Consider the following 55,461-nt stretch of genomic DNA (forward strand, 5'->3'; position numbering starts at 1 on the left):
TTCTGATATTGTTGGATGCCATATGAGTGAAGGCGGTCACAGCGGTCGCTGATGGACCGATGCAGCCGGATTAGTTGATCGAAGTAGTCGTGGCGCTGCTCGAATTCTCACTACTACTCGAATTGCCGCTCGCGCCGTAGTTGACTTGGTGGTCGGGTTTGGGGAGTTTGCTGCGCTGTTCCTTGCGACGGTTCGGCGGGAGTTTGAAGTAGTCGTTCGCCTCGACGAACTGTTTTTGGCCGTACTCGGTGAGTAGCATGTTGATGAACGCGGCTTCCTTTTTCGAGGTCCCCCTCCAGGTATAGCAGTGCAAGTCCCGCGAGAGCGGGTAGTCTTTCGCGCCGAGATTCTTCCCGAGCTTATAGGTCGTCCCGTCGAGTTCGAGTGCGACCGCGGGGACTTGACCGCCGACGAACGCGAGCGCCATGTAGGCGATGGCGTTGTCGCTCTGTTGGACGGTCGTCCTGACCTGTTGGTTCTGGCCGATGCGCGAATCGCATTTGATGGGGGCGTTGGGACTGCCGAAGAGGTTCGCGCGGAAGGCCGTGTCCGTCCCGGAGCCTTCGGCCCGACAGATGGCCTGTATCTCCTTGCTCGGGCCGGAGTAGCCATCGACGTTCGACCAGTTGGTGATCTCGCCTTTGTAGATGGCTTTGAGCTGTTCGCCGGTGAGTTTTGTCACGCCGGCGTCGTAGATTTCTTGGCTGACGACGACTGGTTGACCATCGACGCCGACGACGTGGTCGGTGAAATTCTGGTAGCTCTGCCGTTCGGGGAGTTCGTCCTGGACGGGCGCGCTCGAATTACCGATGTCCACTTGTCCGTTCATCAACTTCTCGATGCCGGTGCCCGAGTGGCTGAGGCCGACGTTGACCGAAAACGGCGGCTGGCTCCCGCCGCTGGCTTCGAAGCCGTAGATGCCGGCGAAGAAGTCCGCCATCCGTTTGTCGGTCTGAAAACCGTACTGGCTCGGTCCCCAGTACTCTTTGTCGTCAGCCGGCGGGTTCGAATTCCAGACCGACGCGCCGTTGCTCGTGATCGGATAGACTGTCGAGGAGCCGTCGGCGGTCAGTGGCCCGCTGGCTGCCTGCTGGGCACCGCCGCTGGTGTTGCTGTTCCCACTGCTCCCACTGGCGGCGCTTCCGTCCCCGGAGCTATTGTTACCGCCGCTCCCTCTGGTTCCTCCTAAGCATCCGGCAACCCCGATTGTCGTACTGGCACCGACTCCCATCAGGACACGGCGTCGTGTCGTTTTGCACGTCATCACCAGAGTCATTCGCCACTGGCTATATAGTCGCTGCTAGTTTCAATATATTTCGAGCAGTATACGTCTTTTTGCTATATAGGCCTCCAGTGGCTCGGTAGCGAGGCGGGCGTGCGGATCGACACGGGAAGGTGCCGTGTCGGGATTGATACGGATCCGGGTGGGTGTGAGCCGTCTTCGCCGTCGGTGGTTGCTTTCTGTCGCGCTCAATCGAGAGCAATCGTATCTGGTTCGTCGTCCGCCCCCTCAGACCCGATAGCGGACGTCAGCGAACCGCGTTCGCGGCCTCGTCCATGATTTCGATGGCGTCTTTGAGTTCTTCGATACCCGTCGCGTAGGAGATGCGGGCGTAACCCTCGCCGCCATCGCCGAAGGCACCGCCGGGAACGACGACCACGCCGCGGTCGAGACATTCGTCGACCCAGCCCTCGGGAACGTCGGGCATCGCGTAGAAGGCTCCCTCGGGCGTGGGCGTATCGAGACCGGCATCGGCGAGACCGTCGAGGAGAACGTCACGGCGCTGCTCGAAGGCGTCGACCATCTCCCACACTGAGTCCTGCGGACCGGAGAGCGCGGCTGCGGCGGCGTACTGGGCGGGCGCGCTCGCACAGGCCTGGACGTACTGGTGAATACGGAGCATACGGTCGATGCGGCGCTCGCTGGCCGCGACCCAGCCGAGTCGCCAGCCGGTCATCGAGTAGGCCTTCGAACAGGCGTTGACCACGATGACGTTGTCCGAGTCGGCGAACTTCATGGGCGAGTGGTGCTCGCCGTCGAAGACGATATGCTCGTAGACTTCATCCGAGATGCAGAGCACGTCGTGCTCGTCGGCGATGCGGGCGAACTCGCGCATGTCCTCTTCGCTCTGGACCGCGCCCGTCGGATTTGCGGGGCTGTTGACGACGAACGCCGCGGTGTCGTCGGTGATGGCGGCTTCGACCGTTTCCGGGTCCATCGTGAAATCCTCGCGGAGTGCGACTGGGTTCGGGACGCCGCCGGCGAGATGGGTCAACGCGGCATAGGAGACGAACCCGGGGTCAGGAATGACCACCTCCTCACCGGTACTCACGTGAGCCTCGATGACGAGGTGGAGCGCCTCGCTGCCGCCAGCGGTGGCGATGACTTCGTCCGGGCCGATGTCGAGGTCGTTGTCCCGGTCGTGTTTGTCGCTGATTGCCGCGCGGAGGTCAGGGATGCCGGCGTTCGAGGTGTAGCCGTCGGCCGCGCCGCTCTCGATGGCGTCGACGGCGGCCTCGCGGGCGTGTTCGGGCGTCGGGAAGTCGGGCTGGCCGAGGCCAAGGTTGATGGCGTCCCCGTCGGCCGCCTCGAACACCTCGCGGATGCCGCTGATGGCGACCGATTCGACCCGGTCCGAGAAGTCGGTCATACCTCTACCCGTGACCGGAGATGCGATAACTGTTCATGTTTCGCTACGACTCGACCTCGTCGCGCAGCGTGTCGACGTGCGATTCGAGCGTCGCCAGCGCCGCATCGGGGTCGGTGTAGCCGTTATCGTAGTCCTCGAAGACCGCATCCGCGCGGTCCAGAAACGTCTCGACGGCGGTGTCGGTGTCTGCCATGTCGATACCAGCGCTCGCCGACGGTTATACTCGGTGGCTCGCCGTGCGCCTGCCGGCCCCGCGACTGCGGTGTGATTGCGTTCCTGACGTCTCGGCGAGCGAGCCGAGGCCCCGTCGAAAAAGTGGGGCGAAAAGGCTTAGTTCTCGCCCGCAAACTATGTCCGATAGTTCATGAAGGTAGCAATGCGAACCACCGACTTCCTCGACCGGGCGGTCGACCTCTATTCGGACGTCACCGGGGTCATCGCCCACGACGGCACCGAATACACCTACGGCGAGTTCGCGGAGCGAGTGAATCAGGTCTCGCATGCCCTCCGCGGGATGGGCATCGAACAGGGCGACCGGGTGGCACTGCTCTCGCCGAACACCCACTACTTCCTCGAAACGCTGTACGGGGTGAACCAGATCGGGGCCGTCTTCGTCCCGATGAACTACCTGCTGGTGCCCGACGACTTCGAGTACATTTTGAACGACTGCGAAGCCGACGTGGTCATCGCCGATTACGACTACGCCGAGAACGTCGAGGCGGTGCGCGATTCGGTGCCGGCCGGCTCCTTCGTCGGCTACGAGGCCGACGCTATCGACGGCGAGTGGGAAGACTACGAGGAGTGGCTCGCGGCCCAACCGACCGACTGGCCCGACCGGCCCGAGATTGCGGAGGACGACGACGCCTCCATCAACTACACCTCGGGGACGACCGGCGACCCGAAGGGCGTCGTCCGCACCCACAGAACCGAACACTGGCACGCGCTCGTGTTGAACCACCACAAGGAGATTCGCGACGACGACACTTACCTCTGGACGCTGCCGATGTTCCACTGCAACGGCTGGGGCCACACCTACGCCATCACCGGGACGGGCGCGACCCACGTCTGCCAGCGCACGTTCGACGCCGAGGGGACGTTCCGTCGTGTTCGCGCACACGACGTCTCCTACATGTGTGGCGCGCCCACGGTGTTGAACCGCCTCATCGCCCACTACGACGAGAACCCCGACGTGGTGACGACCGGCGAGCGCGACGTTCGCATCGCCACCGCCGGCAGCGCACCCGCGACCGCCACCCTGTCGAGCATCGAGGACGACATCGGCTGGCGGGTCATCCATCTGTATGGACTGACCGAGACCGCACCGCTCATCACCTCCTCGAACTCGCCACGCCGGTTGGCCGAGCGCGGGCGCGACCTCAAGGTCAAACAGGGCAGCGAAACCCTCGCCACCGACGTCCGGGTCGTCGACGATGACGGCGACGACGTGCCCCGAGACGGCGAGACGCTCGGCGAAATCGTCGTCAAGGGCAATCAGGTGATGGATAGGTATCTGAACAAGCCCGACATCACCGAGGAGGCGTTCAACGCCAAGCTGCCGGGCTATTTCCACACCGAGGACCTCGCCACGATGGACGAGGACGGGATGGTGGCGATTCAAGATAGGGAAAAGGACATCATCATCTCCGGCGGCGAGAACGTCTCGTCCATCGCCGTCGAGGACACCCTCTACGACCATCCCGACATCGCCAAGGCGGCCGTGATTCCGACGCCGAGCGACGAATGGGGCGAGGCGGTGACGGCGTTGGTCGTCCAGAAGCCGGACGCGGAGCTGACGAGCGAGGAGGTCAGGGAGTTCGCCGGCGAGCATCTCGCACGATACAAGGTCCCGAAAACGGTCGAGTTCGTCGACGACCTGCCCGAGACGGCGACCGGCAAGGTTCAAAAATACGAACTCCGCGAGGAGTACTGGGAGGACGAGGAGCGCCTCGTCGGACAGGGCTGAGTCGACGACCGCGTGTTCGCTCACACCAGCGACGTGAGAATCCGCGATTCGGCCTTTCTGAGGTGTTCGTCGACCGTACTCGGCGCACAGCCGAGGTCGTCGGCGATGTCCTCGTGGGTCGCCCGCCGCGGGATGTCGTAGTAGCCGTCTTCAACAGCGGTCTCGAACACTTCGAGCTGGCGGTCGGTCAACAACGAGAGCACGTTTCTATCGTCCGGCGAATACTCGCCCACCTGCTCGACGGAGATGTGTGTCTCCTCGGGCAGCTCTTCGAGGGCCTGCTGGAGCATCTCGTGGGTGCCGACGACGGTGATGCGCAGTCCACCCTCGACGAACGGAAGCGGCGGGACGATCATTAGAGCGTACTTCTGGGCGACGGCCATCAGTCGGCCGGCGGGCTGGCCCGGGTCGACGTGGACGTAGAAGTGAAACGTCTCGCCCTCGACGGCGACCGGCGAACACGAGAGCAGTTTCGAGTGACCGTCGAGGCGCGCTCCGAGTTGCTCCGGGTCGCCACGGAGCCGGTAGAGCATTACGCCCGTACCGTTGGCGAGCGCGTTGACGTGGACGAGTGCCTCGCGCGTGACGTCGGGCGTCTCCAAGATGACCTTGTCGACGGGGTGAATCGCCCCGTCGTCGGGTTTGATGGTGAATTCGAAGTACCTCATTGCGCTCGCCCCATCATCACGGTTACTGATACCGGGTCGGCCGATAGCCTTTTCGGATGGCACAGGTTCGTCGGCTCCCGGGCCCTCACGCCAGCCACTCGTCGGGTTTGGTGTCGTAATCGACGTCCGTCGCGGCGATGTCCTCGACCTCGCTCCACGGGAGGTCCTCGACGGAGAAGTCCTCGCCGTCGTAGCGGACGAGTTTGCCGCGCTCGTCGGGGTCGGGTTCGCGCTCGCGGCGCTTTGCGACTTCGAGGTCGTGGTCGTCGAGTTCCTTGACGATGGTCTTCAAGTTCACCGGTCGTCCCCAGAGGTCGAAGACTCGTTCGAGGGTCTGTCGTGCCTGCTCGACGTCGAGCATCACGCCGTTGTAATGGTGGCCCAACAGCAGTTCGTTGCGGTTTTCGTAGTTGCCGTCGTGGACGGTAATCGTGGGTTTGCCGAAGTTCGTGAACTGCAAGAGTAGTTTCTTCTTCACGTCTTCGTAGTCCGTCGAGGTCGCCCGGTAGTCACCGGTGGCTTGGGTGTACTCGTAGGTGAAGTAGTCGTTGTCGTCGACGAACTCCTGTGTCAGGAACTCGTCGAGAAAGGTCACGTCGTTGTGACTCTCCCGAATCTCGAAGAGGCGATTCCAGCCCGCCGCGTACTCGACATCGGCGAGCGCCTCTTCGACGGTTCCATACTCCGAGTCGTCGAAGAGATACCGGGAGATGCGTTCGAGTTCCTCGCGGCTCGTCCGGTGGAGGAACCCCCGATTCTGCGGTTTGGCCAGCGAGTAGTGGCGTTCGGCCATTCCCTCGTACGTCAACAGTTTCCACGGGTAGCGCTCAACGTCGACCTCGCCCGCTTTCGCCGCCGCGAGCGCCTCGCCGTCGATTCGTGGGTCGTCGGCGTCGAGCGCCGCGAGGCGCTCGCCCGAAACCGTATCGACCATCGAATCGGGTTCGAGAACCGCCTGAACCCGCTCGAAGTCCACCACGTCGTGGAAGTTGCGCCACGTGACGCCCTCGACGCGGAGGAGTCGTTCACAGACCTCGCGGCGATTGACCGAGTTCTCGATGTACTCCCAGAGTTCCTTGCCGAGCTTGTAGGGGTTGAGTCCCGGGGAGGCGAGCACGCGGGCCTGATGGTCGGCGTAGCTCAGGAACTCATCGGTTCCGGCGAAGGTCTCCTCGCCCATCATCATCGACTCCCAGTAGGCCGCCCAGCCCTCGTTCATCACCTTCGTCATGCGCTGGGCGGCGAAGTAGTAGGCCTCCCGCCGGAGGAGTTCGAGAACCGTTCGCTGCCATTCTTCCATCTCGACGGCCTTGCCCGACTCCTCGTCGTAGGCCATCCCGTGACGGAAGAAGAAGGCGAGCAGGTCCGGCTCAGGCTCGTCGGGTATCATCTCCGAGTCCTCCTCGTCGCGCTGGGCTTCGAGCCAGTCGTCGTCGAAGACCTCGCTCACGACGTCCGCCCCGAGGTCGAGGTCGTCGAGCCGGTCGGCGATGTCGTCGAGTTCGCGCTCCTCGCTTTCGTTGGCGCTCGCGCTCGTGAAGGTCCGGTGGCGGTCGATGTTCGTTTCGAGACACTGGATGGTGTCTATCCAGCGCTCGACGGCCTCGCGGTCGATGTCCGGGTCGCGCATGAATTCGTCGATGGCGTCGGCGTGCCGAGCGAGCATCGCCGCCGCGTTTGGCGTCCCCTCTCCCGAGAACAGCCCGAACCACTGGTTGTGTGCGAAGAAATCGGCGTGGGCCTCGACGTGGGTGATGACGGCCTTCTGGTCGGCCAGCGAGTTCGACTCCTGGAGGAAGGCGTGGGCGGGGTCGTCGTTGTTGACGATTTCGAAGGCCTTCCCGCCCAGAAATTGGTTCTGTTTCTGCTGGCGGTCGTATTTCATCCCCCAGCGCCAGTGTGGATAGCGGGTTTGAAACCCGTCGTAGGCGATGAGTTCGTTCATCTCGTCGTAGTCCACTATCCAGTAGTTCACCCGGTAGGGGTCGAGTCCGAGCTTTCGGGCGAGGTTTGCGGCTTCCCGGACTGGCTCTTCGAGGCTTTCGGCCACTCGCTGGGCGCTGATGCGGTCATTCATTGTCGTCCTCGGTGTTCAGGATGGTTTCGATGGCTCCCACGACGTCACCCGGCCCGTTGACGTACGCGACGGCGACGTTGTCGGTTTCGTGGAAGTGGCGCTCGACCTCCTCGGCGTGGGTCGCGTTGATGGCGTTGCCCGAGGGCTGGGTCTCGACGTAGGCGTGGAGATTCGCGGGGATTCCATCCATCAGCGGAATCACCCGCTCTTCGGTGTCGTTCGAGGAGTTCTCTGAGTCGCCCGCGGCGAACACATATCTGTTCCAGTCGCTCCACGGGTACGCCTCGTCGAGAACCGCCGCCGCGAGTTCGTACGCGCTCGATATTTTTGTTCCACCACCGGAGCGAATGCCGAAGAACTCCTCGCGCTCGACTTCCCACGCCTCGGCGTCGTGGGCGATGTAGACGAACTCCGCGTGGTCGTATTTCCCTGTGAGATACCAATCCAGCGGCGTAAAGGTGCGCTCGACGAGTTCGCGTTTCTGTTCGCGCATCGACCCCGAGACGTCCCGGATGTTGACCACGACGACGTTCTTCTCGTGTTCCTCGATGATTTCGGGGTAGCGATAGCGCTCGTCCTCGCGGCGGAAGGGCACGTGGTCGATACCCTCCGTGCGGATGCGGGCGGCGGTATCGGTCTCTTCGACGTTCTTTTCCATCGCCTCGATGGACGGCCAGCGCGTGCGCTCCTCGCGGGTGAGTTTCGCGTACTCGTCGTCGAGCCACGCCCGCGAGACGGACAGGTGCTTGCCGCGCGCCCACTCGAAGACGCTCTCGGGACCCATGCCATCGACCCTGAGCGCCTCGCGGACGTACTCGCGGTCGAAGTCCATCGCCAGCTTCCGCTTCAGTCCCTGCTTGAACATCCGCTCGAAATCGAGCGTGCTATTTGGACCCGTCCGGCTGACGTCGGTGTAATCGCCCTCGGTCTCCTCGATTACCTGTTTCCCTTTGGGTTCGAGGTCGAGTCCGAGGCGTTCGTCGAGTTCTTGGGCGAACTCCTCGGGGTCCATCTCGTAGTATTCGTGCTCACCGCCCTCCTCGCCGGCCTCGCCATCCTCGTCGCCCGGCTGTGGTTCTCCAACTGGTTGGCCCGGCTGTGGCGTGTCGCCGTCGCCCTGTCCGACGCCGCCTTGGTCACGCTTGTCGTACTCGAAGCCCGGTAGGTCGATGATTTTGATGGGAACGCGAACCGAATCCGGCCCGCTGCCGCCGAGGTCCCCGTACTGAATGAACTCCGCGAGGTCTTCGCGGCGCTCCTCGCCGACTTCGCGGTAGCGTTCGAGGTCCTCCCTCAGTCCCATCGGTAGCTCACCTGCCCCATGACGTGCCGGCTGGTCAACTCGGCGCTCGCCTCGCTGTAGTCGAACAGCTCGACCATCTTTGCGATGGTTTGTGCCTTGAGCCGCGCCGTTTCGGTTCCGCTGGGCGGGTCCTCCCACTGGCGCGGGTCGAAGTCCTCGTAGGCCCGCCGGACGTCCTCCCAGTCGTGGCTTCCCAACACCGTGTCGATGACGGGGATTTCGGTCAGCGCGACGTCGCTCGCGCGGAACTCCTCGTCGCGGCTGTGCCACGCATGTCTGTTCAGCGCAGTGATGATCTTCTCCGTGCGGAACTGTTTGACCGCCGGCGAGGGCCGATTGCCGTCGTAGCTCTCGGGACCGAACCGCCCCAAGTGTTCGGTCTCGAAGACCTTCATCACGAGCGGGTCCGGCTCCTCGCGCTCGCCGCGGTCGTTCTCGACTTTTTCATCCGTTGCCCACGCATAGACGTGCTTGACGTACTCGGCGACGGTTGCCTCGTCGACGCGCTTGTCGTGCAGCAGCGCTTCGAGGACGTCCTCGCGCTGGCGCTCGAACAGCTGGTTTTTCACCTGCACGACGCGGCTCTCGAACTCGCCGCGCTCGCCCGTCGAGAACACCGGTGCCTCGGCCAGTCCGGCCGCCATCGCGTCCAGCACGTCCTGTGGCATGATGACGTCCTCCACCGGTAAATCGGGATGATGGCGCTCGCGCTCTGCGTACAGCAGGTCCGCGATCACGTCACGAGTATAGGTGACGGGAATGCCGCTCTCGCCGTCGGCGTTGTCGTCGTCGAAGTCGTACGCCTCGCGCTCGGTGCGCTCGTCACCGTGCTGAAGGTAGCCTTGGTCGAACAGCAACGCCTTGTCCACGAGGTCCATCCCTGTCGGGAGGTCCGTGTCGTCGAGCCGCGTGACGACGCTGTAGAGCGCGGCCGCCCCGACCGCATGCGGGGCGAGTTCGACCTCGGTGACGTCGCCGCCAGTGCCCACCGCTACCGCGACCGGTTCGGCGATCTGCTCTTCGAGTGCCTCGTAGCTCTCGGCGCGCCAGATTTCGGTCTCGTTAGTGAGCTCGCGCCGAATCAACTCGGCTTCGAGCGAGACGTTCGTGAGATACTCGAACTCCCGCCTGTCGAGGCGGCGCTTGAGCGCCTTCAACGGGTCGTCGGCGTTGCGCTCGGCGTGCTGGTTCAACTGCGCCTCCAGATCGGGATTCGAGATGATGACCATCTGCGTATCGACGTCCATCCCGATGCCCTTGTCGAGTTTTACCGACCCCTCGTCGGGCACGTTCAAGAGCTTCCGGAGGAGGTCGGCGTGCTGGGCGGCGTCCTCGACAATCGTGAGGAGTCCGTTGCCCTGCGAGAGCACGCCGTCGTAACTGAACGCCTGTGGGTTCTTTCGCCCCCGCGAATCGAGTTCGCGCACCATCCCCGCCATCCACGAGCCGACGAGGCGCTCTTTGGGCGAGCCGTCGTCTTCGGAATGCAACACGCCGATGCCCTGCCCGACGTCGACGACGTAGTTCTTCACCCGGAGATGTCGCCTGTCCGTGACTGCCGAAAACAGGTCCCGAACCCCCTCCCGGCGGTAGCGCTCTTCGAGGTAGTCGTAGGCCTCCCGACAGAAGGGGTCGAGGCGACCCTCCACGGCAATCGGGATGTGGTCGTCAGAGCGCTCGTTGAGCGCCGCAAGGACGTCCGCACGCACCTCCGGCGGGAAGACGGTCAGCGGATGCGATTGGACGGGGCTTTGATACCAGTCGTCCTCGTCGTCGCGGTACTCGCCGCCGTAGGTCAGTCCGGGGGCTTCGCCGATGCCGGCGACGTTCCACTCCACCGTATAGCGCCGGCCCGCGTCGGTCTTCGAGAACTCCCGCAGGCCGTTGATGAGACAGCGCTTGAGTTCGGATTTCCCCGTCGCGGTGGGACCGGCAAGCCAAATGATTTTCTCGTCCTTGCCCCGCTTTGCGGCAATCGAGCGCAAGTCATCCACGAACGCGTTCAGGATTTCGGTATTGCCCAAGATGGCGTGCTCGCCCTCGTTGTGCGGGTCGTCGAAGAAGCGATAGCGCTCGGTCTCCTCGCCCTCCTCGATGACGGTTCTGGTTCCCGCGGCCTCGATGGCGGCGACGAGATACTTCGCGGCGTGGGCGGCGATCCGAGGCTGCGATAGCGCCGTATCCACGTATTCGGCGAGGCTCATCGGCTCCTCGTAGGTCGCTTCGAGCGCGCGGTCGGCTGCGGTGACGTACTCCTCGCCCGTGCTGTCGCTCATTCTTCTAGCTCTTCCTTTGCGACTTCAGCGCCGGCGAATTCGAGCACCTCCTTGGCTCCACCACGGGAGTAGCCCTGCTCACGGAGGGCGTCGATCCACGCGCTGCGCTCCTCGTCGTCCATCTCCCCCGACGAAACGAGCGCCGAGAAGTTGATGTTGTGTTTCTTGTCCTCCCAGAGCTTGCGCTCCAAGGCCCGCCGCAGGCGGTCGTTGTCCTGCGGGTCGAACGCCTCACCCTCGCGCGCGCGGCGCGACACCCAGTTCGACACTTCCTGACGGAAGTCGTCCTTCCTGTCCTCGGGCACGTCGAGCTTCTCCTCGACCGAACGGAGGAACGTCTCGTCGGGACCCTGCTCGCGCCCGGTGAGTTCGTCCTCGACGGTGTCGTCGTCGATGTAGGCCATCACGTGGTCCATGTACTTCTCGCCTTGGCGCTGGATTTCGTCCAAGTCGTAGGCCAGTGCGTGCCGGACGTCCTCGATGGCACGCTCGCGGTACTCCTCGCGGACGAGTTCGAGATACCGGTAGTAGGTGTCGAAGACCTCGGCGGCAATCGAGCCGTGATTTTCGAGGTTCCCCTCCAAGTGGTTGAACGTCGTCAGCGCCGAGAGGAAGCCCCGCTCTCTGTGCATCGAGTCCATGATGGCCTCCGAAATCTCGTCGCCGATGAACCGTGGACTCACCCCTTCCATTCCCTCGCCGATTTCGGCCGTTTCAGTGGCCTCCTCGCGCAACTTCTTCACGTCGACGTCCTCGGTCTCGTCGATTTCGCCGTTGTATGCTTTCGCCTTCTGGAGTAAGTCCACGGTCCCCGAATCGGGTTCCTCGATGCGTGTGAGCACGCCGAAGAGACCGGCCATCTCCAAAGTATGCGGCTCGACGTGGATGTCGGGCACGTCGGCGTTTGCGAGCATCTTCCGGTAGATGTTCGCCTCCTCGTCGTACTGGAGAACGTAGGGAAAGTCGATCCGCTTGGTCCTATCGTTGAACGCCTCCATCTTCTCGTCGCCCTTCTTCTCCTTGTACTCGGGCATGTTCGTCCGCCCGACGATGACTTGGTCGATGTCCATCCGGGGGTTGCTCTTCGGCTTGATGGTCATCTCCTGGGTCGCGTGCAGGAAGTCATAGAGAAATTCCCGCTGGAGTTTCAGCAACTCCTCGCCGGAGAAGATTCCTCGGTTCGCGTTACAGAACGCCCCCGAATAATCGAATGCGCGGGGGTCGCTCTCGCCATACACCGCAATCTTCGAGTAATTGACGTCACCGGTGAGTTCGGTCTCGTCCTGATTTTTCTTGTCCTTCGGCTCGAAGGTCTCGATGGCTTGGCGCTTGTTCTCGTCGGCGGTCAGGCGAACCACCTCGACGTGGTTTTCGAGCACCTGCTGGAGGTCGTCGTCGTAGTACCCCAATAGGGAATCCATGTAGAACTCGCTTGCGGGATCGGGCGATTGCTCGTTCTGGATGGTGTAGGGCGCATCGAGGCGCTCGTTCAGCTCTTCGAGAACCCGTTTGCGCTGGTCGAGCGGCAGCAGGACGAGCGGGTCCTGATTCATCGGGCTGCGCACCACGTCGTCGGCCGGGTCCTGGTCGGCGATCACGTCGCCGAGATTCGTCCAGCGGAAGGTGTACATCCGCCCGTCCTCGCGCATCGTATAGTCCTCGAAGTATTTCCGCACCTGCCGGTCGAAATCCGACTTCCCGGAGCCGACCGGTCCGAGGAGGAGCTTGATGCGTCGTTCGGGACCCAGCCCGCGCGCGCCGGACTTGGCCTTGTTGACGAACTCGTGGATGGCCGCGTGTATCTCCCGACCGTAGAAGGTGTTCTCGCCATCGTCGAGCGGGTCCTCGGAGGCGAGGTGGTACTCGACGACGCCGGTCTCCTCGTCGTACTCAGAGCCATAGAAGTCGAACATGTCCGCGACGCGCTGGTGGGCGTTGCGGGCAATCGCTGGCTCCTCGCGGAGTTCGTCCAGATACCACTGGAACGTGCGGGCCGTGCGGAGGTCGGTCGGGATCGATGCACGGTACTCCTCGCTGAGCGCTTCGAGCGTGTTGGTGTCGCCTGACATTGTTGTATCTCTCTCACGGGACCCCGCTGTCGCGCCGGTCGGGGTCGTCGTGGGTGGTCATCCGTTTCGGTCGCGGGCGGCGGTCGATATCGGCGGGCCGTACTGGAGAGCACGTCGTGGCGGCGTCCCGTGGTAGCACAACCCACCAATACTAGTAGGAGGAAGTGGATTGATACCTATAACTGTTGTCCCTACTTCGACCAAACTCCCCGTTCACCGTCTCGCCTGACCGCCGAGGACTTGAGCGCTCACCACCGATAGCGCCCATGAGCGAGTTCGATGCACTCCCGGATTCGTGGACCGTCTGGACGGAGAGCGCCGATCAGTGCGTGCTCGTCTATCGTCCCGACGTCTTCGACAGCCACGCGTTTCCCGCGCCCTGCCTGCCGACCATCTATCTGACCCACGGCCGGCGCTCGCGCCGCCCCGGCAGCGAACTCGACCCCGACCCGACTGACCCGTGGTTCGTCACGCTGTTTCTGGAACCCGAGGTGAGTCGCGACGCCGAGCGCTTCGACTCGCGGGCGGCGGCCGTCGCCGGTGCCATCACGCTCGCCGAGCGTTTCGCCGACGGCGAGGTCGATTATCGGGACCGCTATCAGGTGCCCCGGGAGGAGTATTTCACAAAGCTTGACGAACTCACCGGACGCGGGTAGTTCTCCCAAAACGAAGCAGTTCTCAGTTCGTTCCAGAAGCTGCGTCGGAACAAATACATATCATGAGAGGTATAAGGTACTGGCGGAAAGTAGAACTGCGAATGGCTGAATTCACACTTGCTCCGGAAATCGATGTCCGATTTCGCGATTTCGATGTAATGGGACAGGTGCATAATACGCTCGTGTTCATTTTCGCCGAGGAAGCGCGGACCCGGTACTACCAAGAGGTGCTCGATGTTTCTCTGGAGGAGACGAATAGCGCAATCGTCCACCAACAGGCAGACTACGTGAAACCGATTACGAAAGTGGAAACGGTGGTTGTTCCGTATCGAATCACTCACATCGGAAAGTCAAGCATCACTTCTGAGTTCGAAGTTCGTGCGAACAACGAAGTCGTCGCCAATGGTGAGACCGTTCATGTTCTCATCGGTCAGGACGAACGACCTGCCGAAATCCCTACCGGGTGGAAAGAGACCATCCGAACGTTCGAAGCCGCAGAAGTGACTAGCGGCTAGCGAAACCCTTCCGCTACATCAGGGGTGAGTGCTCTTTCGTGGAGCTTCCTTTCCACTGTATCCAGCAATACGGCGATGAATCGACCCCAAGCAGTCAACGGAAGCGACGCAGGCGAGAATTCACGAATGTCTTTGCCAATTCCGATAGCCCGACAGCCACCGAGACGTGGTTCTTATTCGCGTTCGCGGCGTGCCTTCGGTATGTCACAGGTCACACTTATCGGCACGCGTCTCGCCGAGGTCGGCACCGAATTCACCTACGAGGGCGAGGCCAGCGCCTGTGAAGGCTGTCCGTACCGCGAGCAGTGTCTCAACCTCTCGGAAGGAACGAAATACCGCGTCACGAGCGTCCGCGAGAACACCCAGACCCTCGAATGTGGCGTCCACGACACCGGCGTCCGCGCCGTCGAGGTCGAACCCGCGCCCGTGATGGCGAACGTCTCGCCGAAAAGCGCCTACGCGGGCAGCAAGGCGAGTCTCGAAGGCCCGTGTCCTCATACGGGCTGTCCGAGCCACGAATACTGCGAGCCGGCCGGCGCTGAGTTCGACACCGAGTACCGGATTCGGGAAGTCATCGGCGACCCACCACACGACTACTGCCATCTCGACCGCGAACTGTCACTCGTCGAGTTCGTACCGTCCGAGGGAGATTAGCCGGGGTATTCCGAGCGGTCGCGGTCGTCGCCGGCGGTCGTGCCACCGAGGCGTCCGGCGAGTTCCGCACTGTAACCGAACTCGTTTTCGTAGCCATACGGCGACATCAGCACGGGATAGAACGGCTCGTCGGCGACGAGTGCCTCGCCGTCGACGGTCGCGTAGGTCTCGCCGGCGGCGACGCGCTCGAAGTTCGTCGCCGGCACGTCGTAGGCTTCTGCTGTGCCCTTCGGGATGAGATGAGTCAGGCGATACAGCGGCACGCCCTCGCTGTGTGGCTCGCCGGTCGGGAGCGCGCCGAGCGCGCCGAGGAACTCCCCGGCGATGGTCGTCGCGTTCTCGATGGCTTCTTCCGAACCCTGATAGCCACACTCGACCTCGATGACGGGCGCGTGTTCGATGAGTCGTCCCTCGGTGAACGCGCTCGCGTCGACGGCCGCATCGAGGGTGAGGTACGGACAGACCGAGCGTGCGAGCGTCAGCGTCTCCTCGGCGAGCACGGCGAAGGTGCCCGTATACGATTGGGTCGAGTGCATCGAGAGGGTCGTACAGCCACGGAGTTCGGCCAGCAGTTCGGCGGCGAGGCGCTCCTCGTGGGCGTCGCCGTCGGGGTCTCCTGGAAACACCCGGTTGAGGTCGGCGTCGACGTAGCGAGTGTTCCGGGAGAGCGCCTTCTCGTTGGCGACGATACATTTCACAGGTCTGTCGACCGCCGGTTCCCGCTCGACGAGCCGTTCGACCGCATGCACGCCACACGGTTCGTCGCCATGAATGCCACCGACGACGGCGATTTCCGGCTCGCCGTCGCCCAACTGCTCGATTCGCATCTACCCGTCCTACCCACCCCGTCTTTTTGAGTGCCGCGATACGCCGACAGTGGCTATTCGAGCGCCGCGGCGTACGCGAAATCGACCTGGCGTGCTTCCGGGGACTCGCCGTCGAGGCGTATCGTCCAGCCCTCTAGCACGCTCGGCTCGTCCAGCGCGTTCGTCAGCACGGTGCGAACGTCGAGCAAGTCCACCCCGTAGAAATCGTTCGGCACGCCGGCGAGGTACTCAAGCGCCGTCCCGAACAACGAGCGCATGCCCGCATCGTTGCCGGACTGCATCCGGCCGCCGGAGGCGCTTCGCGCCTCGCTGTCCCCGAAATCGAAGTGTTTGTGCGCGCCGGCGGCGACCTGTACCATCCCGTGGAGGAATCTCGATTCCGTCGTGGCCCGGCCGTAATTATACCACTCGTCCTCGAAACAGTCGTGTGAGTCGTGATATTCGCCCGCATTGTAGAGGCGCACGCCGTGGTCGACCGCACGACGGAGGGTGGCGTGCTCCCACTGGCCGCTCGCGGGCCCCTCGGCCCGCTCGCCATTGGCGGCGGTCGCCGCCCCGTCGCTGCGCCAGCCCGTCGGATTCCCGCGCGGCGCTGCCACCGAGGGGTCACGGGTGTGCTCGTCCATATCTACCCTCCCGTGAGCACACGCCTAACGCTTGCGCCGCCGTCCGCAACGCTTTAACGCCAGCCACGTCCAAGAACGACCGCGTGCGAGGGTAGCCAAGTCTGGAAACGGCGGCGGATTCAAGCTCCGCTCCTGTAGAGGTCCACGGGTTCAAATCCTGTCCCTCGCACTGCGTGCCGGTGGCACGCGCACGCCACCCGGCATGAAAGTGCGGGCAAGATGGAGCGTCTTGCCCTCGCAAATCATCATCTGTAATCGACCCGACAGCGACGCGGACAACCGGAACCGTCAAACGGCGGGCGTGTACCCTCCCGAACATGGCTTCGATAGCGGACCGAATCGACCCCGTCCGGGCGTGGCTCGCGGCGGCCGTCGCGGGTACCATCGCCATCGCCGCCGGGGCGCTTGCCTTCCCGCGGGCGGTCTACACCGGCTTCATCTGGCAGTATTTCTGGGGACCGATAGACGCCGACGCCCACAACGCCGTCTGTGCGGTCCGGGCCGACGGCGTCGTTCGGCGCTTCGCCGAGGCCGATACCTGCCGTGCAGCCGCTGCGCAGGGATTGACGGTTGCCGAGCCGGGCTACACGCTCGTCTCCGAGGCCGGTTACGCCGTCGTCCTGCTGTTCATGCTCGCCGGCGTCCTCTTGCTGGTGCGCCGGCTCGGTATCGGAACGGATAGAAAAATCTTCTTCGCGCTGATTCCGTTCACCCTCTTCGGCGGCGCACTTCGAGTGGTCGAGGACGCCAACGATGCCGTGCCCGCCGACGCGACCGCCGCCATCTCCTACCCCGCCAACGCGCTCATCATCAGCCCCATCATCTATCTGACCGTGTTCGTCGTCACGCTCGCGGCCATCCTGCTCAGTCTGTGGCTCGCCCGCCGCAACGCCGTTTCCGAGTTCGAGCCAGCGCTCGCCGGCATGGGTACGCTCGCACTCGTCGTGACGCTCGCCTACCTCGCCTTCCTCTCCGTTTCGACCGAGTTCGTCGCCTTCTATCCGCAGATGCTCGTCCTCACGCTCGGCATCGCCTCGGCGCTCGCCGTCGGTATCTACTCCGCCATCGACCGGCTCGCGCCAGCCCTCCACGCCGGCACGGGCCTCATCGGACTGGCGATTCTCTGGGCACAGGCCATCGACGGCGTGGCGAACGTGCTGGCTTCGGACTGGGCGCGAGCCATCGGGCTTCCCTTCCAGTACAGCGCGAAACATCCCATCAACGCCATCATCGTCGGCTTCACCGAACTCGTCTTTCCGGCCTCGGTCATCGACGTCATCGGCGACTCGTGGCCGTTCCTGCTCGTGAAACTCGCTCTTGCAGTTGGCGTCATCTGGCTGTTCGACGAGCAGATATTCGAGGAGAGTCCCCGCTACTCCTACCTGCTGATGCTCGCGGTCCTCGTCGTCGGACTCGGTCCGGGAACCCGGGACATGCTCCGGGCGACGTTCGGCATCTAGAAGCCACCTTTTTACTGCGGGGGAGTCGCCTGCGGCGACCCCCGCTTGCAAAAATCTGGACCAAAAACTCCCGCTCGCAAACCGCGCGAGCGGTGTTCTTGTGAACGACCGCAGGGAGTGAGCGCGGACGCTTCGCCAGCACAGCACCGCAACCATCGCACCCACACAGCACCGCCGAAGCCCTCACTCGCTCACTCCGTTCGCTCGTTCGCCCTTCATCCACCAGGAGAGCAAGCTCTCCCGAGCCTGCGGTCGCTCCGCGACCGCAGACGCCAAGGACCGCCACCGCACCGCAACCACAGGATAGCTCAGGGATAGGGATGAAACGCGCGGTCGAGCCGCGGCTCGAAGCCGAGCGCGTCCGGGACCTCGTGTGCGCGCTCGCCGAAGTACGCCTCGTCGGTGAAAAGCGGCTGTGCGCCGGGCACGAGCACGCGGACGGCCTCGAAGCCGAGCGATTCCACGTCTCTCGGCGTGAGTCGTGCGCCGTAGGCATCGAGTCCTGCCCCCTCCACGCACTCGACCAGTGCATCGAGCGCGTCCTCGCCCGTCGGAACCGTCTCCGGACCGACGCTGCCGGCTGGCACGCGGCTCTCGACGGCGAAAAACTCGGCCGCCGCGCCGGGTGATTCGGCGTAGCGGCCAATGGCTCCCTCGGCCTCGGCGGCTCCGTCGGGACCCATCGCGCGCAGCTCCATCCAGCTCTGGAGTGCCTCGGCGAGCGCCGACCGTGCGGCCTCGTGAGGGTCGAAACCCGCCGCCGACCCGACCGCAAACCGCGGCCACGCCTCGCGCTCGACGGCAACCGCCACCACCGGAACGTCGACATCCTGTGTTATCAGGACGGGCGTCACGGTCAACCCCTCCGACTGCGCGCGCCGGACGAGCGCAGCGAACCCCTCGTCGTCGACGGCCAGCCCGAGCGGCTCGAACGTCGAATACCACGAGAGCATCGCCGCATCGCGCTCGATGACCTCAATGAGTCCCGACAGGAGCGCCTCGATGCCCGAGTTCCCCAGTCCCAATCCCGTGGTTATCGACGGGCCGTGGCGATGTTCCGGCGGCGGAAACTGGACGAACTCCGCCGGCAGCCGGACCGACTCGCCGGTCGCAAGGTTTTCGCCACCGACCCACGGAATCGACACCTCGGCATCGACCTCCACAGCCGCAGGCAACACGAACGACGCCGGCGAAACCGCTCCGTCGAGGGCGGCCGGCGTGCCGCGCTCGAACGCCGCGGCGTGATAGACGCCGGCGCTGTAGCGTTCGAGCGCCTCGCCGAGGGCCTTCATGAACGCCCGGTTCCAGTCGGCGGCGACGCCGGCGGCCTCGCTCGCCGCGCTCGCGTCGCTGAAGCCCGCCGTCTCGCCCACTCGTGCGAGGTAGTACGGTGCGGGAAAGGAGGCGATTTCGCCGACCTCACGGACGATACCGACGCGCTCGTCGAGGGTGATTTCGGCACGCCCGAGCGCGTCGTCGAGGTCGCGTTCGTCGTGTTCGCGCCGCAGTCGCCGGTCTCGCTCGCCATCGCAGTCGCAGTTCGGCACCGCCAGGAGCCGACGCTCGGTGTGTGGCAGCTCGATGACACCACCCATCACGGCGGATTGCTCGCCCGCAACCAGCCGGCTGGCCTCGTAGCCCGCACGCGCGCCAGCAAGCCGGGCAGTCGCTGGGTCGGTGCTCGGCTCGGCTTCGTTCGCACCGTCGGCGTTCGCCGCGACGCGTGCACACAGACAGTCGTAGCAGGCCGTCTCGGGACCGAAGCCGGTGATGGCTGCCTCACAGACCCCGTGGCCGCCGATACCGCCGTGTTCGACCGCGAGCCACGGCGTCGCACTCTCGCGGGCGAGCGTGTTCACGCGCTCGAACACGTCCGCGCCCGCCGTCTCGATGACGACTGCGAGGTCCGTCTCGGGGATGGCAGCTGCGTCGATTCGCTGCGTTTCGTCCTCGTCGAGCGCCGCGCGCACACCTTCGACGGCCGGCCCGGAGCCGACGATACCGACGTTCATGCCCGAGCCACGCACTCGGGGAAAAAAGTCCCGGTGGTTGCGGTGGCCGTCGTGCTGGGCTGGCGTACCGATACTGTATTGGCGGTGGGACCGGGAGGAGCGGACATGGAGTACGAACACGTCCGCGAGAGCGATCCCGAAATCGCCGACGCACTCGCCGGCGAGGTCGAGCGCCAGCGCGAGACGCTGTCGATGATCGCGAGCGAAAACCACGTCAGCGAGGCGGTGATGGAGGCCCAAAGCAGCGCGCTCACCAACAAGTACGCCGAGGGCTATCCCGGCTCGCGCTACTATGGGGGCTGTGAGTACGCCGACGAGGTCGAACAGCTCGCCATCGACCGCGCCGAAGAGCTGTGGGGGGCCGAGTACGTCAACGTCCAGCCCCACAGCGGCTCGCAGGCGAACATGGCCGTCTACCTCGCCGCCTTGGAACCGGGCGACAAGATCCTCTCGCTCGACCTCTCGCACGGTGGCCACCTCTCGCACGGCCACCCGATGAACTTCGCCGGCAAGGTCTACGACGTCGAACACTACGAGGTCGACCCAGAGACCGGACGGTTCGACTTCGAGGCCATCGAGGCACAGGCCCGCGAGTTCGAACCCGACATGCTCGTCTCCGGCTTTTCGGCCTACCCACGAGAGGTCGACTGGGAGCGCTTTCAGGCGGTCGCCGACGCCGCCGATGCCTACCACCTCGCGGACATCGCCCACATCACCGGACTCGTGGCCGCCGGCGTCCATCCCTCTCCGGTGGGTACTGTCGATTTCGTCACCGGGAGCACGCACAAGACCATCCGGTCGGGCCGTGGCGGCATCGTCATGGCCCGCGAGGAGTACGGCGACGACATCGACTCGGCCATCATCCCCGGGATGCAGGGCGGGCCGCTGATGCACAACATCGCGGGCAAGGCCGTCGGCTTCGGCGAGGCGCTCGAACCTGCGTTCGACGACTATGCCGAACAGGTCGTCGAGAACGCCGCAGCGCTCGGTGACCGCATGCAAGAACACGGTCTCTCGCTCGTCTCGGGTGGCACCGACACCCATCTCGTGCTCTGTGACCTGCGCGACTCCCATCCCGATACGACTGGGAAGGAAGTCGAGGAAGCTCTCGAAAAGACCGGTATCGTCCTGAACGCGAATACCGTGCCCGGCGAGACTCGCAGCCCGTTCGTCGCCAGCGGGATTCGGGCCGGGACGCCCGCACTCACCACTCGCGGGTTCGACGCCGAGGCCTGTCGGGAGGTCGCCGACTGTATCGCGCGCGTCGTGGACGCCCCCGACGACGAGGGCGTCCGCGAGGAGGTGTCGGCCGACGTGGACGCGCTCACCGACAGACATCCGCTGTACTGACGCCGTGTTCGCCCTCTACTGCCGCGGTGTGAGCACCGTCGCGTCTCCGACCGAAGCGAGGAGTGGCTGAGATGTACGTCGTCATCGTCGGCGCGGGCGACATCGGCACGCCGCTCATCGAAATCGCCACCGCCGGCGGCAACGAGGTGGTCGTCATCGAACGCGACGGGGCGCGCGCGGAGGCGGCCACCGAGTACGACTGTCTCGTGCTCAACGACGACGCCACGGTCAAGAACACCCTCGAAGACGCCGGAGCCGACCGCGCGGACGCGCTCATCTCGACGACCGACCGCGACGCCACCAACATCATGGTCTGCCTGCTCGCTCAGGAACTCGACGTTCCCGATGTCGTCTCGGTCGTCCACGACCCCGAACACCGGAACGTCTTCCGGCAGATCGGCGTCAACGGGATGGAGAATCCACAGCGACTCATCGCCGAGCACCTCTACCGAGCCGTCAAGCGCCCTTCCGTCGTCGATTTCATGCGCATCGGCGAACAAGCGGAGGTCTTCGAAGTCACCGTCGGCGAGCAATCGCCCATCGCCGGACGGACGCTCTCGTCGGCGAACGAACAGGGGCTGTTGCCGGACGAGACGCTCATCGTCGCCATCGAGCGTGAGAACGAAGCGCCGCTCACCCCCCGCGGCGACACGCACATCGAGGTCGGCGACCTCCTCGTGGTGTACTCCGCCGAAGGGGCAACGCCCGACGTGACCGACGCGTTCGGCCACCCAGAAGACCATAGCGGCGTCTTCAGGCGGAGGCACGAGCGGCGCTAGATGCGCCGTGGCCCCACCGTCGCCGGCGTTCCTGCGGACCTCGCGACCATCGCCCGCGACATCGGCTCGCTGCTCGTGATGGAGTCGGCGCTCATGGGCGGCTCCGCACTGGTCGGTCTCGCCCTTTCGGAATACGGTGTCGCGTTCGCGTTCTTTCTCGCCGCCGTCCTCACCCTCGCCGTGGGGGCGACCGCCAGACGCGTCTTCACCGACGCGCCCGCCCCACTGATGAAACACGGGATGGTCATCGCCGCCGGCGGCTGGCTGCTCACGGCGCTGTTCGGCGCACTCCCCTTCTTCCTCTCGGCACACCTGCTCTCACCCGCCGACGCGGCCGCCTACGTGCCCGCGGGGGCGAGCTACACCACATCGAGCCTCCAGTATTTCGAAAACCCGCTGCACGCCGTCTTCGAGTCGATGTCGGGCTGGACCGGCAGCGGGCTGACGATGGCCGTCCACGAGCCGTCGCTGCCGCGCACGCTGCTGTGGTGGCGTTCGCTCATCCAGTGGGTCGGCGGCGTCGGGGTCATCGTGCTCACGGTGTCGATCCTCTCGCGTTCGGGCAGCGGCAGCTACACGCTCTATCGCAGCGAGGCCCGCGAGGAGCGCATCCATCCGAGCATCGTCTCGACAGTTAGAACGGTCTGGAAGATATTTCTCGGCTACACCGTCGTCGCCGTGGTTGTCCTCTTCGGTGCGCTGCTCGCCAGCGAACCGCTGCCGCCGGCCGAAGCCGCGTGGCAGGCGCTCAACCACGCGATGACCGCCCTTTCGACGGGTGGGTTCTCGGTGACGGACAACTCGATTGGGACCTACGACTCGCCGCTGGTCGAAACAGTACTCCTCCCCATCATGACGCTGGGTGCGATTGCCTTTCCGATTCACTACGCCGTCCTCAGAGACCGCGACGTTCGCAAGCTGTTCGACGACCTCCAGACGCGCTGGCTGTTCGTCCTGCTCGGGATGGGAATCGTGGTCTTGAGCCTCCAGAACCTTCGAACCTTCGCGCCGGCGCTCTCGCTGCGTGATTCGGCCTTCCAGTTCGTGAGTGCGCTCACCTGTACGGGCTTTCAATCCTCGCCCATCGGGCGCTGGAGCGCGGGCGGGAAACTCATCGTCTCCGGTGCGATGGTGCTCGGCGGGGCGGCCGGCTCGACGGTGGGTGGCATCAAGATAATCAGGGGCTACACCATCGCCCGCGGCATCAAGTGGCAGTTCTCCCGGGTGTTCCTGCCGGCAAGCGCGGTCGTGACCGCCCGCATCGGTGACCGCCGACTCGACAGGGAGGGGATGGAACGGGAGTTCAGCGAGGCCGCCATCGTGAGTCTGCTCTGGCTCATCCTGCTCATCGCGGGCAGTATCGTGCTCTCGAACCTCGTCGGACCGGAGTTCGGGTATGCGGACGCGCTGTTCGAGGTGGCGAGCGCGCAGGGCAACGTCGGTCTCTCGACCGGCATCACCGGCCCGACGATGCAGCCGCTCGCCGAAGCGATGCTCGTCGTCAACATGTGGGTCGGACGGCTCGAAATCATTCCGGTACTCGTGTTCGCTCGGTCGGTGCTGTACGGTCTCGACCCGTAGCCCGACGCCGACCGGGGCGTTGATTAGCGCGGCGTTCACCCGTCCGGTATGACCGACGTCATCGACGGCGACGCCGTCGCCGAGGGGATTCGCGGAGACCTCGAAAACTGTATCGACACGCTCGAAGACGCGGGTGTCACGCCCGGTCTCGCGACGGTTTTGGTGGGTAACGACCCCGCGAGCGAGACGTACGTCTCGATGAAACAGCGCGACTGCGAGGAGGTGGGAATGAACGGCATTCACGTCGAACTCGACGCCGATGCCACGCCTACGGAGTTGTACGACACCATTACGGAGTTAAACGACGACCCCGCAGTACATGGGTATCTCGTGCAGGACCCGGTACCCGACCAGATCGACTACCGAGAGGTCATCCGGCGCATCGACCCGGCGAAGGACGTCGACGGCTTCCATCCCGAAAACGTCGGCCGACTCGTCGCCGGCGACGCCCGATTCAAACCCTGTACGCCCCACGGCGTCCAGAAACTGCTCGAATCGGCGGGCGTCGACCCCGAAGGGAAGGACGTCACCATCGTCGGGCGCTCGCGCATCGTCGGCAAGCCGCTCGCGAACCTCCTCATGCAGAAAACCGACGGTGGCAACGCGACCGTCACCGTCTGTCACTCCCGGACCCAGAACCTCGCCGAAAAGACTCGACGAGCGGACATCGTGGTGGCGGCCGTCGGCGCGCCCGAACTCGTCGACGGCTCGATGCTCTCGGAGGGTGTGACGGTCATCGACGTCGGCGTCAACCGCGTCGATGCCGATACGGAGAAGGGATACGAACTGGTCGGCGACGTCGAGTTCGACTCGGCAGAGGAGAAGGCGAGCACCATCACGCCCGTCCCCGGTGGCGTCGGCCCGATGACGCGCGCGATGTTGCTCTACAACACCGTGAAGGCCGCGAGCCAACAGGAAGGCATCGACGTCGAACTCCCGTGAGTCGCCCCGCAATCGACCCCGCGCCGGCGGCGTTGGCGTCCCGGTATGAAGACGTGCTATGGGCCGAAAACACGTTCGAGGTTGACCCGGAGGCGCTCGAATCGGCGCGCGCCCGTGCGGGTCGGGGCTGGGGCGTCGGTGCGCTCGCCGTCGCGGATAACGAGATGTTGCTCGTCCGGCAGGGCGAGCAGTGGCTTTTCCCCGGTGGAATGCTCGAAGCGGGTGAGACGCCTGCGGCGGGTGCCGCCCGCGAAGTTCGCGAGGAAACCGGTATCGACGTGCACATCGATGGACTTGCAGCCATCGCCGAGCAGACGTTCACCGACGGACGGGAATCGTTCGTGTTTCACTTCGCGGCCTTCGACGCGACCGCCGAAAGCCACGAGGTCACGGCCGACCCCGGTTTGGAGGACGAACCCATTCACGACGTCGCGTGGCACGAGTCGCTTCCCGAGAACGCCTACGACCGCGACCTGTACGTCCGCTTGCTCGACCGAAAGAGGGGTGGAATTTGAACGAAACGGCTCGGTCGAAATCCGGCAAAACCTCCCCGTAGACCCGGAACTCGATGGGAAATCGAAGCCGGTCCCTTCCGCACGTTTTGCCGGCGAGACGCATTCGTTCGGGCCGAATTCCTCCGTCGAGGAGGTATATCCGATATCGGTCACCGCCACCAGTTCGCGGACCGTGAGTGAACTATCCTGCCGATATGTGCCGGGTCAGCCGAGCCGTGAAAGGCGGTCGCGGGCAGTCACGAGCGCGCTCTCGTCGCCCTCGCGGAGATAGGTCCCCAGTTCGCGTGCCACACGGACGAGCCGGTCGGCGGTCGCGGGCGAGACGTCGCCGTCGAGCGCCCCGATGCGCTTTCGGTGTTCGCCGAGCGTGCCAAAGGCTGCCCGTGCTGCCTCGTCGGGAAGGTCGTCGAGGTAATCGTTTACGTCGCGACGGTACTCCTCGACGGCCTTTGCTGCGGCCAACCCGCGAGCCGTCCGGAGCGATTCCGGCACCTCGGTGGGGGCGGGGCGCTCGCCATCGTCAACGCCGCCGAGTAGCGCGAGGAAGTACGCCTCCTCGGCATCGGTGGTTCGCATCGCACGCCCGAGTTCGTCGGCGACCGTGCGGAGTTCGAGCGCCCCGACGTAGGTCTCGTCGAGCGGCGCGAGCTCGCCCGAGTGGATGAATCCATGCTGGCGAGCGAACGCCCGGCAGTCCTCGGCGGCGCGCTCGGCCGCGGCGCGCAGGTCTTCCGCTCCGTCGCCGAGGTGATTGCGCGCCGGCGAGAGGTCGAGCGTCGCCGTGCTCGCGGTGTGGCGGGTGCGTTCGCCGATGCCGGTACTTCGAAGACTGCCGCAGTTCGGGCAGTTCGGGGTGCCGGTCTCGTAGTACGACCATCGCGTGCCGCAGTCCTTACACTCGCGCTCGCCACGGATACGCATGGCTACCGTAGGACCGCCTGCCTCAAAAACGGGCCTATCGTTTCGTTCGACCGTGGCGGGCGCTCGTGTTCTCGTAAACCCAGTCCGTCGAGACATACCCGTGTCACCGACAGGATTTTCAGGGATGGCGGATAAATCCAGCGTATGTCACGGAGTCCGCGCGCTCCTGGTCGAGAAATTCTCCGGCGATGAGGTATCGGTTCGGGCGGAGAGCGGTACGGTCGTCGTCTCGTTGTCCGGCCAGGCTCACGAACTGAACAGAAGGGAAGCCGTCTCGCTGCGGCGTGCGCTCGGCGAAACGCTCACCGAGCGCCGCGCGTTCGTCCACACCGTCGGCACGCACCGTTCCGACGGTTCCTACGTCGTTGCGCGCCGAGGCGCTGACTCGGCTGGCCACCGAAAGGTCTTCGAGCGCTTCGAGGAACTGAGGGGATTGTACGAGTCGCTGCCCGGAGAGTTCTCCGCCGGCGACGTCGAGCTACCGGGTCTCACCGGCAGCCGGCGACATCTGGTGATGCGCCATCTCGCCGAACATCCCGCCTTCGACTGCGCGCTCGTCGCCCGCCACCCGCTCACCGTCGCAAAGAATCACCAGAGATAGCCGCCGATAAGCTGCATTACGAGTGCCTGCCCGAACACCGCCGCCGCCAGCAGCCACTCGCCGCGCCACGCCGAGTCGATGCGGTCGATAGCGGCGGCGACCGGCAGCATGAGGAACGGATACATGAACATCGCGCCGCGGGCGGTCTCGCCGGTGTGATAGACGCCCGCCGCGAGTAGCGCGGCGAATCCAGTGAGGGCGAGCGCGGCCATCACGAACGGCTCGCGCTCCCTGCTGTCGACGCGGAGTCGTTTGCCACCCACATCCCACCAGAGCGCGAACAGTCCGCGAGCGGCGAGCAAGCACAGAAACGGTGTGAAAAACAGCGCGAGCTCGGCGATGTCCTCGAAACGGGTGAAGACGTACCGCGCCGGCTCGGCCAGCAGCATGAATCCGCCGGGGTTCTGCTGATTCGAGGCGATGAGAAACCCACGAACGTAGTTGTAGCCGAGCGCCACGTCGACGAACAGGTAGAACCCGACGAGTCCAAGCAGCATCGCCGCGAGCGGGGCGGTTTTCTCCCGGCGGAAGAGCGCGATACCGGCGAGCACAGGCACGAGAAAGACGAACAGAAACAGTTGGAAGGAGACGACCAGCAGCGGGACGAACGCACTGAGTGTCATCCAACGCGACTCGCGGGTGAAGAGATAGACCGTGGCGAGCATCAGCGTCGTGATGAGCGCGTCGATGGAGGCGAGATAGTAAACCTGTATCGCCGGCAACAGCACGAACAACAGCGTCGTGTACCGGGCGACCCTGCGCGAATAGTACGTCCCGAGCAGCCGATACAATAAGTAGGCCGACGTCGGCAGCGAGAGGAGGGCGATGGCGGCCGCGATGGGCGCACGCGAGCCGAACAACCAATCGAGCAGGGTGAAGGTGAGCACCGCACCCGGCGGATGGGTCTTGGCGTGGACGACGTAGGAGAGCTGGTTCGCCTCGTAGGTTCGGATGAACGCGAGCGGGTCGGTGATCGTCGGCGCGAGCTGGTAGTATCCTTCACGGGTGGCCAGCGGCACGACGAACCCGTGGGTGAACCCATGCAGGAGGTTCGAGAGCACCAGCAACACGACACCCCCCACGACCACGGGAACGATACTGGTGCCATCGCGGCGGAGAGAGACCATCGCAAGCGCGAACACAGCGATTGCGGCGAGGAGGGCCGGAGCCACCCACTCCGGGCGCAACTGGCCGATGCGGAACTCGAAGATGCTGACCGGCCAGTATTCGGGAACGCCGCGGGCGTTGCCCAGCAACTGGCCGTTGACGTACTTGAGGAAGACGTTCAGGAAGACGACCGCCGTGAGCGTCACCCAACCGATGGCGAGGAGTTCGCGCAGCGAAAACAGCGACTCGCGTCCATCGTAGCCACCGGCCATCGAGTCGAGGTGTACGTGGCGGCGGTTAAGGGCTTTCGACCCACTTTTTTACTTCGTCGGGTGCGCGAAGCGCACCACTCCTCGCAAAAACCTGTCTTCGTGAGCCGAAGGCGAACGAAGGCTCGGAAGAGCTTCGCTCTTCCGGTGGACTAAAAAGAGCCGCTCACTCGCTGCGCTCGTTCGCGGTTCGGCACCTGATACCCGCTGCCGCACCGCCCACATACCTCCCCAACCGATTCGCTCACTTCGTTCGCTCATCCACCGTCAGAACGCAGTTCTGACGAACCTGCACTCACTCCGCTCGTGCAGACCTCGCACGAGTCGGGCGTCTTCGACGCCCTCCCGTGCGCCGACAGCCCACAGCACGGCGAGGAACGCTTTTCCGGGCGGGACCACCACTCGCGGTATGCCACGCCCGAGCACGTTCTCCATCGTCGCGCGCGACCCCGAACAGGACGCAGTCGGCGTCGCCGTCCAGTCGAAGTTCGTCAGCGTCGGCTCCGTCGTGCCCTTCGCCAGCGCCGGCGCGGGTGCAATCGCCACCCAGAGCTTCGCGAACGTCGCCTACGGACCCGATGGACTCGACCTGCTCCGCGAGGGCCACTCGGCGAGCGAGGTCATCGATGAACTCACGGCTGCCGACGACGAGGCACCACAGCGCCAAGTCGGCGTCGTCGGAACGGACGGCTCGATTGGGGCGTTCACCGGCGAGGAGAACTTCGAGTTCGCCGGCGACATCCAAGGGGAGAACTACACCGTGCAGGGCAACATCCTCGAAAACCCTGAAACGCTGGAGGCGATGGCCGACACCTACGAATCGGTCGACGGCGGACTACCCGACAGACTCATCGCCGCGCTTCACGCGGGCAACGAGGCCGGCGGGGACAGACGCGGCGAGCAGTCGGCGGCGCTGTACGTGGCGAAACCCGAAGGCGGCTACGACGGGGCCAACGACCGCTGGATAGACGTCCGCGTCGACGACCACCACAGTCCTATCGACGAACTCGAACGGGTCTTCCGGGTCTACGACGTGACCCTGCTCGAACGCGAACCGCCCGAAGAAATTCTGGAACTCGACGGGGACACCGCCGAGGCAGTCACGGCGGCGCTCGCCGAGTGCGGCTTCTACGAGGGGTCGTCGGACGAGTTCGGTGCGGACGAGCGCGCGGCGTTGTCGGATTTCAGAGGTGCGAACAACTTCGAGAACCACGACCTCGACGTGCTGGAGGATGCACTCGCCCGCGGGTGGAACGAGGCGGAGGGAACAGGTGAGACGCGGCTCATCAACGCCATCTGGCACGGAATTTCGGGCCGTGAGCGCGCCTGAATCGGGTCAAGCTTCTTGAGGCACTCGCCCGTATGGTCGGTATGCGCGACGAGGAGGAAATCCGCGAGCAGTACGAGTTTCTGGTCGAGGAGCTGGACGACGAGGAGATGAACCACGAGGGCGTCAGACAGATGTTCACCTACTACCGGCGCGCACTCGGCTGGGCGCTCGAAGAGGAGCACATGTGAGTACCGGCCGATAGCGTTAAGTGTGGCTGTCCATACTGTATGAGTGACGCTTCGCTTGGAGGGCCGAAGCGTCAGCGGGGACCAATTCAGGGCGGCGAGCGCCCGAGGCGGGCTTTTCTCCCGCGCGGGCGCTTTCCTTTTAGACTGGATTTGATAGCGCCAGCCGTACAATCGTTACGACGACATCGGACTCTACGATAACTGAGCGGTGGCGTTCGCCCGGTCGCACAGTCCCCCTCTGTATATTCCCGTGGCCTTTCTCGGCGGACAGACAGTTCCGACATACTTATACGATTCATCCACCTACCAGTACTGGAGTACGATGTACGACCTGACAGGATTTCAGCGCGACCTGCTGTACGCCATCGCCGGCAAGGAGGAACCACACGGGCTTGCGATAAAGGACGAACTCGAAGAGTACTACGAGACCGAAATCCATCACGGACGGCTGTATCCGAACCTCGACACGCTGGTCGACAAGGGACTCGTCGAGAAAGGTCAGATCGACAGACGGACGAACTACTACAAGATAACCCGGCGCGGCAAGCGCGAGATCGACGCCCGCCGCGAGTGGGAAGAGCAGTACGTCGACGTCTGAGAAATATTGCACGAACCGGAACGAATTAGTTAAGACGCCGGCCCGTCGGTGTGGTTCATGAACCGGGAGACTGTCGAACCGCGCGTTCGTGAGCTACCGGGCCCGCGCGCCCGTGAATGGGTCGAGCGCCAGCAGGCCGTCGCCGCGCCGAGCACCTACGTCTACGAGTTCGTCTGGGACCCGACCGAACCTGCGGAGGGTCCGTTCTGTACCGACACCGACGGCAACGTCTTCTTGGATTTCACCTGCCATGTCGGGGCCGCCCCGCTCGGCTACAACAACCCGAAAATCACCGAGCCGATGGCCGAATTCGACCTCGTCGACCCGCTGAAGACCGCCGGACAGGACTTCTATGTGGGTCCCGGTTCCTCCGAAAACCCCGATTTTCCGGGACCGGCAGGGCTGATGGAGCGACTCACTGACCTGACGAGCACGTACGACATGGACACGGTCTTCCTCTCGAACTCGGGAGCCGAAGCGGTCGAGAACGCCATCAAAGTCTGCTACGACGGCGGCGGCTCCTACGGCATCACCTTCCAAGGAGCCTTTCACGGCCGAACCCTCGGCGCGCTCTCGCTGAACCGCTCGAAGTCGGTCTATCGGCGTGATTTCCCCGAAATTTCGGGGATTCACGACGTGCCGTTCTGTCGTGAGCGAACCTGCGATGCAGAGAGCTGTTCGTGTGGTTTTTTCACCGGCGAGGGCTCGCAGCTCCGCCGGATGGTGAGCGACGAGGGGTCGGTCGCGCCCGAGGAAGTCGCCTACCTCATCATGGAGCCGATTCAGGGCGAGGGCGGCTATCGGTTCCCGAGCGAGGCGTTCATGCAGGAGGTCGCCGACGTCTGTGAGGAGTACGACATCACGCTCGTGGCCGACGAGATTCAATCCGGGATGGGGCGAACAGGGGAATGGTGGGGAGCCGACCACTACCCCATCGAACCCGACGTCATCACGGCCGCGAAGGGGCTGCGCGTCGGGGCGACGATTTCGCGCGCGGACGTTTTCCCCGAGGAGAAGGGGCGTCTCTCCTCGACGTGGGGTGCGGGCGACATCACCGCCTCCATGCAGGGCGCGCTCACCATCGACGCCATTGAAGAGTACGACCTCATGGAAAACGCCGTCGCGCGCGGCCGCCAGTTCACGGAGTACCTGCGCGATGCCGCCCCCGAGTCGGTCGTCGACGTGCGCGGCACGGGCCTGATGCTCGCCGTCGAGTTCGACACGCCCGAGACCCGCGACGCGGTCCTCGAAAACGCCTTCAAAAGTGGGCTGCTCACGCTCGCCTGTGGGCACAAAACGCTCAGGATTCTCCCACCGCTCGACGTCACCGAGCGCGAGATCGACCTCGGTGCGAGCATGCTGCTCGACGCCATCGAGTGACGGCTGCCGTGCAGTTGCGGCGGCGGTGCGGCCGCTGGGCGGTGCGGTCGCGGCCGGCGGTTTGCGGTAGCGGACCTTGACGGATGAAGGGCGAGGCGCGACCGCAGGGAGCGCCAAGGGCTTCTGCGGTGCTGAGGCGGTCAGCAGTGCGGTGCGGCGGTGGAGTGTCCGCGCGAGCGGAGCGAGGTTCGACCGAAGAGAGAACCTCGGAAGGCGAACGGCGAACGAAGTGAGCCGTGAGCAGCGAGCGCGGTTCGCCGCGAGTGAGCGAAGCGAGCGAGCGGGAAGTTTTTAGCGTAGCTTTTTGCAAGCGGGGGTCGGGCGAGTGAAGCGAGTCCGACCCCCCGCAGTAAAAAGGTACTTTAGAAGCCTTTTCCGAGCATCTCGCGGGCGATGACGTTCTTCTGGATCTCGCTGGTGCCCTCGTAGATCTGGGTGATCTTCGCGTCGCGGTAGAACCGTTCGACATCGAAGTCGTCGACGTAGCCCGCCCCGCCATGAATCTGGACGGCCTCGTCGGCGGTCTCGACAGCCACGCGGGAGGCGTATTCTTTCGCCATCGAGGCGAGCGTCGTCAGCTGTTCTTCTTTGTTGTCGACGCTCCATGCCGATTTGTAGGTGAGTTGGCGGGCAGCCTCGATCTGGGTGTTCATCTCGGCGAGTTTGTGCTGGATGGCCTGAAAGTCGCCGATGGGCCTTCCGAACTGTTCGCGCTCTTTCGCATAGTCCAGTGCGCGTTCGAGCGCACCCTTGGCGATGCCGACGCCTTGGGCCGCGACACCAGTTCTGGTGGCGTCGAAGAACTGCATCTGCTGGAGGAAGCCCGCCCCCTGCGTGCCCAAGAGGTTCTCCTCGGGCACGCGCACGTCGTCGAGGATGAGTTCAGCAGTATCGGAGGCGCGAATCCCGAGTTTGCCCGTTATCTTCTCGGCGGTGAACCCGTCCCTGTCGGATTCGACGATGATTTGCGAAAAGCCATTGTATCGGCCCTCGGCGTCGGGGTCGGTCTTGCAAAGCACGACGAAGAAATCGCCCACCGAGCCGTTGGTGATCCACATCTTGTTGCCGTTGATCACCCACTCGTCGCCGTCCTTTTCGGCGCGGGTCGAGACCGAGGAGACGTCCGAACCGGTGTCGGGTTCGGAGATGGCCGCCCCCGTGATGGCGTCGCCGTTCGCCACGGACGGCAGGTACTTCTGCTTTTGTTCTTCGGTTCCTGCTTCCACGATGGCTTCGCAGCCGAAGCCGGTGCTTGCCACGCAGAGACCGATACCCGGGTCCACTGCGAAGAGTTCCTCGATGACGATGGCCGTCTCCAGTGTGGAGTAGCCCGCACCGCCGTATTCGACCGGAATGGACGCCCCGAGCATACCCATCTCGCCGGCCGTCTCGATGAGGTCATGGGGATACTTCTCTTCCCTGTCGTACTCGCCGGCGATAGGTGCGATCTCGTTTTCGGCGAAGCGCCGCACTTCGTCGCGGATCTGCTTTTGCTCGTCGGACAGTTCGTAATCCATAATCGTCCGTTATACAGCACGCGCCAAATAATTTCGTAATCTGAGATAAACTCGTTCAGAGTTTCCAAGCACGGCAGACGTTCCGGTCGAAATCGTGGCCGTTCGAGGCTACTGTTGTTGAGACAGAAACGTTGAAACCGCGCCGGTGAGTTCTAACGATGAATCATGAACGTCGAGGACATCGAGACCATCGCGGTACTCGGAGCCGGAAACATGGGCCACGGTATCGCCGAGGTCGCCGCGCTCGCGGGCTACGACGTCCGCCTGCGCGATATCAACGAGGAGCTAGTTGAAAACGGCTACGACCAGCTCGAATGGAGCGTTGGCAAGCTCGAAGAGAAAGACCAGTTGACCGAGGAGGAGGCCGACGCCGCCCTCGAACGGGTGACACCATTGGTGGATTTGGAAGAGACCGTCTCGGGAACGGACTTCATCATCGAGGTCGTCCCCGAGAAGATGGACATCAAACAGGACGTGTATGGCGAGGTCGAACAGTACGCGCCCGAGGACGCCCTGTTCGCGACGAACACCTCCTCGCTGTCGATTACGGACCTCGCGGAGGTCACCGAACGGCCCGAGGGGTTCTGTGGAATGCATTTCTTCAATCCCCCTGTTCGGATGCAGCTCGTCGAGGTCATCTCCGGCGAGCACACCGCCGACGAGACCCTCGATACCGTCGAGGCACTCGCCGAGGAGTTCGGGAAGACCCCAGTACGAGTCCGCAAGGACAGTCCGGGATTCATCGTCAATCGTGTGCTCGTCCCGCTGATGAACGAGGCGGCGTGGCTCGTCGAGGACGACGTGGCGACGATGGGCGAGGTCGACAGCACCACGAAGTTCGACATGGGGCTGCCGATGGGAAGCTTCGAACTCGCCGATCAGGTGGGCATCGACGTCGGCTATCACGTGCTCGAATACATGCACGAGACGCTGGGCGATGCCTACGAGCCGTGTCCGCTGCTCGAAGCAAAGGTCGAGGCCGAGGAGTTGGGCAAGAAATCCGGCACGGGATTTTACGAGTACGACGAGGGCGACGGTGCGGACATCCCCACCGACGCCGGCAGCGAGGAAATCGAATCTCGATTACTGGCCGTGATGGCAAACGAGGTCGCCAAACTCGTCGGCAACGATGTCGCCCCTGCCGAGGACATCGACGAGGCCGTGATGCTCGGTGCTGGCTTCCCCCAAGGGCCGGCAAAAATGGCTGACGATGTGGGTCTCGATTCGCTGTACGAGACGCTTTCCGACCTTCACGACGAAACCGGTGCGCCACGATACGAACCCGCCGACTACCTCGACGAGCACGCCGGTGATGGGTTCTATGAAGGGGACGAGAGCGAGGACGGCGTCGACTTCGAGACCATCCGCATCGAACATCCGGGCGACATGGTGGGCAAAATCGTCATCGACCGGCCCCACCGGATGAACACTATCAACGCGCAGATCCTCGACGAACTCGACAGCGCCATCGACACCCTCGAAGACGACGATGACGTGCGCGCCATCCTGCTGGTCGGCGCGGGCGACGATGCGTTCTCGGCGGGTGCGGACGTCCAGTCGATGGCATCGAGCGCCGACCCGCTCGACGCGGCCGACCTCTCGCGGAAGGGCAAGGAGGCGTTCGGCAAACTCGAAGAATGCTCGATGCCGGTCGTCGCGGGTATCGACGGCTACTGTCTCGGCGGCGGGATGGAACTCTCGATGTGTGCCGACCTCCGGGTGGCCGCCGAACGTGCGGAGTTCGGCCAGCCCGAACTCGACCTCGGACTGATTCCGGGCTGGGGCGGCACCCAGCGCCTCCAGCACATCGTTGGTGAGGGCCGTGCGAAGGAGATCATTCTCACTGCCGAGCGCTACGACGCCGACGAGATGGAATCGTTCGGGTTCGTCAACCGAGTGGTTGCAAACGACGAGCTCGAAGACAGCGCGTACGACCTCGCGGCCGAGCTCGCGGCGGGACCCCCCATCGCCCACGAATTCGCCAAGCGCGCGATGGTGCGCGGCTGGGAGAACACCGAGGCGGGTTTCGAAATCGAATCCCAAGCCTTCGGCCATCTCGTCGGCACCGAGGACCTGATGGAGGGAATCACGGCGTTCATGGGCGATTCCGACCCCGAATTCGAGGGCAAGTGAGCGCGGAGCGGAACGCTTAACAGTCGGTATCGGGAACGGACGGATGCGTTCGCTCGGTTGGTGTAGTCCGGCCAATCATTTCGGCCTTTCGAGCCGATGACCGGGGTTCGAATCCCCGACCGAGCACTAAGACGGCTGCGCCGTCTTTCGATTTCCAGTAGTGGCAAAGGACAAAGAGACTCCATGCCACACGCCGATACGACTCAACGGAAGTGCCACCCCGCCGCCGTATGACGATTCCTGAAATGTCATGCCGAAAGACAGAGGTGGGATAATGGTAGAGTTTACGCGACCGCATCTTTCGAACGAGTTTTCGATTCACCGCTTCCGTTTTGGTTTCTACTGGATGATATTCGTCAGCAGCCAGTTGTGGTTCATATGTCTTTGCGTGAGAAGACGAGCTGGGTGCTGTGGTCGTTGAGCCACTGCGCGTGCGCTCTGTACTCAGGGTCGTACTCCGCAACGAGCGTCCAGAACGCCCTGTCGTGGCTGGATTCTTGAAGGTGAGCCAGTTCATGGACGAGTACGTAGTCCACAATTTCAGAAGGGGCCATCATGAGACGCCAGTTGAGGCTCAATGTACCCGATGTCGAACAGCTTCCCCACCGAGTGCGCTGGTTTCGGAGTTCTATCCCTTCGTACTCGACGCCCATCTCCCGTGCGTAGTTCTCGGTCCGCTTTTCGACGGTTTCCCGTGCTTTGCGTCGATACAGGGCCTCCAGAGCACGCTCTACTGACGTTTGTTCGACGTGGTGCTGTGCGAGTCTGAACGTCCCCTCATCGACAATCGACGAAGAACGTTGCTCGACGACTATCTCGTGGGAGTCGCCAAAATACGGGAATTCGGCTCCAGCCTCGAAGCGTCGCTCTGGAATGTCGTCTCGGTACGACTCGTATTTGTGCTTCCGTTCGATGACCCACGCCGCGTTCTCCGCAAGCAGTGTCTCCGGGTCGATTTCCGACTGCTCTGGCAGCACTATCCCTACACCGTGGATATCGACGTCAATCCGTGGCTCGGCAGCCTCCTCACTGCGACGCACTTGATAGGTGACTGGTTCGCCGAGCAGGGTGATTTCACGGGAACGTGTTTCAGGCATAGTTCTCGATGAGGTAGGTTCGTGTCGCGTCGGCGAACTCGTCGTTCATCAGGTGGTCGAGGTCATGGTCGACGACGAGTGTGTCCAAGAGGACGCGCTCTATCTCGCCGGCAGTCTGTGGGTTCGTCTTCCAGCCGGGATAGCCCCGGTCGACACGCTCCTCGAACGTTTCCACGATGTCCTCAGCGACCATCTCGGCCTGATTCTCCGAGTCGATATCGTCCGCATTCTCCTCGGTCAGATGCGTGTAGATGGCGAACTCCGCGTCGGTCATCCCGCGCTCTTCGGCTTCGCTCTCGACATCGAGAACTTCCTCTTCGACCGATTTCAGCGCCTCGACGGCTTCCGGGTCAGCCATATCGCCGCCCTGCCAGCGCTCGACGATATCGGTGACACGCTCGCTCAGGCGTTTGTATCGTGGGTTCTGTCCCGTCCGTGGGTGAAGGTGCTCGCGCGTGGCATGGGCGACCTGTGCGGCCGTTACGCTGGGGTTGTCCAGCCCTTCGACCTCTTCGAGGTACTCCTCTCCGAGCTTGTAGGTCGGGAAGTCGCGCTGTATCTCTTCGACGTCGATGTTGTCTTCGAGAATGTCGCGCGTTTTCTCGCGCATGTCTTTCTGCGGGGCGTCGTCGCCGGCGGTGGTTCGCTTGAACGCAACGTGTACCCGACTCAACCATGTGTATCGGTCCTGTATCCCTTCTTTGACGAGTCGCCCGTCCGGTGCGACCGATTCGTAGAGGTTCTGGAGTCGCCGAAAACCCTGTTTGAACTCGCGGCGTTCGGGATGGGTGCTGACGCGCTCGATGGCGCTACTGACGGCCTCTTGGCTGTCGTCTTTCGGAATGTCGTCGAAGAGACCCATCACCGTGTCCAGTTGTGAAACGAGGTCCTCGAACAGCTCGTCCTTGTCGCGGGCGGCGTAGGCCTTCGTTTCGGCGTCGTAGTCGAGCGCCTCGTCGATGCTCTCGAAGACGCCTTGGAAGTCCACGATTTCGCCGTTTTCCTTGCCTGCGGCCGGACGGTTCGTCCGGGCGATGGCCTGCATGAGATTGTGGTTTTTCAACTCCCGGTCGAGATACATCGTCTTCAGGATTGGCGCGTCGAACCCCGTCAGGAGCATCCCGTGAACGACCAGTAACTCCGGCGTCTCCTCCTGTTTGAACCGCTTGATTATCTCGTCGCGCTCTTCGGAATCTGTGTGAAACTGCTTGATGAGGTCCGAGTCGCCATTGGTCGCCGTATAGAGTACTTCGACCGCATCCTCGCCACGCTGTTCGACCAGTCGCTCGCCGTACATCGCGGCCGAGCGCCGACTGGGTGTGACGACCATCCCCTTCCACCCGTTCGGCACGACGTGCTCGTCGTAGTGCTGGCCGATTTCTTCGGCAGTGCGGTCGACCCGCGGCGCGAGTTCGGCGAGGGTCTTCGCAGTGACGGTTTCGCGGACGAACTCGCGCTTCTCGTCGGTGTTCATGCCGCGGAACTCGTGTTCGAACTGCTCGTCGAGACCGGTCTCGTCGATGTCCCACTCCATCTCGTGACGAAGCGTGAAGTACACCGGGAGAATCAGTCCGTCTTCGATACCCTGCTTGACGGAGTAGCGATGAAGGTAGTCCTCTCCCTCGGGCGAGAACTCGCGGAAGGTGTTGCGGTCCTCGTGGCGCTCGCCCTCGCGGACGGGTGTGCCAGTGAACCCGAAGTGGAAACCATCGGGAAGCGCCGCCTCAAGACGGCTTCCGAGGTCGGCTTCCATGAAGCGGTGGGCCTCGTCGCTCATCACGACGACTTCGTCGTTGCCCTGTATATCGGGACTGACGCTCTCGAATTTCTGAATAGTGGTGAGCACGAGTTGACTTTGGCCCTCCTCGATGAGTTCTTCGAGATGGTCGATGCTCTCGGCCGTGGTCCAGCGCTCCAGCGAGAGGTTCGCCAGCTGGTCGCGCATCTGGCTGTTGAGCTTGTCCGTGTCGACGATGACGAAGACCTGCGGGTTGTTCGCAACGTCCCGCGAGAGGAGGTTCTCGGCGGCATACAGCATCGTGAACGACTTGCCCGACCCTTGGGTGTGCCAGACGAGTCCGCGGTCATGCTCGCCCTCGCGCACCCGGTCGAGGATGGCGTTGACGGCATAGTATTGCATGTATCGCGGGACGATTTTCGCGTCGCCGCCCGCCCGTCGCTCGTAAAAGACGAAGTGCTTCAGGAGGTCGAGAACCGTCTCTGGGTTACAGAGCGCCCGCACTGCCTGCTGCATCCCGTTGTCGCTCTCGTAGATGTCCGGCGCGTCGTTCCACGGTTCGTAGAATTCCTTGGGTGCGCCAACTGCGCCGTAGCGGAGTTCCATCGTGTCGGCGGCGATGTTGAACAGACCGGGAACGAATAGCCGTGGGGTGTCCTCTTGGTAGGTCCGAAGGTCGCTCACGGCATCGTGCCAGTCGTTGTCCTGTGCGAGGCTCTTGAGTTCCATCGTCACCAGTGGAATCCCGTTGACGAACAGGTTCACGTCCGGACGGATGGTCGTCCCACGAGAAACGGAGAACTGGTTGACGGCATGAAAACGGTTGTTCTCGGGGGTTTCGAAGTCAATCAGGTCCACGTAGATGGTCTTGCTCACTCCATCGGCGCGCTTGACCGAGAAGGTCTTGCCCTTGGTGAGAAGCTCGTGAAACGCTTGATTCCCGTCCAGCAGGTTCTCGTGGTCGAGGTCGCGCTTCAGCGAGGAGATGAACTTCTCGACGTTCTCCTCGGTCATGTCATCGTTGAGTTTGACGACCTGCTCGGCCAGTAGGTCCCAGTAGATGACTTCGTTGCTCCGCCGGTCGTAGGTACTGTCGAGAACGTTCGCGCCCCGGCTGCCGTCCTGTCCGTGGGTTTCCCAGCCGACACCATCGAGCCACGAGAGGACGGACCGCTCGACGCCGCCCTCGTTCGGGACGCTGACCATATCCTTCGTTCGTGGGGATATGACAAGATGGTGTCGGTGCGTAACGAAACCGCCAGTCCCCGAACGCTGATTAGCCTGCGCTGTCAACGCTGTCAACAAGGATGTCACAGCAGGTCCGGCTGCAAGACCACGTGTATGAACGCATCCGCGCGAACAAGCACGACGATGAGTCGTTCAGCGAGGCCGTCGAGCGGCTCATCGGTGGCCGGTCGTTGCGCGACCTCCGTGGCGTGTTCGACGAGGATGAGGTGGCCGAAATGCGGGAAGCCGTCGACGCCGCCGACGAGCGAGACCGCGAAGAGGCCCGCGAGGTCGCCGAGCGTTTCGAATGATTGTCGATACGAGCTTCGTCTTGGACGTCATCGACGACGTGGAGGCGGCCGTCTCGCTGGAGCGCGAACTCGAAGCCGAGGGTGTGCCGCTCGTCATGCCGGCGATGACCATGCTGGGACTCTATATCGGCGTGGGAAAGGTGGCGAACTCGCCCGCCGAGCGCCGGACCGTCGAGGCGGTGCTGGATTCGTACCCGCTGGTGGCGATGACCCCTTCAATTGCTCGGCGTGCCGGACGACTCCTCGGCGAGCGCATGGCCGACGGTGACGACGGTCCTGGCATTGGGAAGGGTGATGCGGCAATCGCCGCGACCGCCATCGAGCGCGACGAACCCGTTCTCGCCGGCGATTCGCACTTCGACACGATTCCCGGCGTCACGCTCGAAACGTATCAGTGAGTCAGCCGTGCGCCAGCACCGCCTCGGGACCGCGACGTGGAGCAATGTTTTTAAAACCGTATATCGAAATATACAGCATGGCCAAAACGATTCGTGTCTCCGACGAGTACCACGACTTACTGAAGGCCCACAATCGTGCCGGTGAGACGATGGAAGAGACGTTACGCCGGATGACCGGCGGGCCGGACCCACGAGCACTGGCGGGTGTCCTTGACGAAGAGAACGCAAAGCGGATGGAAGAAGCCATCGAGAACCTGCGGGGACGGGACCGCGACTCGTTGGAGCAGTTGCGGACGGCGTTCGAGGACGGCGACGAATGATTCTCGACTCGGCGTATATCATCCACCTCATCCAGCGCCAGCCAGCAGCCTTTCAAAAGGGTGTCGAACTGTTCGAGTCCGGAACGGTTCGGCGGGTGCCCGTTCCGGTGCTCTTCGAGGTGTTTTACGGGGTCGAGTTCGCAGACAGCGAAGAACAGCGCCGACGGGCACGGAACGCGCTGATGGGCTACCCGACGGTCGAACTCGACGGCCACTTGGCGACGCTCGCGGCGGAACTGCTCGCAGGGGCAGACCGAGCGGCAAGCGGAGAGAGCGGTATCGAGGTGAACGACGCATACATCGGCGCGGCCGCGGTCTATTACGACGAGCCGGTGCTCACGCGGAACGTGAAGGACTTCGAGAAACTGTCGGGCGTCGCGGTCGAAACGTACTGATGAACGGGTGGACGCTACCGGCTGGCGGACTCGATTCGATACGCCGAGCGGGTCAGCCGTGCGCCAGCACCGCCTCGGGGATGTCGATATCCGCCTCGTGGGTGCGGACCGCGCCCGAGAGCAGGTCCTGCATGAGGCCCTGTTTGAGGTGTTTGAGTTGGTTTTTGTACTGTTGATTCGATTCAATCTGTGAGTCAATTCCGTCAATCCGCTCCGCGATTTCCTTCTGCTCGTCCATCGGTGGCAAGGGGAGTTTGACTTGCTGAATACTGTTGGCATTGATATTTGCTTGGCTTACCCCTTTTGTAGCAAAGTCCATCATTCGATTCTGCGCCTCAGAGGAGTTCATATAGTAGTTGAGATAATACGGGTCGACCAGTTCGTTCGTCTGCAAGCGAACTAAATAGGACGCGAAAACGTGGTCGCCTTCGAGTTCATAGATTCCGGTCTTTCCGACGAGTTCGAGGCTATTCGTCCTATTAAACAGAATATCGCCTGTCTCAACGCGGTATTTCTCGAACTCGTCATCATCGAGGTCGATATATTTCATTGGCTCCTCAATCATGTAGCCGTTCTCCATGTTGTTCATCCGGAAGATTGGATATTGGCCTTCTTCTGATAGACTTTCAGAAATCCCGTATTGCGCCGTATGTACCACGTCACCAATGCTAACATTGTCCCAGTGTGACGGGATTTCTCCTACTGGAGTCGATTCGTAAGTCTCGAAGTCTTCATGCCGTCCATGGAAAACGTCCTGCATCAGGGCATTTTTGACCACATGAGTTTGCTCGATGATTTCCTCGGTCTTCTGAATCGCTTGGTCAACGGTGTAGAGTACGGTGGCGATTTTGCGCTGTTCTTCGCGCGGTGGAAGCGGAACAGGAAGCAGGTCAAGTCGAGTTTTCGAGAGTTCGATTTGTCCGGTTGACCCGTTTACGCACATTGAATAGAGGAGAGCCTGACCAAGGTAGCTTTCTAAAAAATATCTGTGGAAGTGCGGATTCAATTCCTCGTCAGTACGGAGCAGCGTAACGTGCGAATCTATGGCTCTCCGTTCGTTGTCGGGATAGACTTGCGCTCGTCCGAGTGTCCCTTGTCCCGTTGAATTGAGAATTATATCTCCTGATTGTGGGAAGTATTTGCCTTTCCATCCCTCTGCAACCTCTTCATTCAAATACCGAAGATTCTCGAAGTGCCAGCCATCCCAGTAGATACATTCCTGATTGATTACGGGAACACCGTTGTCGTCATATGTTGGTTGTTTCCCTCTGGTGATTAGACGTTTAATATCGCCAAGGCGTTTCGCCGTCCAATCGCCGGGTGCTGATAGAGTAAACGGGCCAAACTGTTCCTGTTCTAATCCAGCAGCATCACGCTCTCTATTTGATGTGTCTTCGGTTCCCCCAGACTCAAATTCATCCAGCGTCGCCTCTTCACTCATAATTCAGCGCCTCCATGTGCTGGTTCATCCGTGCCTCTATCTCGTCGCGCTCGGCCTGCAACTCCCGCAGGTTCCCGAGTTCCGCGCTCACGTCGATGTCCTCCTCGGGTTCGGTCGTATCGACGTACAGCGCAATGTTCAGGTTGTAATCGTTCTCCCGAATCTCCGAAAGCCCCACCGTGCGACTCACGCGCTCCTCGGTCGTCCAGTCCCGAACGTTCGCCACGATGCGGTCGACCCCCGCGTCGGTGAGTTCGTTCTGATTCGAGAGTTCGTCATAGAACGCTTCGTCGGCGGCGTGGACGAACTGCACTTCGTTCTCGCGCTCGGCCGGCTTGTCGGTATTGAGGACGAGGATGGCCGACGGAATCGAGTTGTTCTGGAAGAGGTTCTCGGGCAGGCCGACGATAGCCTCCACCATGTCGTTTTCGAGCATCGGCTCACGGTAGCGCGATTCGTGCTTGCGGAAGAGCACGCCGTGGGGGATGACGATGGCGGCCTTTCCACCCGAGTCGTCACGCTCGGGTGTCTTCAGCTGCTCGGCCATGTGCATGATGAAGGCGTAGTCGCCCCGGTCGGCTCTGGGAAGTTTCTCGTGCCAGTCGAAGCGGCCATACGGGTCGTCCTGAAGGTCGTCTTTCGCCCAGTCCGCCGAGAACGGGAAGTTGGCGAGCACGCGGTCGAAGCGCTCCAGTTCGTCGCCGTCGGTGAACTGCGGGTTCGACAGCGAATCCTCGCGCTCGATGGTCCCGCCGAGCGCGTGAATCGAGAGGTTCATCTTGGCGATGGCGGCGATGTCGGGGTTGATTTCCTGTCCCGTGAACCGGAGCTTCGACGGGTCGCCGCCCTGCTCACGGTAGTATTTCGCGGCCTCGATGAGCATCCCGCCGGAACCCGCTGTCGGGTCGTGGAAGGTGTGGCCGTCCTCGAACTCGTCGACGAGCCGAACGCACAGTTGAACGATATGTGGCGGCGTGAAGAACTGCCCGCCGGATTTGCCCTCTTCCTCGGCGAAGTGGCGCACCAAGTCCATGTACGCCTCGCCGAGCATATCCGGTGGAACGTTCTCGCGGTCGAGATTGTATTTGCTCAGGTGCTCGACGAGCCTGCCGAGCCGGTCGTCATCGAGTGCGTCGGCGTCGATGTAGTCCGCACGGAAGAGTCCCTGAAGTTCGGGGTTCTCCTCGGTCAGCGCGTCGAACGCTTCGTTGAGCGCTTGGTCGACGTTATCGCTGACGGCACGGAGGTCGTCCCAGAGATACCCCTCGGGAACCACGGGCGTATCGAAGAGCTTCGGCCGACGGGCGTACTCCTCGCCGTAGTCGTCGAGATTCTCTTGATACTGCTTTTCGAACTCGTCGGAGATGGTTTTGTAGTAGACCAGCGGGAGGATGTACTCCTTGTAGTCCGTGGAATCGACCGCATCGCGGATGATGTCCGCGCACTTGAACAGATGAGAATCAAGCTCACCCAGAGTCAGGGGCATGGAGGGTTATCTCATCAGCGCGTCTTAGACTTCACGGTAGTCAGAGGGCTATCCAGCCCAGAAGGACCAGAAGGTGGCTTGTCGATGAACTGCAAGCGGGCCGTCCTCATACTGTCGGACGGAAATGCGTGAAGAGCGGATTTCGAGAATCCACGACAACGGGAGAATTTTCGTGTAGCGGGTTCTCGATCAGTTCTGTCCGATAGTATCAACTACGGGCCATTGGTGTGGCCGGGACGATTCGAGCAGACGAGTCGCGCGAAGCGATAGCGAGCGCGCCCGGACGAGTTCAATCCCTCGACCGAGCAGTTCTCGGGTTCTCTTCGGCGGCAGCACTTGTTGTGACATCTCTACCACCGATGTGAGCACTGGACACACGATATGTCGACCGCAGGTCCGTGATACCGCCCCTCGCGCAACCCTTATCCCCGGATGGGCGTTGGGTCTGCTTGCAATGGCAACTGGTACGGTCGACTTCTTCAACGACACGGGCGGTTACGGCTTTATCGACACTGAGGACTCCGAGGAGGACGTTTTCTTCCACATGGAGGACATCGGCGGCCCGGACCTCGAAGAGGACACCGAAGTCGAATTCGACATCGAACAGGCTGACAAAGGACCGCGAGCGACCAACGTTACCCGACAGTAACGCAGCTCGGCGGACGCGGACGAACGACGAACCATCGATTTTTATGCACAACTCGTCACCGAGCGACGGCCATCCGTGACGCGCGAGACCGCACCGAAAGAAATCGACGGCTCAGATCGCCGTCCAGCCGCCGTCGACGAACAGGAGCTGGCCGGTGATGTAGGAGGCGTCCTCGCTGGCGAGGAAGAGCGCCGCGCCGGCGTTGTCCTCGGGATGGCCGGCCCGACCCAGCGGCACGGGTTTGATGAATCCACCCTCGTCGCCGGCGGCCTGTTGGGCCTCGTCGGACCAGCCCTCGGTGAACTCGGTGGCTATCTGGCCCGGACCGATGGCGTTCACCCGGATGCCGTGCTCGGCGAGTTCGAGCGCCGTTCCCTTCGTGATCATCTTGATGGCTCCCTTCGTCGAGTCGTACTGGACTTGGCCGTGCTGGGCGACCCACGAGGAGATCGAGGCGGTGTTGACCACCGTACCGGGGTCGTCGCGGTCGATCATGTCCCGTGCGGCGGCCTGCGTCCCGAAGAACACGCCCTTGGGGTTCGTGTGGTGAAGCCGGTCGAAGTCCTCCTCGTCGACATCGAGGAAGGGTTCCGAGTGCTGGATGCCGGCGTTGTTCACCATCACGTCCACACCCCCGAACTCGCGGGCGGCCTCGACGACCGATTCCAGTTCGTTCGGGTCCGAGACGTCCGTTTCGACGTACTCGCCGGTGCTGCCCGACTCCGCAATGAGTCGATGGGTCGGCACGCTCTCCCCGTCCATCTTCGGCTCCTCGCGCACGTCGGCGACGATGACTGTCGCGCCCGCGCTCCCGAATCCGAGGGCGATTGCGCGCCCGATGCCCGCGCTGCCGCCGGTGACGATGACCGTTTCGTCGCTGTAGTCGAAGGTCGCCGTTCCCATAGCTCCTGCTGTGCCCGTTGTGGTATTAAATCCGCTGCCTGCCTTACTCGCGGCGGTCCTGCAACTGCACGACGCCCGGCTCGCCGACGTCCACCCGGTCGCCGATGGAGACGATCTCGACGACCCGTGGATACCGATAGGACGCCGCGTGCTCGTGGATGGCCTTCGGGTCCGCGCCGACGCCCTTCCACATGTCCCAGTGGACGGGCATCAGCCTGTCGAGTTCGAGCTGGTTCGTCGCCGCGACGACCTGCTCACCGTCGTTGTACCAGTCCGTGGGGTAGGTCTCTGGAGGGCTGTCCTCGGTGTGGAGGATGTTCCCCACAGTGCCGTAGGCGAACACGCCGAGGTCGATGTCGAACTCGTCGGCGATGTCCGCAAACTCCTCGGCTGGACGGGAGTCGCCGGCCGCGAAGAAGGTACCCGATTCGTGTTCGACGACGTAGGTCACGGGTTCTTCGGCATCCGGGTCATTCGCACCCCGGACGTGAATCGAGAGGTCGCCGACGGTGAAATCGTCGCCGGGTTCGACGGTCTCAGCGGGGGGTGCCTCGACGTCACCGTCGTAGTTCGGGGCGTCGTGAGAGGCCGCGGGTGCATAGAGGTCGCCGCCACAGTCCTCGACGAGCGCGCGGTGGGAGGGTGGATGCATGTGGTCGACGTGCTCGTGGGTGACGAGGACGGCGTCGCACAGCGTGGCGTCGGCAGGGTCCATCGGCACGGGAATCATCCGAATCGTACGCGGCGGCGACCCGTCGCCGAGGTACGGGTCGAGGTAGACCGTCGTTTCGGCGGTGCGGAGGACGTAGCCGTTGCAACCGAGATACCAGACCGCGAGTCCGTCCGGGTTGGCGGCCTCGATTTCGTCCTGTACGAACCAGTCGCCCCACGTCGAGTGGACCATACCGCGCAGGGTTCGCCCTCGATGCTGATATACTGTCGGGCGAAATCAGGCACTGCCGGGCGAAATCAGGCGTGGCGGTCGGCGCGTGGGAGCAGTGCGGGACCTTCGGTCCCGCAGGCCGTGCGAGCGGACACTTCGCGCTCGCGAGCAGACGCCGCAGGCGCAACTCGCGCGAGGGATGAGCGGAAAGATGCGACTGCAGGGAGCGAGTGGAGCGAATCGATTGGGAGGAATGGCTGTAATCTCTCGGTTGGATCGGGATTCGTCGTCAACGAATCCAGTATTGCTATCGGGTTCTGAAGTACGATCACTCGTCGGAGTCGACCTACTCGTAGGTTCGCCCGCCGGTTTTGTGCTCGTCGATGAACGCCCAGTCGTACTCGACGCCGAGACCCGGGCCGTCTGGCACGGGAACGGTGCCGTCGCCGTCGATGGAATCGAGTTGGTCGTCGTACTCCTCGTAGATGGGTGGGGCGGTGTTCTCGCAGTCGGGGTGGACCAGCGCCATCTCGTAGTAGTTCGCGTTGCGAGTCCCGGCCATGCAGTGGCGCTGGGCCGGGCCGGGCGAGTGGATTTCGACGTCCAGGCCGTGGCCCTCGGCCATGTGGGCGATCTTCATCGCGCCGGTGATGCCGGCGTCGTATTCGGGGTCTGCGCGCACGAAATCGGTCGCCTCGCGGTCAACGAAGTCGGTGTGGGATTCCAGTCCGCGGACGTGTTCGGTCTGAAGGATGGGCGTGTCCAACTGCTGGCGGAGCTTCCGGTGGGCGTGCTGGGAGAGACCGCCGTCGCGGAAGGGGTCCTCGTACCAGAGAAAGTCCTGTTCGTCACAGGCCCGGCCGACCTTCAGCGCGTCGGCGAAGGTCTCGTACTCGCAGGCCGGGTCTATCATCAGGTCCATCCCGGGTACGCGCTGGCCGACCGCGCGGACGGTCTCGATCTCACGGGCGATGTCCCGGCGGTCGTCGCTGCCGCCCCAGCCGTGAATCTTGAACCCGCCATACCCCATCTCGGCGCACTCTTCGGCGAAATCGGCGTAGGCCTCCGGCGAATCGAGTCCACCGTTATCGTCCGCGTGATAGGTCGAAGCGTAGGCAGGCAGGCGCTCGCGATACTGGCCGAGCAGTTCGGCGATGGATGCGTCGTAGCGCTTGCCCGCGAGGTCCCAGAGCGCGATGTCCACAGGACCGATGCCCATCCGGTCGTACTTGCGGAGGGCGCGTTTCATCTCCGACCAGTGGCGCTCGCGCCGGAGGGGATTCTTGCCGATGAGGGAGTCGGCGACCTCGTGGAACTGGGCGAACGCCGGCGAGTTGCCGCCGACGAACGCGCCGGTGAGGTCCGAGTCGGTGTGAATGCGGATGGCGAACAACCGGCGTTCGGTCGTCGTGCCGGGTTCGTAGACGAGGTTGAACCCTGGGTCCGAACCGACGTCCGAAAGCGAGTAACTGAACTCCGTCGTCTCGATGCGGGTGATTGCTGGCGGCATGGCGACGTGCTACACGACGGCGACGGAAAAGTCCGACTACCGTGCCCTCGAAGCGAGAATCGAATCGGTGATTGCCGCCGTCGAACGACACGCATGATTCATTTTCGGAAGTCACACGACGCATACTATCGATAGGCTATAAATAATCTGACGCAGTACCATCGCGTATGAAAATCGCCTACGTCCTCTCCCAGAACAAGGGTGGACTGCCACACTACGCCGCCGAACTCGCAAACGCCGTCGCCGACCACGCCGATGTCGCTGTGTTCAAGCCGGTCAAGACGAGCGCCGACGAGGTGTTCGCCGACGACGTCACCACCGTCGATGTCTTCGACACGATGAACATCTCCATCCCCGATATGTACAACCTCGATTTCGACGTGGCGAACAACCTCAAGGGGTTGCTCTCCTATCGGAATCTGAAACGAGTGCGGGAATTCGACCCGGACGTGATTCACGACCCGACCGACTTCTTCCCTCAAGTCAAGTTCTTTACAAAATTTCACCATTTGGACGACCAGTATCCGTTCGTCGTCACGTATCACGAAGTGCCACCCTCGCTCACGTCGCTGACGAACCCGCTCGGAACGCTCGAAGAACTCTTGAACGTCGTCATTCCGGACGCCGACATCGACCGCATCATCGTCCACAGTGACCAACAACGCACGGCGTTCGCCCGCCGACTGCGCCGCGGCGGCATCGACGTCATCCCCCACGGGGTCTACGATTTCTTCACCGACTACGATTACGAGGAACGGCCCGAAGAGCCATACACGGTGCTCTTTTTCGGCAACATCTTTCCCGGTAAGGGACTGGACGTGCTCGCCGAGGCAATCGAACTTGCGAGCCGAGAGGTTCCCGACATCCGGCTCGTCATCGCGGGTGATGGGCCGCTCTCGGAGCGAACACAGCAGTTCATCGAGCGTGCCGACGACGAGCGTTTCGAGGTCCACAACTACTTCCTGCCGAACGAGCGGGTGGGAGAGTTCTTCTCGCGGGCCGCGCTCGTTGCCCTTCCCTACCGCGAGGAGAGCGGCGACGGGACGAAGGGCCACAGCGGCGCGCTCTCGACGGCGCACTCGTTCGGTAAACCCGTCGTCGCCACGCGGACCGGCGACTTTCCCGCGCAGGTCGAGGACACTGATTCGGGATTGGTCGTCCCCCCGGAGGACCCGACGGCGCTCGCCGGGGCAATCGTTTCGCTGCTCGAAGACGACGGGAAGAGTGAAAAGATGGCAGCGAACAGTCATAGACAGGCCGAACGCCTCTCGTGGGCGAACGTCGCCGAGCGGCACATTGATGTCTACGAGGCGGCAATCGAGGCCCATCGCGCGACCGGTGGCCGCTAAGGGGTGCTTCGATGGCTTTCCCGCCATAACGGGTCAATACCTATCTCTTCTTTGTCCGTAGCGGCAGGGAAGAATGGGTCCTTCAGAGCCGCTCTCTGCACTCACGGCGGTCGACACGGTGGAAAACGTGCAGGTCTACGTGGCGGATTCGGTGCGCTACGACGCCCTTCCCGACCGGGTGAGCAGACGTGGGGTAACGGCGCGAGCCATCGCGCCGAGTACGTGTTCGCACAGCTCGTTCCCATCGCTCATGTCCGGGACGTATCCGGCGACACACGAACTCTGGCGCGAGACCGAGCGCCTCCCCGAAAAGCCCGAGCTGCTCCGTGAGCGAAACGGAACGATGGTCGGCTTCGACACCGAAACGCAGTATATCGAATACGACCGAAAACCCCCGTTGCGGTGGGTGCACATGGACCACGAGTCGAGACTCGACGCGATGAAACCACCGTTCGTTCACGTCACCTTCGATATCGGTGCGCACTCACCGTACGGCTTTCACAACGGCGTCTACGAACGCCGCAAGGACTTCTTCAGGGATTACTCCGACGAAACGGTGTTGCGCGAGCGCTACCGCAACGACTGTGTGGACTCGGCCGACCGGTTTCTCACCCTCCTCGACCGGCTTGCCGAACGCGACCTGCTGGCGCGCACGCTCGTCGTGTTCACCGCCGACCACGCCGAACTGCTCGGCGAGACCGAAAACGGTGGGCGGTTCGGCCATCTCCACCCCGTCTGTCCTGACCTCGTGAACGTTCCGGTCGTGTTCATGGGTGCGGGTCTCCCGGCCGGCGAGAGCTATTCCGGCGTGCTCTCGGGTCTCGACGTCGCTCCGACGGCGCTCGCCGCGCTCGGGCGACCCATCCCCGACGACATCGAAGGGAGCGAGGTCTGGAACACTGTTCCACGCTCCGACCGGCGGGTGCGTACGGACGTCTGGGCACACCGCGCGCTCGACGTGTTCGGCCGGGAGTCGTCGGCGGATGCGTACGCCGCGACGTCGGTATGGGACGCCGATGGGGGAATCGTCTTCCACCGGAAATCGGCGCTCGCACGGGCGGCGTACGTCTGCCCGAACAACTACCTCGGGCGGCCGTCGGCGGCCGTGCGCGCGAACTGGACGCCACGAAAACAGGCACGATTCCTCCGCATCTACTTCTCGCCACGAGTGACACACGGCCGACCGAACTTCGACGCCGACGACGCCACGAAACTCGTTCCGCCACAGTTCGAGAGACGAACGTACGACCGCGGACGTGCCGAGCACGCCGACCACTCGGTGGCCCCGCCTCGTTTCGTGCGACGTCTCGTCTGAACGGTACCATGTGCATGGTCTGACGCCTCTGCCAATGACGAATGGTTATTAGCTAGTGTGAGCAATGGTATTGAATGAATAGGACATCGCCATCCGATGAAGCCGTCCTCGTGACGTCCGGTAGTCAATCCGGAGCCTACCAGTGCGTTCGGTCGCTCGGCATGCACGACATCCCGGTTATCGGCGTCGCCAACGAAGTCAGTGCTCCATTCGTCTCGAAATACTGTGAAGAGTTCATCCCCGTTCCCTCGCCGCTCGACGACTGGGGAGCCTACCGGGATGCCCTGTTTGACATCGTCGCCGAGCGCCCTGTCTCGACGGTCATCCCCTGTGGGGAGACCGATGCCTACCTGCTCTCGAAATATCGTGGGAAGTTCGGCGAACACGTCTCGCTGGTCGTGCCCTCGCTCGACAGTCTCGAAACGGTCCATGACCGATTGCGACTGGCTGCGGCCGCGGCGGACGCGGGCGTGCCCGTCCCGAGAACGCGATTGCTCTCCGAGACCGACGACTGGTCCGAGAGGGTCATCATCAAATCCCGGTACAACCTCCTGACGAACGACTACATCGACTCGTACCCGCCGGCGACGATGGACGTGACCAAAGCGGTCATCCACCCGGAACCGGGCGAGCAACCGGACCGCGCGGCGATTCGAACGGAGTTGGCACACGACCCTATCGTCCAGGAGTTCGTCGAGAAGGGCAACGAGTACGTCTTCGCCGCGCTGTACGACCACGGCGAGGCGCTTGCGACCTTCCAGCACAGACAGATTCGTGGCAATTCCTACACCGGCGGTGGCGGGGTCTATCGTGAATCCGTGTTCATCGAGGAACTCGAACGGGTCGGCCGGGCACTGCTCGACCACCTCGACTGGCACGGGCTGGCGTGTATCGAGTACATCGAGGACGCCAATACCGGGGAGTTCGTCCTCGTCGAAATCAACCCCCGGATGTGGCAGTCGCTGCCCGTGGCGGTCCGTGCCGGTGCGGACTTCCCGTACTACTACTGGCTCGCTGCAACGGGCCACTCCGAGCGAATCGAACCGGGCTATGACACCGGCGTCGGCTGCCATCGTCTCGACGGCGAACTGGGCTATCTCGTGAGCCTCTTTCGGGACTCCTCCCCACACGTCGAGCGCCCGGCCCTCCGCACGACGCTGTGGGAGCTGCTTCGGTCCTGTATCGAACAGCCGAGCTTCGATTTCGCCCACGTTGACGACCCGCGGCCCCTGTTCCACGGCGTTCGAGACGTCCTCACATAGATGACGCGCAGGTGGCGAGCGGTCTACCCCGCGATGCGAGCCGCGTCCGACTGTGTGAGCCGCTCTCGGATGCGTCGACAGCCGTCTCCGAGTGCGCCAGTCGCCCCACCGCCGGCGGCCAGTCGCTCGTTGCCGCCTGCGCCGCCGCCGACCGCATCGGCGAGGTCGTCGGCGATGTCGCTCGCGTCGAACGCCTCGGACAGCTCCTCGCCGACCGCGACGGCGTACGAGCCGTCGCCGTGGGCGGCCACGAGCGTGATGGCGTCCTTGTCGAGCGCACGCTTTGCGAACGCCCGCGCGTCAGGGAGTTCGCCGCTCTCGAACTCGACGACGAAGACGGGTAGGTCGTCGCTCTCGCTTGCGGGGTCGGCTTCGGCGTGTGCGCGCCACAGTGCGTCGGCCCAGCGCTCCCGAACGGCGTCGAGTTCCCGGCGCAGGTCGCGCCGTTCCTCGTCGAGCGACGCGACCCGTTCGGGAAGGTCCGCGACCCGTGTGTCGAGGACCTCAGCGGCCTCCCGCGCCGACCGTCTGTCCGCCCGCTCGGTCTCGCTCGTCGCGTTCGTCTCCCAGTCGCGGCTTGCGGTCAGGCTCCCCTTCACTACTTGCTCGCGTCGCCGCCAGTAGAGGGTGGTTCCGGCGAGGGCGATACCCGACACGACAGTTAGTAATCTGTTATTCATGGATTGCTCCCTTGAGTTTCGGTCCCACACTCGGGTGGGTAATCAGCGGTGCCAGCCGTCGCGTCAGCGGTGCCAGCCGTCCGTAGCCGTCGAGCGATGCGCGCTCGGCATGGTGTGGCGGCGTGACGAAGCTCATCAGTGGGTGTTCGAACCCGCCGAACTGGGATTTGAATGCGTGGACGCTGGAACCACGCCGTGACCGGCCGAAATCCACCGTCGAGTGCCCCGCCGCACACGCGCGCTCGATCGCTTCGACGTAGAGCAGGTGGTTGGGCCGGTGTTCCCAGTGAGCGCGCTTCGAGACGGGCGTCCAGACGGTGGTGGTTCCGCCCCACTCGAACAGCAACACGCCAGCGATGGTCTCGCCAGCCCGCTCGGCGAGCAGTATCGTGACCGACTCGCCGAGTTCGTCGGCGAGCGCCGCGAAGAACGCCTCGGGAAACTGCGGGCTGCCGAGGCGGCGCATGGTGGCGAGATAGAGCGGGTAGAACTCGTCGACGGTGCCGTCGACGACACAAACGTCGTGGTCGCGGGCGGTCCGCACACACCGGCGAACGTCCCTATCGAACGACTCCCACAGCGTCTCGGGGGGTCTGTCGAGTTCCAGCCGAATCGTCGACCCAGTCGAAACGCCGCCGTACCCAGTCGAATTGTAGCCGCTCACCCCGCTCCAGCCGGCGTCCTTGAGGACTCGCGTCGGGCCATCGAGCGCGGACAGCACCGCCACGTCCGAGGTCGATTCGGCGACCAGCGGGAAGCCGTACTCACAGAAGGGGTTGAGAACGCTATGGCCGAATCCGTCGCGGACCGAAAACCCCGGCACGATTGCACGGATTCGCCCGGAGCGGTCGGTGAGCCACGCGTGGGCGGGGTCGTAGTCGAAGGCCGTCGCGACGGCGCTCGCCCAGCCGGCGGTGTGAAACATCGTCGCAGCGGGATGGCTTTCGACGAAATCGTTCCACTCGGCGTCGCGGGCCGGCGACACCGACCGCACCGCCAACCCGTGGGCGTCGTTCGTGGCTCGCTCCGACGCGTTCCGCTCGTTTTGACTCACGTCATCACCGTGGCCGTATCGATGAATAGATATTACCTACTTACGCGTCCTCAACGGGTTGTTTGGCCCCGAATCGACCGACAAACCGACGACTATCGTCTGGCTGTCGGATCGTTGCTCGGCACGGTTTCCGAACGCGATTGGGAGAGTGTGTTTTCGGCGGCGAGCCCCGAGGACGCTCTAGTGCGACTCTGGCCTGATAACGGCGCAATACGTAACTCCCGTTCGCTCTTCACGTCGCTCGTTCATGCGGATACAGCGGCTCACGCTCGACGAATGGGTGGATGTGTTTCCGGCTAGCGGCTTCGAGTGGGCACACAGACCCGACGTACTTCGCGTCATCGACGCCCACGCGACGGGCGAGCTGCAACTGTATGGGGGGTTCAAGGGCGAACAGCCGGTCGGGCTGCTCCCCGCCGTCGTTCGCACCGAGCTGTTCGCAACCGCCGTGCTCTCTCCACCGCCCGGTCTCGGCATTCCGCGACTGGGACCAATTCTGCTGCCGACGAGTCCGAAGCGGAGCAAACAGGAGAAGGTGAACCGGGAGTTCACCACGGGAATCCTCGACGCCATCGATGCCCACGAGCCGCTCACGCTTGTCGGATTCGCCTGTCCGGCCGCATACGCCGACCCGCGGCCCTACATCTGGGCGGGCTTCGACGTCGAGCCACGATTCACCTACCGGCTCGACCTCGACGGTCGAACGCCCGAGGACGTGAAAGGGTCGTTCAGCAGCTCCATTCGGCGGGAGATGCGCGACGCGGAGGCAGCCGGCATCACCGTCTCGCTCCGGGGGATGGATGGCACGCGCGAGGTCTACACTGCCCACGCGAACCGCCGAAACGAGCAGGGCGACGGCTATCCCGTCTCGTGGGAGTACACGCGCGACCTCGTGGCGGCGCTCGGCGAACACGTCCGGACGTACGTCGCCGAAACGCCGGAGGGGGAGTTCGCTGGCGGTCTTACAGTGCTGTACTCGAACGAAGAGGGATATTACATACAAGGCGGCACGCGGGCCGGCATCTCGGACGTCAGCCCGAACGCGCTGTTGCACTGGCACGCCATCGAGGACATCCTCACGGACCCGGTACTGTCGTCGGTCACGCGCTACGACCTCGGCAACGCGACAATCGAATCGCTCTCGCGGTACAAGAGCAAATACGGCGGCGAGTTGGTCTCCCAGTATCTCGTCACCTCGGGCCGACTAATGACCCTCGCACGGCGGGCCTACGAACTGATCACCTACTAACGCCTTATCACGGTTCCGAACCGTTGTACTGGCATTTCTGGAACTGCTCCACGAACCGTTAGCGCCGTCGAACGACACAATAACCAACCCCTCGACGGGAGTATCGTGCGGCGAATGGACGAACAGTCGGCGGTGGGACGGCGAGCGTTCCTCGCGTTGGTCGGCGCGGGTAGCGCCGGTCTCGCGGGGTGCTCGTCGTCGAGCCGTGAAAGCAATCGAACACATATGGACGACCAACGGGCAAATCTCGACAACGTGTACCGTATCGCATCCGGCTACCGCCTCGGGCCACAGCGCAAACGACCCGCAGCGAGCGAGGCCGCGGGCACGCTCTGGGAGGTGACCGATGCCGAAAGTGGTACGCGGCGGACCCTCTCCGATGGCGAGCGTTGGGTGACGCTGGCGCAGTCGTCACGAACGCCCGGCGAACACTACCTCACGCCAAGTGATGGACTGTCGGGCATCCAGAACGTCATCGACCGGACGGACGGCAACGTGGTAATTCGTCTCGCGCCCGGCAGTTATACGGGGAGCGGACTCACGCTGGCCCACGGCGTGATGCTCGCGGGGTCGGGTCGCAACGCGACGACGCTCAAGCTCGAAGACGGCGCGAACACGGACCTGCTCACGACGCCGAATCCGCCGACGGAGAACGTGATGGAGTGCACCCTGCGGGACATCTCCTTCGACGGAAACAAGGCGAACAATCGGGCCGGGAACGTCGTCTACGGCGCGTTCTGGAACAGCCGGTTCGTCGACTGTGAGTTCCACTCCGCACCCGAAAACGGCTTCTGGCTCGCCGGCTCCGAAGCCAGCACCGACGACAACCAGTTCCGGGGCTGTCAGTTCATCGAGAACGGGGCCGCGGGTCTCAAGGGTGGTGGCAACAAGGAGAGCTATCCCGCCGTCGGCGTCGTCCGCGTGGATACGAACTGGTTCGGCCACAACGGTGGCCCGGCGATTTCGGCCCGCGGCAACTCCTGGAAAATCGGGGCTTGCAAGCTCTACGACAACGCTCTCACGGGGGGCGCGACAATCGAACTCGACCGCTGTAGCTATTCGAGTGTTACTGGCTGTGACATCTACTCGGCGCTGGCGAACCGGGACCTCATCGCGGTCTCGGCATCGAAGGGCGTCGAGAGCGTCGGCAATCAAGTGAAGAACAACGATTGCAGAGGGGCCTACCGGGCGGCCGTCGGTGCGTTCGCGGCCGGTAGCGACGTAGT

Annotated in this window: 49 protein-coding genes and 2 tRNA genes (1 of these 51 only partly in view); 28 read left to right on the plus strand and 23 right to left on the minus strand. The window is 63.4% G+C overall.

Annotated elements, in window-relative coordinates; genetic code table 11:
* Positions 1 to 70: 70 nt before the first annotated feature.
* The 3 genes from ACQUQO_RS11195 to ACQUQO_RS11205 all read right to left on the minus strand — a co-directional run bounded on the left by ACQUQO_RS11195 (position 71) and on the right by ACQUQO_RS11205 (position 2,844).
* Complete coding sequence (locus ACQUQO_RS11195) at positions 71 to 1,231, minus strand: PstS family phosphate ABC transporter substrate-binding protein (protein WP_435078098.1); 1,161 nt, start codon at positions 1,229 to 1,231, stop codon at positions 71 to 73.
* 298 nt (positions 1,232 to 1,529) lie between these two features.
* Positions 1,530 to 2,651 (minus strand): pyridoxal phosphate-dependent aminotransferase, encoded by a 1,122-nt coding sequence (locus tag ACQUQO_RS11200; protein WP_435078099.1) that lies wholly within the window; start codon positions 2,649 to 2,651, stop codon positions 1,530 to 1,532.
* Between the two features lie 43 nt (positions 2,652 to 2,694).
* Entirely contained in the window at positions 2,695 to 2,844 is a 150-nt protein-coding gene (locus tag ACQUQO_RS11205) for a hypothetical protein (RefSeq protein WP_435078100.1), read from the minus strand.
* A 171-nt stretch (positions 2,845 to 3,015) separates the two neighbouring features.
* Between ACQUQO_RS11205 and ACQUQO_RS11210 the strand changes: the two genes are divergently transcribed.
* A complete protein-coding gene (locus ACQUQO_RS11210) occupies positions 3,016 to 4,614 on the plus strand; it encodes a long-chain-fatty-acid--CoA ligase (protein WP_435078102.1) in 1,599 nt (532 codons plus the stop codon).
* 20 nt (positions 4,615 to 4,634) lie between these two features.
* On the opposite strand, the gene ACQUQO_RS11215 is transcribed toward ACQUQO_RS11210, so the two are convergent.
* The 5 genes from ACQUQO_RS11215 to ACQUQO_RS11235 form a co-directional block, all read right to left on the minus strand.
* Positions 4,635 to 5,282 (minus strand): helix-turn-helix domain-containing protein, encoded by a 648-nt coding sequence (locus tag ACQUQO_RS11215; protein ID WP_435078103.1) that lies wholly within the window; start codon positions 5,280 to 5,282, stop codon positions 4,635 to 4,637.
* An 85-nt stretch (positions 5,283 to 5,367) separates the two neighbouring features.
* Positions 5,368 to 7,359 (minus strand): SpoVR family protein, encoded by a 1,992-nt coding sequence (locus ACQUQO_RS11220; RefSeq protein WP_435078104.1) that lies wholly within the window; start codon positions 7,357 to 7,359, stop codon positions 5,368 to 5,370.
* Positions 7,352 to 8,662 carry a YeaH/YhbH family protein gene (locus tag ACQUQO_RS11225; protein WP_435078105.1) on the minus strand — a complete coding sequence of 437 codons (1,311 nt, stop codon included), beginning with the start codon at positions 8,660 to 8,662 and terminating at the stop codon, positions 7,352 to 7,354. The genes ACQUQO_RS11220 and ACQUQO_RS11225 overlap by 8 nt, the downstream gene beginning before the upstream one ends.
* Positions 8,653 to 10,938 carry a PrkA family serine protein kinase gene (locus tag ACQUQO_RS11230; protein ID WP_435078106.1) on the minus strand — a complete coding sequence of 762 codons (2,286 nt, stop codon included), beginning with the start codon at positions 10,936 to 10,938 and terminating at the stop codon, positions 8,653 to 8,655. The genes ACQUQO_RS11225 and ACQUQO_RS11230 overlap by 10 nt, the downstream gene beginning before the upstream one ends.
* Positions 10,935 to 13,007 carry a PrkA family serine protein kinase gene (locus ACQUQO_RS11235; RefSeq protein ID WP_435078107.1) on the minus strand — a complete coding sequence of 691 codons (2,073 nt, stop codon included), beginning with the start codon at positions 13,005 to 13,007 and terminating at the stop codon, positions 10,935 to 10,937. Before ACQUQO_RS11235 ends, ACQUQO_RS11230 begins: the two co-directional genes overlap by 4 nt.
* A gap of 266 nt (positions 13,008 to 13,273) precedes the next feature.
* On the opposite strand from ACQUQO_RS11235, the gene ACQUQO_RS11240 reads away from it, so the two are divergent.
* From ACQUQO_RS11240 to ACQUQO_RS11250, 3 genes are all read left to right on the plus strand, one after another.
* Positions 13,274 to 13,663: a DUF5820 family protein gene (locus tag ACQUQO_RS11240; protein ID WP_435078108.1), complete on the plus strand. Its 390-nt coding sequence runs from the start codon at positions 13,274 to 13,276 to the stop codon at positions 13,661 to 13,663.
* Between the two features lie 101 nt (positions 13,664 to 13,764).
* Positions 13,765 to 14,178, plus strand: a complete 414-nt coding sequence (locus tag ACQUQO_RS11245; RefSeq protein ID WP_435078109.1) for an acyl-CoA thioesterase — start codon at positions 13,765 to 13,767, stop codon at positions 14,176 to 14,178.
* Between the two features lie 201 nt (positions 14,179 to 14,379).
* Positions 14,380 to 14,832, plus strand: a complete 453-nt coding sequence (locus ACQUQO_RS11250) for a UPF0179 family protein (protein WP_435078110.1) — start codon at positions 14,380 to 14,382, stop codon at positions 14,830 to 14,832.
* Here ACQUQO_RS11250 and ACQUQO_RS11255 read toward each other — a convergent pair.
* Entirely contained in the window at positions 14,829 to 15,659 is an 831-nt protein-coding gene (locus tag ACQUQO_RS11255) for a succinylglutamate desuccinylase (protein WP_435078111.1), read from the minus strand. The genes ACQUQO_RS11250 and ACQUQO_RS11255 overlap by 4 nt on opposite strands.
* Before the next feature lie 53 nt (positions 15,660 to 15,712).
* Positions 15,713 to 16,285 (minus strand): DUF309 domain-containing protein, encoded by a 573-nt coding sequence (locus tag ACQUQO_RS11260; RefSeq protein WP_435078112.1) that lies wholly within the window; start codon positions 16,283 to 16,285, stop codon positions 15,713 to 15,715.
* A gap of 85 nt (positions 16,286 to 16,370) precedes the next feature.
* Here ACQUQO_RS11260 and ACQUQO_RS11265 point away from each other — a divergent pair.
* Both ACQUQO_RS11265 and ACQUQO_RS11270 read left to right on the plus strand, forming a co-directional pair.
* Positions 16,371 to 16,454 (plus strand) — tRNA-Leu (locus ACQUQO_RS11265).
* 148 nt (positions 16,455 to 16,602) lie between these two features.
* Complete coding sequence (locus tag ACQUQO_RS11270) at positions 16,603 to 17,745, plus strand: DUF63 family protein (RefSeq protein WP_435078114.1); 1,143 nt, start codon at positions 16,603 to 16,605, stop codon at positions 17,743 to 17,745.
* Between the two features lie 308 nt (positions 17,746 to 18,053).
* On the opposite strand, the gene ACQUQO_RS11275 is transcribed toward ACQUQO_RS11270, so the two are convergent.
* The gene (locus ACQUQO_RS11275; RefSeq protein ID WP_435078116.1) at positions 18,054 to 19,757 is read right to left on the minus strand and encodes a YcaO-like family protein; all 1,704 of its coding nucleotides are present in this window, start codon (positions 19,755 to 19,757) and stop codon (positions 18,054 to 18,056) included.
* 105 nt (positions 19,758 to 19,862) lie between these two features.
* Between ACQUQO_RS11275 and glyA the strand changes: the two genes are divergently transcribed.
* From glyA to ACQUQO_RS11300, 5 genes are all read left to right on the plus strand, one after another.
* A complete protein-coding gene (gene glyA / locus ACQUQO_RS11280) occupies positions 19,863 to 21,107 on the plus strand; it encodes a serine hydroxymethyltransferase (protein WP_435078117.1) in 1,245 nt (414 codons plus the stop codon).
* A 71-nt stretch (positions 21,108 to 21,178) separates the two neighbouring features.
* Positions 21,179 to 21,886: a potassium channel family protein gene (locus ACQUQO_RS11285; protein ID WP_435078118.1), complete on the plus strand. Its 708-nt coding sequence runs from the start codon at positions 21,179 to 21,181 to the stop codon at positions 21,884 to 21,886.
* Positions 21,887 to 23,467: a TrkH family potassium uptake protein gene (locus ACQUQO_RS11290; protein WP_435078119.1), complete on the plus strand. Its 1,581-nt coding sequence runs from the start codon at positions 21,887 to 21,889 to the stop codon at positions 23,465 to 23,467.
* A gap of 48 nt (positions 23,468 to 23,515) precedes the next feature.
* Positions 23,516 to 24,409: a bifunctional methylenetetrahydrofolate dehydrogenase/methenyltetrahydrofolate cyclohydrolase gene (locus tag ACQUQO_RS11295; protein WP_435078120.1), complete on the plus strand. Its 894-nt coding sequence runs from the start codon at positions 23,516 to 23,518 to the stop codon at positions 24,407 to 24,409.
* On the plus strand, positions 24,406 to 24,924 hold the full coding sequence (locus tag ACQUQO_RS11300) for an NUDIX hydrolase (protein WP_435078121.1): 519 nt from the start codon (positions 24,406 to 24,408) through the stop codon (positions 24,922 to 24,924). The genes ACQUQO_RS11295 and ACQUQO_RS11300 overlap by 4 nt, the downstream gene beginning before the upstream one ends.
* 204 nt (positions 24,925 to 25,128) lie before the next feature.
* Here ACQUQO_RS11300 and ACQUQO_RS11305 read toward each other — a convergent pair whose 3' ends face one another.
* On the minus strand, positions 25,129 to 25,845 hold the full coding sequence (locus tag ACQUQO_RS11305) for a DUF7117 family protein (protein ID WP_435078122.1): 717 nt from the start codon (positions 25,843 to 25,845) through the stop codon (positions 25,129 to 25,131).
* A gap of 253 nt (positions 25,846 to 26,098) precedes the next feature.
* Here ACQUQO_RS11305 and ACQUQO_RS11310 point away from each other — a divergent pair, with 253 nt between their 5' ends.
* Positions 26,099 to 26,446: a DUF7528 family protein gene (locus ACQUQO_RS11310; RefSeq protein WP_435078177.1), complete on the plus strand. Its 348-nt coding sequence runs from the start codon at positions 26,099 to 26,101 to the stop codon at positions 26,444 to 26,446.
* Here ACQUQO_RS11310 and ACQUQO_RS11315 read toward each other — a convergent pair.
* On the minus strand, positions 26,434 to 27,825 hold the full coding sequence (locus tag ACQUQO_RS11315; protein WP_435078124.1) for a hypothetical protein: 1,392 nt from the start codon (positions 27,823 to 27,825) through the stop codon (positions 26,434 to 26,436). The genes ACQUQO_RS11310 and ACQUQO_RS11315 overlap by 13 nt on opposite strands.
* Positions 27,826 to 28,231: 406 nt before the next feature.
* On the opposite strand from ACQUQO_RS11315, the gene ACQUQO_RS11320 reads away from it, so the two are divergent.
* From ACQUQO_RS11320 to ACQUQO_RS11335, 4 genes are all read left to right on the plus strand, one after another.
* A complete protein-coding gene (locus ACQUQO_RS11320; RefSeq protein ID WP_435078125.1) occupies positions 28,232 to 29,152 on the plus strand; it encodes a DUF1028 domain-containing protein in 921 nt (306 codons plus the stop codon).
* Positions 29,153 to 29,193: 41 nt separating this feature from the next.
* Positions 29,194 to 29,340, plus strand: a complete 147-nt coding sequence (locus ACQUQO_RS11325; RefSeq protein ID WP_435078126.1) for a hypothetical protein — start codon at positions 29,194 to 29,196, stop codon at positions 29,338 to 29,340.
* A gap of 322 nt (positions 29,341 to 29,662) precedes the next feature.
* On the plus strand, positions 29,663 to 29,938 hold the full coding sequence (locus ACQUQO_RS11330) for a PadR family transcriptional regulator (RefSeq protein WP_435078127.1): 276 nt from the start codon (positions 29,663 to 29,665) through the stop codon (positions 29,936 to 29,938).
* Between the two features lie 57 nt (positions 29,939 to 29,995).
* Positions 29,996 to 31,318, plus strand: a complete 1,323-nt coding sequence (locus ACQUQO_RS11335) for an aminotransferase class III-fold pyridoxal phosphate-dependent enzyme (RefSeq protein ID WP_435078128.1) — start codon at positions 29,996 to 29,998, stop codon at positions 31,316 to 31,318.
* 362 nt (positions 31,319 to 31,680) lie between these two features.
* Here the strand turns inward: ACQUQO_RS11335 and ACQUQO_RS11340 are convergent, their stop codons facing one another.
* The gene (locus ACQUQO_RS11340; RefSeq protein WP_435078129.1) at positions 31,681 to 32,835 is read right to left on the minus strand and encodes an acyl-CoA dehydrogenase family protein; all 1,155 of its coding nucleotides are present in this window, start codon (positions 32,833 to 32,835) and stop codon (positions 31,681 to 31,683) included.
* 165 nt (positions 32,836 to 33,000) lie between these two features.
* On the opposite strand from ACQUQO_RS11340, the gene ACQUQO_RS11345 reads away from it, so the two are divergent.
* Positions 33,001 to 34,968: a 3-hydroxyacyl-CoA dehydrogenase/enoyl-CoA hydratase family protein gene (locus ACQUQO_RS11345; protein WP_435078130.1), complete on the plus strand. Its 1,968-nt coding sequence runs from the start codon at positions 33,001 to 33,003 to the stop codon at positions 34,966 to 34,968.
* A 51-nt stretch (positions 34,969 to 35,019) separates the two neighbouring features.
* Positions 35,020 to 35,094, plus strand: a tRNA-Glu gene (locus ACQUQO_RS11350).
* A 248-nt stretch (positions 35,095 to 35,342) separates the two neighbouring features.
* On the opposite strand, the gene ACQUQO_RS11355 is transcribed toward ACQUQO_RS11350, so the two are convergent.
* Complete coding sequence (locus ACQUQO_RS11355) at positions 35,343 to 36,065, minus strand: M48 family metallopeptidase (protein ID WP_435078131.1); 723 nt, start codon at positions 36,063 to 36,065, stop codon at positions 35,343 to 35,345.
* Positions 36,058 to 39,009, minus strand: coding sequence for a type I restriction endonuclease subunit R (locus ACQUQO_RS11360; protein WP_435078132.1), 2,952 nt, complete (start codon positions 39,007 to 39,009; stop codon positions 36,058 to 36,060). The genes ACQUQO_RS11355 and ACQUQO_RS11360 overlap by 8 nt, the downstream gene beginning before the upstream one ends.
* Before the next feature lie 101 nt (positions 39,010 to 39,110).
* Here ACQUQO_RS11360 and ACQUQO_RS11365 point away from each other — a divergent pair, with 101 nt between their 5' ends.
* The 4 genes from ACQUQO_RS11365 (at position 39,111) to ACQUQO_RS11380 (ending at position 40,454) form a co-directional block, all read left to right on the plus strand.
* The gene (locus ACQUQO_RS11365) at positions 39,111 to 39,341 is read left to right on the plus strand and encodes a DUF7557 family protein (RefSeq protein WP_435078133.1); all 231 of its coding nucleotides are present in this window, start codon (positions 39,111 to 39,113) and stop codon (positions 39,339 to 39,341) included.
* Positions 39,338 to 39,739: a PIN domain-containing protein gene (locus ACQUQO_RS11370; protein ID WP_435078134.1), complete on the plus strand. Its 402-nt coding sequence runs from the start codon at positions 39,338 to 39,340 to the stop codon at positions 39,737 to 39,739. Before ACQUQO_RS11365 ends, ACQUQO_RS11370 begins: the two co-directional genes overlap by 4 nt.
* A gap of 77 nt (positions 39,740 to 39,816) precedes the next feature.
* Positions 39,817 to 40,059: a hypothetical protein gene (locus ACQUQO_RS11375; RefSeq protein WP_435078135.1), complete on the plus strand. Its 243-nt coding sequence runs from the start codon at positions 39,817 to 39,819 to the stop codon at positions 40,057 to 40,059.
* Positions 40,056 to 40,454 carry a PIN domain-containing protein gene (locus tag ACQUQO_RS11380; protein ID WP_435078136.1) on the plus strand — a complete coding sequence of 133 codons (399 nt, stop codon included), beginning with the start codon at positions 40,056 to 40,058 and terminating at the stop codon, positions 40,452 to 40,454. The genes ACQUQO_RS11375 and ACQUQO_RS11380 overlap by 4 nt, the downstream gene beginning before the upstream one ends.
* Before the next feature lie 52 nt (positions 40,455 to 40,506).
* Here ACQUQO_RS11380 and ACQUQO_RS11385 read toward each other — a convergent pair whose 3' ends face one another.
* Together ACQUQO_RS11385 and ACQUQO_RS11390 are read right to left on the minus strand one after the other, a co-directional pair.
* On the minus strand, positions 40,507 to 41,895 hold the full coding sequence (locus tag ACQUQO_RS11385; RefSeq protein WP_435078137.1) for a restriction endonuclease subunit S: 1,389 nt from the start codon (positions 41,893 to 41,895) through the stop codon (positions 40,507 to 40,509).
* Positions 41,888 to 43,381 (minus strand): type I restriction-modification system subunit M, encoded by a 1,494-nt coding sequence (locus ACQUQO_RS11390; protein ID WP_435078138.1) that lies wholly within the window; start codon positions 43,379 to 43,381, stop codon positions 41,888 to 41,890. Before ACQUQO_RS11390 ends, ACQUQO_RS11385 begins: the two co-directional genes overlap by 8 nt.
* A 454-nt stretch (positions 43,382 to 43,835) precedes the next feature.
* Here ACQUQO_RS11390 and ACQUQO_RS11395 point away from each other — a divergent pair, with 454 nt between their 5' ends.
* Positions 43,836 to 44,030 (plus strand): cold-shock protein, encoded by a 195-nt coding sequence (locus ACQUQO_RS11395; protein ID WP_004052044.1) that lies wholly within the window; start codon positions 43,836 to 43,838, stop codon positions 44,028 to 44,030.
* A gap of 111 nt (positions 44,031 to 44,141) precedes the next feature.
* Here ACQUQO_RS11395 and ACQUQO_RS11400 read toward each other — a convergent pair whose 3' ends face one another.
* The 3 genes from ACQUQO_RS11400 to ACQUQO_RS11410 form a co-directional block, all read right to left on the minus strand.
* Positions 44,142 to 44,933, minus strand: a complete 792-nt coding sequence (locus ACQUQO_RS11400; protein ID WP_435078139.1) for an SDR family NAD(P)-dependent oxidoreductase — start codon at positions 44,931 to 44,933, stop codon at positions 44,142 to 44,144.
* A gap of 43 nt (positions 44,934 to 44,976) precedes the next feature.
* Complete coding sequence (locus ACQUQO_RS11405; RefSeq protein ID WP_435078140.1) at positions 44,977 to 45,837, minus strand: MBL fold metallo-hydrolase; 861 nt, start codon at positions 45,835 to 45,837, stop codon at positions 44,977 to 44,979.
* A gap of 325 nt (positions 45,838 to 46,162) precedes the next feature.
* Entirely contained in the window at positions 46,163 to 47,326 is a 1,164-nt protein-coding gene (locus ACQUQO_RS11410) for an enolase C-terminal domain-like protein (protein WP_435078141.1), read from the minus strand.
* Positions 47,327 to 47,493: 167 nt separating this feature from the next.
* Between ACQUQO_RS11410 and ACQUQO_RS11415 the strand changes: the two genes are divergently transcribed.
* The 3 genes from ACQUQO_RS11415 to ACQUQO_RS11425 all read left to right on the plus strand — a co-directional run bounded on the left by ACQUQO_RS11415 (position 47,494) and on the right by ACQUQO_RS11425 (position 51,252).
* Positions 47,494 to 48,675 (plus strand): glycosyltransferase family 4 protein, encoded by a 1,182-nt coding sequence (locus ACQUQO_RS11415; RefSeq protein WP_435078142.1) that lies wholly within the window; start codon positions 47,494 to 47,496, stop codon positions 48,673 to 48,675.
* Between the two features lie 73 nt (positions 48,676 to 48,748).
* Positions 48,749 to 49,990, plus strand: coding sequence for a sulfatase-like hydrolase/transferase (locus ACQUQO_RS11420; RefSeq protein ID WP_435078143.1), 1,242 nt, complete (start codon positions 48,749 to 48,751; stop codon positions 49,988 to 49,990).
* 74 nt (positions 49,991 to 50,064) lie between these two features.
* Entirely contained in the window at positions 50,065 to 51,252 is a 1,188-nt protein-coding gene (locus tag ACQUQO_RS11425) for a carboxylate--amine ligase (protein ID WP_435078144.1), read from the plus strand.
* A gap of 23 nt (positions 51,253 to 51,275) precedes the next feature.
* Here the strand turns inward: ACQUQO_RS11425 and ACQUQO_RS11430 are convergent, their stop codons facing one another.
* Positions 51,276 to 51,932 (minus strand): DHHA1 domain-containing protein, encoded by a 657-nt coding sequence (locus ACQUQO_RS11430; RefSeq protein WP_435078145.1) that lies wholly within the window; start codon positions 51,930 to 51,932, stop codon positions 51,276 to 51,278.
* On the minus strand, positions 51,925 to 52,986 hold the full coding sequence (locus ACQUQO_RS11435; protein WP_435078146.1) for a lipid II:glycine glycyltransferase FemX: 1,062 nt from the start codon (positions 52,984 to 52,986) through the stop codon (positions 51,925 to 51,927). The genes ACQUQO_RS11430 and ACQUQO_RS11435 overlap by 8 nt, the downstream gene beginning before the upstream one ends.
* A gap of 247 nt (positions 52,987 to 53,233) precedes the next feature.
* Between ACQUQO_RS11435 and ACQUQO_RS11440 the strand changes: the two genes are divergently transcribed.
* A complete protein-coding gene (locus tag ACQUQO_RS11440) occupies positions 53,234 to 54,235 on the plus strand; it encodes a GNAT family N-acetyltransferase (RefSeq protein WP_435078147.1) in 1,002 nt (333 codons plus the stop codon).
* Positions 54,236 to 54,460: 225 nt separating this feature from the next.
* Positions 54,461 to 55,461, plus strand: partial view of a right-handed parallel beta-helix repeat-containing protein gene (locus tag ACQUQO_RS11445; RefSeq protein ID WP_435078148.1) — the 5' portion only. 193 nt of this gene lie beyond the right edge of the window; 1,001 of the gene's 1,194 nt are visible here — the first part of the coding sequence; the start codon lies at positions 54,461 to 54,463; its stop codon lies beyond the right edge, outside the window.

Origin of the sequence: Halococcus sp. AFM35 (assembly GCF_051195015.1) — an archaeon.
GTDB lineage: Archaea > Halobacteriota > Halobacteria > Halobacteriales > Halococcaceae > Halococcus.

What these genes read in the sequence shown, in the direction of transcription:
- ACQUQO_RS11285 (WP_435078118.1), top strand. Translation starts at nt 21,179, where the DNA reads ATGTACGTCGTCATCGTCGGCGCGGGCGACATCGGCACGCCGCTCATC.
- ACQUQO_RS11230 (WP_435078106.1), bottom strand. Translation starts at nt 10,938, where the DNA reads ATGAGCGACAGCACGGGCGAGGAGTACGTCACCGCAGCCGACCGCGCG.
- ACQUQO_RS11325 (WP_435078126.1), top strand. Translation starts at nt 29,194, where the DNA reads ATGCGCGACGAGGAGGAAATCCGCGAGCAGTACGAGTTTCTGGTCGAG.
- ACQUQO_RS11425 (WP_435078144.1), top strand. Translation starts at nt 50,065, where the DNA reads ATGAATAGGACATCGCCATCCGATGAAGCCGTCCTCGTGACGTCCGGT.
- ACQUQO_RS11215 (WP_435078103.1), bottom strand. Translation starts at nt 5,282, where the DNA reads ATGAGGTACTTCGAATTCACCATCAAACCCGACGACGGGGCGATTCAC.
- ACQUQO_RS11415 (WP_435078142.1), top strand. Translation starts at nt 47,494, where the DNA reads ATGAAAATCGCCTACGTCCTCTCCCAGAACAAGGGTGGACTGCCACAC.
- ACQUQO_RS11235 (WP_435078107.1), bottom strand. Translation starts at nt 13,007, where the DNA reads ATGTCAGGCGACACCAACACGCTCGAAGCGCTCAGCGAGGAGTACCGT.
- ACQUQO_RS11440 (WP_435078147.1), top strand. Translation starts at nt 53,234, where the DNA reads ATGCGGATACAGCGGCTCACGCTCGACGAATGGGTGGATGTGTTTCCG.
- ACQUQO_RS11375 (WP_435078135.1), top strand. Translation starts at nt 39,817, where the DNA reads ATGGCCAAAACGATTCGTGTCTCCGACGAGTACCACGACTTACTGAAG.
- ACQUQO_RS11400 (WP_435078139.1), bottom strand. Translation starts at nt 44,933, where the DNA reads ATGGGAACGGCGACCTTCGACTACAGCGACGAAACGGTCATCGTCACC.
- ACQUQO_RS11270 (WP_435078114.1), top strand. Translation starts at nt 16,603, where the DNA reads ATGGCTTCGATAGCGGACCGAATCGACCCCGTCCGGGCGTGGCTCGCG.
- ACQUQO_RS11240 (WP_435078108.1), top strand. Translation starts at nt 13,274, where the DNA reads ATGAGCGAGTTCGATGCACTCCCGGATTCGTGGACCGTCTGGACGGAG.
- ACQUQO_RS11245 (WP_435078109.1), top strand. Translation starts at nt 13,765, where the DNA reads ATGGCTGAATTCACACTTGCTCCGGAAATCGATGTCCGATTTCGCGAT.
- ACQUQO_RS11405 (WP_435078140.1), bottom strand. Translation starts at nt 45,837, where the DNA reads ATGGTCCACTCGACGTGGGGCGACTGGTTCGTACAGGACGAAATCGAG.
- ACQUQO_RS11200 (WP_435078099.1), bottom strand. Translation starts at nt 2,651, where the DNA reads ATGACCGACTTCTCGGACCGGGTCGAATCGGTCGCCATCAGCGGCATC.
- ACQUQO_RS11430 (WP_435078145.1), bottom strand. Translation starts at nt 51,932, where the DNA reads ATGAATAACAGATTACTAACTGTCGTGTCGGGTATCGCCCTCGCCGGA.
- glyA (WP_435078117.1), top strand. Translation starts at nt 19,863, where the DNA reads ATGGAGTACGAACACGTCCGCGAGAGCGATCCCGAAATCGCCGACGCA.
- ACQUQO_RS11395 (WP_004052044.1), top strand. Translation starts at nt 43,836, where the DNA reads ATGGCAACTGGTACGGTCGACTTCTTCAACGACACGGGCGGTTACGGC.
- ACQUQO_RS11345 (WP_435078130.1), top strand. Translation starts at nt 33,001, where the DNA reads ATGAACGTCGAGGACATCGAGACCATCGCGGTACTCGGAGCCGGAAAC.
- ACQUQO_RS11320 (WP_435078125.1), top strand. Translation starts at nt 28,232, where the DNA reads ATGCCACGCCCGAGCACGTTCTCCATCGTCGCGCGCGACCCCGAACAG.
- ACQUQO_RS11290 (WP_435078119.1), top strand. Translation starts at nt 21,887, where the DNA reads ATGCGCCGTGGCCCCACCGTCGCCGGCGTTCCTGCGGACCTCGCGACC.
- ACQUQO_RS11420 (WP_435078143.1), top strand. Translation starts at nt 48,749, where the DNA reads ATGGGTCCTTCAGAGCCGCTCTCTGCACTCACGGCGGTCGACACGGTG.
- ACQUQO_RS11365 (WP_435078133.1), top strand. Translation starts at nt 39,111, where the DNA reads ATGTCACAGCAGGTCCGGCTGCAAGACCACGTGTATGAACGCATCCGC.
- ACQUQO_RS11205 (WP_435078100.1), bottom strand. Translation starts at nt 2,844, where the DNA reads ATGGCAGACACCGACACCGCCGTCGAGACGTTTCTGGACCGCGCGGAT.
- ACQUQO_RS11340 (WP_435078129.1), bottom strand. Translation starts at nt 32,835, where the DNA reads ATGGATTACGAACTGTCCGACGAGCAAAAGCAGATCCGCGACGAAGTG.
- ACQUQO_RS11225 (WP_435078105.1), bottom strand. Translation starts at nt 8,662, where the DNA reads ATGGGACTGAGGGAGGACCTCGAACGCTACCGCGAAGTCGGCGAGGAG.
- ACQUQO_RS11380 (WP_435078136.1), top strand. Translation starts at nt 40,056, where the DNA reads ATGATTCTCGACTCGGCGTATATCATCCACCTCATCCAGCGCCAGCCA.
- ACQUQO_RS11250 (WP_435078110.1), top strand. Translation starts at nt 14,380, where the DNA reads ATGTCACAGGTCACACTTATCGGCACGCGTCTCGCCGAGGTCGGCACC.
- ACQUQO_RS11360 (WP_435078132.1), bottom strand. Translation starts at nt 39,009, where the DNA reads ATGGTCAGCGTCCCGAACGAGGGCGGCGTCGAGCGGTCCGTCCTCTCG.
- ACQUQO_RS11410 (WP_435078141.1), bottom strand. Translation starts at nt 47,326, where the DNA reads ATGCCGCCAGCAATCACCCGCATCGAGACGACGGAGTTCAGTTACTCG.
- ACQUQO_RS11275 (WP_435078116.1), bottom strand. Translation starts at nt 19,757, where the DNA reads ATGAACGTCGGTATCGTCGGCTCCGGGCCGGCCGTCGAAGGTGTGCGC.
- ACQUQO_RS11210 (WP_435078102.1), top strand. Translation starts at nt 3,016, where the DNA reads ATGAAGGTAGCAATGCGAACCACCGACTTCCTCGACCGGGCGGTCGAC.
- ACQUQO_RS11315 (WP_435078124.1), bottom strand. Translation starts at nt 27,825, where the DNA reads ATGGCCGGTGGCTACGATGGACGCGAGTCGCTGTTTTCGCTGCGCGAA.
- ACQUQO_RS11330 (WP_435078127.1), top strand. Translation starts at nt 29,663, where the DNA reads ATGTACGACCTGACAGGATTTCAGCGCGACCTGCTGTACGCCATCGCC.
- ACQUQO_RS11295 (WP_435078120.1), top strand. Translation starts at nt 23,516, where the DNA reads ATGACCGACGTCATCGACGGCGACGCCGTCGCCGAGGGGATTCGCGGA.
- ACQUQO_RS11260 (WP_435078112.1), bottom strand. Translation starts at nt 16,285, where the DNA reads ATGGACGAGCACACCCGTGACCCCTCGGTGGCAGCGCCGCGCGGGAAT.
- ACQUQO_RS11220 (WP_435078104.1), bottom strand. Translation starts at nt 7,359, where the DNA reads ATGAATGACCGCATCAGCGCCCAGCGAGTGGCCGAAAGCCTCGAAGAG.
- ACQUQO_RS11255 (WP_435078111.1), bottom strand. Translation starts at nt 15,659, where the DNA reads ATGCGAATCGAGCAGTTGGGCGACGGCGAGCCGGAAATCGCCGTCGTC.
- ACQUQO_RS11390 (WP_435078138.1), bottom strand. Translation starts at nt 43,381, where the DNA reads ATGCCCCTGACTCTGGGTGAGCTTGATTCTCATCTGTTCAAGTGCGCG.
- ACQUQO_RS11355 (WP_435078131.1), bottom strand. Translation starts at nt 36,065, where the DNA reads ATGCCTGAAACACGTTCCCGTGAAATCACCCTGCTCGGCGAACCAGTC.
- ACQUQO_RS11385 (WP_435078137.1), bottom strand. Translation starts at nt 41,895, where the DNA reads ATGAGTGAAGAGGCGACGCTGGATGAATTTGAGTCTGGGGGAACCGAA.
- ACQUQO_RS11305 (WP_435078122.1), bottom strand. Translation starts at nt 25,845, where the DNA reads ATGCGTATCCGTGGCGAGCGCGAGTGTAAGGACTGCGGCACGCGATGG.
- ACQUQO_RS11370 (WP_435078134.1), top strand. Translation starts at nt 39,338, where the DNA reads ATGATTGTCGATACGAGCTTCGTCTTGGACGTCATCGACGACGTGGAG.
- ACQUQO_RS11195 (WP_435078098.1), bottom strand. Translation starts at nt 1,231, where the DNA reads ATGGGAGTCGGTGCCAGTACGACAATCGGGGTTGCCGGATGCTTAGGA.
- ACQUQO_RS11335 (WP_435078128.1), top strand. Translation starts at nt 29,996, where the DNA reads ATGAACCGGGAGACTGTCGAACCGCGCGTTCGTGAGCTACCGGGCCCG.